The organism is Kineococcus arenarius subsp. arenarius, from assembly GCF_050871845.1.
Lineage (GTDB): Bacteria > Actinomycetota > Actinomycetes > Actinomycetales > Kineococcaceae > Kineococcus.
The window spans coordinates 1-40,773 of the sequence record NZ_JBJLSE010000030.1 but is presented as its reverse complement, the minus strand read 5'-3'; the positions used below and the strand labels follow the sequence as shown (position 1 = coordinate 40,773).

Sequence of the window (40,773 nt, the reverse complement as noted above, 5' to 3'; positions counted from 1 at the left end):
GTCGAGGAAGTCGCCACTTCCTCGACCACCGCAGGGGGAGGGGAGGGGGCGTCACTCGTTCGGGTGCGCGCTAAAGGGTGAGGCACCTTCGTGCCGATAGGTGCAGCGTGGCACCCGAGACCTCGACCAGCGCAGAGCGCACGGGCGGTCGCCGTTCGCGGCGGCGCGGCGTCCCCGTCCCGTACGACTTCCGGCGGCCCACCAAGCTGTCGCGCCAGCACGCCCGCGTGCTGGAGATCACCTACGAGACCTTCTGCCGCCAGTGGGCGACCCTGCTGTCCTCCACCCTGCGCACCAGCGTGCAGGTCGAGCTGGACGGCGTGCAGCAGTACAGCTACGACGAGTACGCCGCGACGCTGGCCACCCCCTCGATCATGACGGTGTTCGACCCCGAGCCGCTCGTCGGCGCCGGCGTCCTGCACCTGGACACCCCGCTGATGCTCACCTGCGTGGAGCGCATGCTCGGCGGCACCGGTGCGGGGGAGCAGCCGCAGCGCGTGCTCACCGACATCGAGGCCGTCCTGTGCCGCGGACTGGTGGAGCGCACCCTCGCCGAGCTGGCCGCCTCGCTCACCTCGATCGTGGACCTCAAGCCCCACCTGACGAGCATCGAGCAGAACCCGCAGTTCGCGCAGGCCGCCGCCGCCACCGACGTGATGATCGTGTCGTCCTTCCACCTGCAGGTGGAGCGGATCACCGGCACCGCGACCCTGGCCCTGCCGCTGGACCCGCTGTCCGCGGCCCTCAGCGCCGCCGAGCTGCGCGTGGCCAGCCCCGAGGAGCTGCGCATCCGCCGCCTCATGCGCGACCGCCTGGACGACCACCTCGAGCACATCCCCGTGGACGTCTCGGTGCGCCTGAACGCCACGCACCTGCGCCCCGACGAGATCCTCGCCCTCGTGCCCGGCGACGTCCTGCGCCTGCCGCACGCGGCCGAGGCGCCCCTCGAGGTCGTCGCCTCCGAGACCGTCGTCGCCTCCGCCGTGGCCGGCACCCGCGGATCCCGGCTCGCCTGCCTGATCGTCCCCACCCCCGAGGAGTCCTCCCGATGAGCACCGTCACCCACGCCGACCTGCAGGCCCTCCTCGGCGAGGCCGCGCAGGCCGCCCTCGCGGTCCTGCCGCTGTCCGCCCCCGGCACGATCACCGGGCTCGTGGCGGCCTCCGCGGCCCCCGACCTGGGCGACGAGGGCACCGCCGTCTCCGCGAGCTTCGCCGGCGCCGCCAGCGGCCGCGTCGCGGTGATCGTGGGGGAGGAGACCCTCAACACCCTCCTGATGAGCCCCGAGGGTGCCCTCGACCCGGTCGACGCCCTGCGCCCCGCGCTGGAGACCGTCGTCGCCAGCCTCGGGCAGTGCACCCTCGACGTCGGCGTCGAGGGCGACCCCGCCGAGGCCGTCGCCGCCCTCGAGGGCGGTGCCGTCGCCGTCGTCGGCGCCGGCGGGGAGACCCTGGCCCTGATCGGCCTGACCTTCTCCGCCGACGCGCCCCAGGTCGCCGTGCCCGTCATGGCCACCCCCACCAGCGCGCCCGCCGCCGGCGGCGGCGGCCCGCGCCGCACCATGGACCTGCTGCGCGACGTGCAGATGGACGTCACCGTCGAGCTCGGCCGCACCAGCATGACCGTGCAGGACCTGCTGTCCCTGACCCCCGGCTCCGTGGTGGAGCTCGACCGGGCCGCCGGCAGCCCCGCCGACGTCCTGGTCAACGGCCAGCTCATCGCCCGCGGCGAGGTCGTCGTCGTCGACGAGGACTACGCCATCCGCATCACCGAGATCGTCACCCCCGGCACGGAGGCCGGTGCCTGATGGACGCCCTCGCAGCACTGGGACGGATGTCCGTCTCGCTGGTCGCCGTCCTGGGGCTGCTGTGGCTCATCGCCCGCTGGCTGCGCCGCTCCCGCTCGGTCGGCGCGGCCCAGACGGGCCTGGAGGTCCTCAGCCGGGTCGGCGTCGGCGCCAAGGCCGGTGTGGCCGTCGTGCGCGTCGGGGAGCGGGCCCTCGTGGTCGGCGTCACCGAGCAGCAGGTCACCCTGCTGACCGAGGCGCCCGCCGCGGACCTGCTGCCCGCGCCGCAGGAGGCCCACCCGCCGCAGGAGCGCGAGGTCGTCCAGCTGCCCGCCACGGGCGCGGCCCCGCTCACCACCGCCACCACCACCGCGGAGCGCCCCAGCACCGTGCCGGCGCCGCGCACCACCCCGATCAGCGGTTCGGCCCTGTCGCCGGCCACCTGGACCAAGGCAGTCGACGTGCTGCGAGAGAGGACGACCCGCCGGTGAGCACCCGTACCGCCCGCAGGTTCGCGGCCGCCGCGATGCTCGCCGGGGGCCTGCTGGCCGGCGCCGCGAGCACCGCCAGCGCAGCCCCCGCGTCCTCCGCCGCCGCGTCCATCACCGCCGCGGCCCCCGCGTCCTTCGCCGCCGCGGCGCCCGCGTCCTTCGCCGCCGCCGCGGCGCCCACCGCGCCCCAGGCCCCCGTGGACCCCGCCGCCCCCGGCGCCGGCTCGGTGACCGTCGGCGTGAACGGCATCAACGGCGTCGACGGCAAGCCCAGCCAGTCGATCACCATCGTCATCGCGCTCACCGTGCTGTCGGTGGCCCCCGCGCTGCTGCTGCTGACCACCAGCTTCACCAAGATCCTCGTGGTGCTCGGCCTGACCCGCAACGCCCTGGGCCTGATGGGCACCCCGCCCAACCAGGTCCTGGCCGGGCTGGCGCTGTTCCTGACGATGTTCATCATGGCGCCCACCTTCAGCGCCATCAACGACGTCGCGATCCAGCCCTACCTCAAGGGCGAGAAGACGACCACGGTCGCCTTCACCGACGGCTCCGCGCCGCTGAAGGACTTCATGTGCAAGCAGACCCGCGGCGACGAGCTGGCCCTGATGACCAAGGCCGCCGACCGCGAGAAGCCCGAGAACTGCGCCGCCACGCCGCTGACCACCCTCGTGCCGGCCTTCGCCCTGTCCGAGCTGCGCTCGGCGTTCATCATCGGCTTCGTCATCTTCATCCCCTTCCTGGTGATCGACATCGTCGTCTCCGGGGCGCTGATGAGCCTGGGCATGATGATGCTGCCGCCCGTCACGGTGTCCCTGCCCTTCAAGCTGCTGCTGTTCGTCATGGTCGACGGCTGGGGCCTGGTCGTGAAGGCGCTCGTCGGCAGCTACGGCGGCTGAGCCGGGCCCGCCCCTCACCCGGGCGGCTCAAGCCGTTCCCCCGATCGGCCGATGCACCTGCCGACGCACCCCTCGACCGGAAGGCACCGCGATGACCGACGTGACCGTCATCCACCTCGTGATGACCGCTCTCGTCCTCGCCGCCAAGCTCAGCGCCCCCCTGCTCCTGACCGCCCTGGCCGTCGGCTTCGGCATCTCGCTGTTCCAGTCGGTCACCCAGCTGCAGGAGCAGACCATCGCCTTCGTGCCCAAGGCGCTCGCCGTCGGCATCGCGATCGTGGTGTGCGGCAAGTGGATGCTCAACGAGCTGACCACCTTCACCAGCCAGCTGTACGAGCAGATCCCCGACCTGCTGACCACCGGCGGCTGACGCGGTGCAGGGGCTGTCCACCACCGTCGGGCTCGACCTGCTGCTGGCGCTGCTGCTGGCCTCCGTGCGCGCGGTCTCCTTCCTGCTGCTGGCGCCGCCGTTCGCCTCCCGCGCGGTCAACGGCCGCGTCAAGGCGATGCTGTCCCTCGCCCTGGCCCTGCCGGTGGCCGGCCGGCTGCGCGGCCAGGCGCCCGCCGTCGAGCCCGCCGCCCTGGCCACCGCCGTCGTGCAGCAGGTCCTCGTCGGCGCCGCCCTCGGCGCCTTCTGCGCCCTCGTCTTCGCGGCCGTGCAGGCCGCCGGCGACCTGATCGACCTCTTCGGCGGCTTCCAGATGGCCAGCGCCTACGACCCGCTCAGCCAGAACCAGACGGCCGTGTTCGGCAAGCTCTACAACTGGACCGCCACCGCCCTGCTGGTGCTCTCCGGCGGGCACCTGCTGGTGCTCAAAGGGTTCCTGCGCACCTACGAGGTGCTGCCGCTGGACGCCGGGCTGTCGCTGTCCACCGTCGCGGCCGTGTTCACCACCGGCATCGGGCAGCTCATGCTCTCCGCCCTGCAGATCGCCGCGCCCCTGGTCGCCGTGCTCTTCGTCGCCGACGTCGGCCTGGGCCTGCTCTCGCGCGTCGCCCCCGCGCTCAACGTCTTCGCCATGAGCTTCCCGCTGAAGATCCTGATCACCCTGACCCTGGGCGGCTTCGCCCTGGCCGTCCTGCCCAGCGTCGTGGACACCTCCGCCGGGACGATGGCCGAGACGGTCGTGCGGCTGGTGGGCGGCGGCGCGTGAGCGGGGAGAAGACCGAGAAGCCGACTCCGAAGCGCCTCAAGGAGGCGCGCCAGGAGGGCAACATCCCGCAGTCGCGGGACGTGGCCGCGTGGCTGTGCACCGCCGCCGGCGCGCTGCTGGTGCCCCGCACCATCGAGGCGGGTGGCACCGCCGGCCGCCAGGCGCTGGCCCGCGTGGCGGAGGTGGCCGCCGACCCCGAACCCGGCCGCGCCCCGGCCGCCCTGGCCGCCGCCTTCGGCGCCCTGCCGGGCGTGCTGGGGCCCCTGCTCGTCGTCACCGTGCTCGCCGTCGTGCTCTCCGGCGCCGCGCAGGGCACCCTGCGGCCGGCCACCAAGAAGCTCAAGCCCAGCTTCAAGGCGCTCAACCCCGTCAACGGCCTCAAGCAGCACTGGGGCCCGCAGGCGCTGTGGGAGGGCACCAAGTCGCTGCTGAAGACGCTGCTCATCGGCGGCGCCCTGTGGGTCGTCGCGAAGGGCCTGGCCCCGAAGCTCGTCGGCCAGGGGGTGCTGCCGCTGTCGTCGGTGCTCTCGGCGACAGGTTCGGCGATCGCCTCCATGCTGGTCGTCACGATCCTCGTCGGCCTCGTCATCGCCGCCGCCGACTACGCCATGAGCCGCCGCAGGGTCATGAAGAAGCTGCGGATGAGCAAGCAGGACATCAAGCAGGAGCACAAGAACGCCGAGGGCGACCCGCTGCTCAAGGGCGCGATCCGCTCCAAGCAGATGGCCATGTCCCGCAACCGCATGATGGCCGACGTCGCCAACGCCGACGTCGTCGTCGTCAACCCCACCCACATCGCCGTCGCCCTGCGCTACGAGCCCGGCAGCGGCGCGCCCAAGGTCGTCGCCAAGGGCGCCGGCGCGATCGCCACGAAGATCCGCGAGAAGGCGAAGGAGAACGACGTCCCCCTGGTCAAGGACGTCGAGCTGGCCCGCTCCATGTACAAGAGCGTCAAGGTCGGCCAGGAGATCCCCGCCGAGCTGTTCGCCGCGGTCGCCAAGGTCCTGGCGTTCGTCATGAACCTGCGCACCCGCGGGGCGACGACGCCCCTCGGCGAAGCCCACACCCTGCCCGCCTGACCCCGGCGGGCGCTCAAGCCCCGGGCCGGAGCTGCCGAAGAGGCAGTAGCCAGGACGGCGCAGCAGGGCCACGGACGGGCCGCTGGACGAGGGAACCCGACAGGGTGACCAGGACGACAGGCGGTGCAGTGCGTTTTCGCAACCTCACGCAGATGGCGGTGCCCGTGGGCGTCGTCGGCATCATCCTGCTGCTCATCGTGCCCTTGCCGGCCCCGGTGCTCGACATGCTCATCGCCACGAACATCGTCTGCTCGCTCATCGCGCTGCTGACCTGCATGTTCGTGAAGCGGCCGCTGGACTTCTCGGTCTTCCCCGCGCTCATCCTGGTGCTGACCCTGTTCCGCCTGGGCCTGAACGTGGCGACGACGCGCCTGGTGCTCTCGAACGGCTACGCCGGCAAGGTCATCGAGGCCTTCGGCCACTTCGTGATCTCCGGCTCGCTCGTCATCGGCCTGGTGATCTTCCTGATCCTGGTCGTCATCCAGTTCGTCGTCATCACCAAGGGCGCTGAGCGCGTCGCCGAGGTCGGTGCGCGCTTCACCCTCGACGCGATGCCCGGCAAGCAGATGGCCATCGACGCCGACCTCAACGCCGGCCTGATCGACGAGGACGAGGCCCGCCGCCGTCGCAGCGACGTCACCGCGGAAGCCGACTTCTACGGCGCCATGGACGGTGGCACGAAGTTCGTCAAGGGCGACGCCATCGCCGGCATCATCATCGTGCTGATCAACCTCATCGGCGGCTTCGCCATCGGCATGGTCCAGCACGGGCTCGGCCCGGCCGAGTCGATCCAGCAGTACGCGCTGCTCAGCATCGGCGACGGCCTGGCCTCGCAGCTGCCCGCGCTGCTGCTCAGCGTCGGCACCGGCCTCATCGTCACCCGCTCCACCGGTGCCGGCTCCGGCGACATGGGTTCGCAGGCCATCGAGCAGCTCGGTCAGCAGAAGCTCGTGCTGCACATCGCCGGCGCCGCCGCGATCGTGCTCGGGCTCATCCCCGCCATGCCCAAGCTGCCCTTCCTCGTCGTGGCCGTCCTGTGCTTCGTGGCCGGCAGCCGCATCGGCAAGCGCGAGGCCGCCGACGCCAAGGCCGTCGAGCTCGCCGAGATGGCACCCGCTCCGCTCAACCCGAACGAGGCCGCGGAGTCCTTGATGGAGGAGATGCGCGTCGATCCGCTGGAGGTCGTCCTCGCCCCCGACCTGGTGGACCTCGTGGACACCTCCGGCGGCGGCGACCTGCTGGAGCGGGTGCGCGCCCTGCGCCGCAAGATCGCCCTGGAGATGGGCCTGGTCGTGCCGCCGGTGCGCACCCGCGACTCCCTCGACCTGCCGATGTCCACCTACGCGGTGCGCATCTCCGGGGTCGAGGTGGCCCGCGGCACCGCCCCGCCCGGCCAGGTGCTCGCCCTGGGCGACAACCTCGACGGCCTGCCCGGCCGCGCCACCGTGGAGCCGGTGTTCGGCCTGAACGGCAAGTGGATCCCCGCCGAGCTGCGCCACCAGGCCCAGCTGATGGGCGCCACCGTCGTGGACCGCGCCAGCGTCCTGATCACCCACCTCGGTGAGCTCGTGCGCACCCACGCCCCGCGCCTGCTGGGCCGCGAGGACGTGCGCTCGCTGGTGGAGGCGCTCAAGCGCACCCACCCGGTCGTCGTGGACGAGCTGACGCCCAGCGTGCTGACGCTGGGGGAGGTGCAGCGCGTCCTGCAGGCCCTGCTGGAGGAGGCGGTGCCGATCCGCGACCTGGCGCGCGTCTTCGAAGCCCTGAGCCTGAAGGCGAAGCAGGGCTCGGACCTCGACGGCCTCGTGGAGGCGTCCCGCGCCGCGCTCGGGCCGGCCGTGGCGGCGGTGCACGAGCAGGACGGCGTCCTGCACGTCATCACGCTGGACCCGGTGCTGGAGCACACCCTGGCCGAGGCCCTGCGCCCCGGCGAGCACGGCGCGAGCCTGGCCCTGGACGCGGTCACCGCGGAGCACCTCGTGACGGCCTCAAGTTCCTGCCTGGAACGTGCCGAACAGCAGGGCATCTCCGCCGTGCTGGTGTGCGCGCCGCCCCTGCGGGCCCCGCTGCGCCGGCTCCTGAAGGTGGCCGTCGGCCGCCTGCACGTCCTGTCCTACGACGACGTCAGCAACCACCCCCGGATCGAGACGGTTGGATCGGTGAGCGGTGTCCACGCACTTGCTTCTTGAGGGCCCCGACCTGCAGGACCTCCTGGCCCAGGTCCGCGAAACCCACGGTGACGCCGCCCGCGTCGTCCGCGCCGAGCGCATCCGCTCCGGAGGCGTCGCCGGATTCTTCAGCAAGGAGCGCTACGAAGTGACGGTCGAGATGCAGAGCGACGGCGCCACCGGCGACCGGACCCCCGAACCCGCCGCCCGGGAGAGCGCCCAGGACGCGGCGCCCGACTTCGAGGCCCTGCTGGCCGCCGCGGACCGCGCCGAGGCCCGGGCCGCCGAGGTCGCCGGGGCTGACGAGGCTGCTGAGGCGGAAGCGGCGGCCCAGCCCGCCCCCGCCGGCCGGCACGCCGCCACCTCGCCCGAACAGGCCCTTCAGCCGGCACCCGCACCTGCCGATGACTTCGAAGAGGCCCGGCAGGGCCTCGTGCAGATGCTCCAGGCCTCCGGTGCCGTGAGCAGCGCCCGCGCCGCGGGGCTGCTGGGCACCGACGGCCCGGGCTCCGCCGGGGACACCGGCGAGGCCGGGTCCGAGGTCGTCGAGGAGGTCGACCTGGCCGCCGCGCTCGCCGAGGCGGCCCGACGCGAGGAGGAACGCCGACTGGACGCCGAGCGGGCCGAGGCCGAGCGCCTGGAGGCCGAGCGGATCGAGGCCGAGCGCCTGGAGGCCGAGCGGATCGAGGCCGAGCGCCTGGAGGCCGAGCGGATCGAGGCCGAGCGCCTGGAGGCCGAGCGGATCGAGGCCGAGCGCCTGGAGGCGCAGCGCCGGGAGACCGAGCGCAGGGAAGCGGAACGCGGTGAGGTGGCCCGTCGCGAGGCGGAGCAGCTGGAGGCGGAGCGGCGAGAGGCCGCCCGTGCGGAAGCGGAGCGTCGGGAGGCGGAGCGCGTGCAGCAGGAACGTGTGGTGGCGGAGCGCCGGGAGGCGGCCGTGCGCCGCGAGGAGCAGGTGCGCGAGGAGGAGCGCCGAGAGGCCGCGCGCCGCGAGGTCCGCCGCCGCCAGGCCGAGCGCGTCGAGCGCGCCGCGGTGCCGGCGCAGGCCCCCGAGCGCAGCCTCGGCGACCTGCTCGCCGCCGCGGACGCCGCGGACGGCGCCGACCGCCTGCAGGCGATGCTCTCGGCCGGCCGCGGGACCGCCGCCGGCCGACGCCGCCCCGAGGCCGTCCAGCGCCCGCTGCAGCCGCACCGGCCCATCTCGACCGAGGGCGCGGGGTTCGCGGCCACGATGGCGGCCGTGCGGCCCCTCGGGACGTCCGAGCGCACCACGGGACCGAACGTGACCTCTGATGTACGCTCGGTCACTAGGCAGTCGCCGCGTCCCACGGGGACCCGACCGGGCCGGCCGGCTGCCGCAGCAGGCGCCGACGCCCCGTTCGGCGGCCTGCCCGCTCGCACCACGGAGGTTCGCGTGACTCCCGACCAGTTCGGTGCCGCCAACGGCGTCACGGCCCCGCGCCGCCTGGAGCGGGGCGAGGATCAGCAGGCTCCCCTGCGCGCGGAGGGGCCCGAGGTGCGCCGCGGGGCGCCCCGCCGCCCGGAGCTGCGCCGCCCGGCGCCGGTGGAGGACCACTTCGGCGACCGCTTCGCCGACGAGGACGAGGCCGCCTTCGCCGCCGGGCCCGGCTACGCCGACGACGAGCACGAGGCGCCGTTCGAGCCCGCGGGGGAGCGCCGTGCGGCCTTCCCGTACGCGGTGCCGAACGGGTACGCGGAGCCTCGCGGGGAGCGCGGCGACGAGCCGCGCCACGAGGCGCGGGTGCAGCAGGCGCCCGAGCGCATGCACAGCGTGGCCGGCGAGCGCGCCGCCCACGACGGGGACGACAACGAGGCAGCTGACATGGACCTGACTTACCGTGATTCTGTGACCACCTACAGCGACCGCCCGGCGGCACGCGCGCCGTACCGCGAGCCCCACGACTCCAGCGACGTCCTGCGCCTGGCCCGCGAGATCGAGGTCCCGGTGCCGCTGCGCGTCGGTTCCGGCGAGCTCGTCGTGGTCGTCGGCGAGGCCGACGCCGTCGTGGCCGCCGCGCTGCTGGTGGCCGACGAGGTCGGCTCCGAGGCGCCGCTGGTCCTGGGCCGCGCCGACGTGCAGAACACTGTGACCGCCGACGAGCTGCCGGCCCGCCAGGAGCAGGCGCGCCGCTGGAGCGCCCCGCTGACCGTGGCGGTCCCGGCCCGCCCGACCGGTGCCGACGCCGAGCGCGCCGCCCGCCTGGCCGCCGAGATCGGCGCCTCCGCCGTCGTCGTCTGCGTGGACGCCACCCGCCGCAGCCACGCCGTGGCCGCGCAGCTGCGCGCCTTGGAGAACGCCGGTGTGCCGGCCCGCCGCCTCGCGGTGCACCGCGCGGCCGAGAGCCCCGACCCCCTCGACGTGCTGTCGCTCGACGTCCCCGTCGGCTTCCTGGACGGGCGGCCGGCCACCTCCGGCGCCTGGGCGGGTCTGCTGCTCGACGCGACGTCCGAGCACGGCGGCGCGGCGCGCTGACCCCGTGGCCAGGCGGACGACCGCCGAGGTGGTGAACACCGCCTCCCCGGCGCAGTGGCCCGCGGTCAACGGCCGGGTGCGCGTGCAGGTGCAGCTGCCCGACGCCCTCGGCGGCGAGCTGCTCGACCTGCCCACCCGCGTCGAGGACACCGGTCTGGGGCGGCTCGTGGTGGCCGCCCCCGGCTTCACCGGTGACCTGCACGTGGTGGCCCCCGGCCTGCCGGTGACCGTCACCTGGGCCAGCCAGCGGGGCCAGCTGCGCCAGGACTTCCTGATCGCCGAGGTCGTGCGGCGCCGGGTGCCCTCGTGGGACCTCGCCCCGTGCGGCGAGGTGACGGTACAGCAGCGGCGCCGCTTCGTGCGGGTCCCCGTGACCGGGAGCCTGCGCCTGCACGCCGTGCCGGGCGAGCCGCGCCGGGCCGGCGACCAGGACGCCGGCGCGGCCGCCGAGCCGGCCGTGACGGCCGCCTTCGTCGACCTCAGCGAGGGCGGTGCGTGCGTGCGGGTGCGCCGGGGCAGCTGGCTGTCCCCGGGCCGCGTGGTCCGCACCGTCTTCGAGGTCGCCGGCGGGCCGGTCGACCAGCTCGCCGACGTGGTCCGGCTCGTCCCGGACCCGGCGGGCACCGGGGAGCACGACGACCTCGTGCTCGCCTTCGTGGAACCCGTCACGGCGGCCGACCGCCTGCGCCGCCACGTCATGCAGGAGCAGATCCGCAACCGCCGCCGGGAGGAACCGTGACAGCCCTCGTCATCGTCGCCAGCCTGCTGATGGCCGGCCCCTCGGTCGTCTCGGCCCTGAGCGGGACCGGCAGCGTGGACACCGCGCTGCTGCACCTGGTCCTGGCGCTGCTGGTGTCCTCGATCGCCGCCCGCGCGGTGCGCTCGCTGGTGCTGCGCTACCAGGACTCCGTCGAGGCGGCCGCCGACGCGGCCGTCGCGACCGAGGGGGAGGCACCGCACCCGGCCCGCCGGCGCGAGGACGCCTGAGGGCCGGTCCCGCACCGCTGCGCGACGCCCGTCCCCCCGCGCGGGGCGGGCGTCGCGGCGTTCCCGGAGCCGTTGCGCACCCACGGGCGGGGGAGTCACGCGCAGAGAAGGGGGCGCGACGGATCGTCACCTATGCTGGCTCCATGCTCGTCCTGACGCGCAAGGCCGGAGAATCCGTCGTCATCGGTGACGAGGTCGTCGTGCGCGTCCTGGAGGTGCGAGGTGACGTCGTCCGCGTCGGCATCGAAGCCCCCCGCGAGGTGCAGGTGCACCGGCAGGAGGTGTACGACGCCGTGCGCGAGGCCAACCTGGCGTCCGCCTCGGCCAGCGAGGAGGCCGTCAGCGCGCTGCAGGACCTGGTGCGCCGCACCGGCGCCTGAGGCGGCGCGGCACGTCCGGGGGCGGGAGCCGGGCGCTGTGGTGCAGATCACCCGTTCAGGGTGGATCCACGGCCCTGCCCGGTGCCCCGCACGGCTCCGCTCTCCTAGAATCCCTTCACCGGCCGGCACAGCCCGGCCGGGAACGATCCGCCACCCGCAGGTGTGAGGACAGTGCTGTCCGCGGCTCGAGAACAGCGGACCGGCGTGCTGCGCCGGTCACCGTCCGAGACCAGGAGGTACGAGATGGACCAGACCACCCCCGTGCAGGACAACGAGGTCGTCGACGTCCGCGACGTGATCGACCTGACCACCGTCGCCAACCCGCGCCGCGTGCGCCTCTGACGTCGCGCCACCCTCGCCGAGGCCGGTCCCGCACCCGCGGGGCCGGCCTCGTGCGCGTCGCGGCCACCGCCCGACAGCCCACGACGGCCCCGCGCGGGCTCAGGCGTCGCGCAGCAGCCCCGCCCGGTGCCAGCGGTGCATCAGCTCGAAGCCGTTGTCCCCGCTCACCCACGGCACCCGCGAGTCCTGCGGCGCCGACCGCGCCGTCAGCGGGCGCCCGCCGGCCAGCAGCTGCTCCGCCGGGGTCAGCCGCCGGATCGCCACCCCCGCCACCCGCTCGGGCGCCGCGGCGACGAACTCCGCGTACAGCTCGGGGTCGTGCTGGCCGTCGTCGCCCACCAGCAGCCACGTCACCTGCGGCAGCTCGCGGGCCAGGCGGGCCAGGCTGCCGCGCTTGTGGGCGCTGCCGTCGCGGAACCAGCCGGTGTTCGTCGGCCCCCAGTCCGTCAGCAGCAGCGGCCCCTCCGGGTAGCCGGAGCGGCGCAGGAAGCGCGTCAGCGTCGGCGCCACGTTCCACGCACCCGTCGACAGGTACAGCACCGGTGAACCGGGGTTCTCCGCGACGAACTGCCGGTACATCTCGGCCATGCCGTTGACCGGTACGCGGGCCTTCTCGTTGAGCACGAAGCTGTTGTAGGCCGCCAGCAGCGGGCGCGGCAGGCGGGTGACGACGACGGTGTCGTCGATGTCGGACAGCAGCCCCAGCTGCGGCTGCGGTCCCACGACCACCACCCGGGATGTGCCGTGGTGCTCGCGCAGGGCCTCCGGGGCCCGTTCCGCACCGCCCTCGGTGTCGTCGTCGACGCGTTCGAGGACCTCCTCCAGGGCCTGCTCGTCCACCTCGTGGTCCGGTCCCACGGTCAGGGTGATCGGGTGCTCGCCCGGCGGCAGGTCCACCTCGACGACCTCGTCCAGGTAGCCGCCGCGGTCGGTGCGCAGCTGCACGCGGCGCCCGCCCAGCTGCACGGTCACCTCCACACCGGCCACCGGGACGGTCAGGAAGTTGCGCCAGCCGCGCACGCTGCGCGCGGCTTCGCGCTCCAGGTCCGCCGCGTCGTCCTCGCGCCCCAGCAGGACCCTGCCCAGCACCCGCACCCAGCCGGGCCCGCCGTAGCAGGGGTACGCCACCGCGCGGGCGTGGTAGCCGCGCCGGCGCAACCCGGAACCGACGACGCCCTTGACGGCGTCCTCCACGCGGGCCGCGCGGTGCAGGCCGTGCTCGCCGGGCCGCGGCGTCAGGTCCAAGCCCCGCAGCTCCTCCAGGTCGCGCAGCGCCTCCTCGCGCCGCCGCACCCGGGCACCGCCCGTCGTCGTCCCCCGCGTGATCACGGGGTCCACGCTAACGGGGCTCGAACCCCGCGGCGAGGCGGCGGAAACCCTCGGCCAGCGGCACGCGCGGCTCCCAGCGCAGCGCCTGGCGCGTGCGGCGCTGCTCGAACCAGTGCGCGGTGGACAGCTGCTCGGCCAGGAACCGCGTCATCGGCGGCTCGTCGGCCACCCGCAGGCGCGTCCAGACGCGCTCCACGACGCTGCCGGCGACCTTCGCCACCGCCGACGGCACCCGCCTGGTCGGCGCCGGCACGCCGGCCGCCTCGCAGATGCTCGCCAGCCACTCCGCCACCGTGCGCGGCTCGCCGTTGGTGACCACGAACGCCTGCCCGTGCACGTCCTCGGCGCGGTCCAGCGCCGCGACCAGCGCGTCCACGGCGTTGTCGACGTACGTGGTGTCGATCAGCGCCGTGCCGTCGTCCAGCAGCGGCAGGCGCCCGGCCCGCGCCCGGTCCGCGATGCGCTGCACCAGCTGCGTGTCGCCCGGGCCGATGACGATGTGCGGGCGCACGGCCACCACGGCGAAACCGGGGGAGTCCGCCGCCAGCGCCGCCAGCTCCGCCTGCGCCTTGGTGACCGCGTACGAGCCGTGCGCGGCGTCGGGGTCGGCGGGGGTGGTGCCCACGCCCACCAGCGCCGAGCCGCCGTGCGCCACCGACGGCGAGCTCACCATGACGAACCGGCGGGCCCCCGCGGCGCGGGCCGCTGCCAGCAGCCGCTCGGTGCCGCGCACGTTCGTCTCGACGTACTCCTCGTGCGGGCCGGTGATGGACACCTTCGCCGCCAGGTGCACCACCGCGTCCACGCCCTCGCAGGCGCGCTCCAGGGCCGCCGCGTCGCTGACGGAGCCCAGCACCTCCTGCACGCCGTCCAGGCCGGCGGGACGGCGCTGCAGCACGCGCACGTCGTCCCCGCGCCGGGCCAGGGCCAGGGCGGTCTCACGGCCCAGCATGCCGCTGGCACCGGTGACGAGGACCCTCACGACGACGCTCCCATCACAGCCTCCCGGCCTTCTCGCCGGCCAGGACCCGCTCCGCCCAGGCGGCGACGCGGACCCGGTCGATCTTGGAGTTGTGCCGCACGTCCGTCGGCAGGGCCGGCACGAGGAGCACCGCGGCCAGGCCGCGCCCGGTGGCCACGCGCACCGCCTCGGCCAGCGAGGGGGCAGCGACCGTGGTGCGCCGCACCGGGCCGGTCACGGCCTCCTCCGCCTCGGCGACGACGACGAGCTGACGCGCCTCGCGCGGCCCGACCCCGACCAGCGCCGCCCGCGCCACGCCGTCGACGGACTCCGCGCGCTGCTCCACCCCCACGGGGGTGACCACCTCGTCCGCGGTGACCACGACGTGCGCCAGGCGCCCCTCGACCCACACCCGTCCCGCGTCGTCGAGGTGCCCGACGTCGCCGGTGCGGTGCCAGCGCCCGGCGCCCAGCGCCCGTGCCAGCTCCGCCGAGGGCCGCACCCGCACGCTGTCGGCGTGCGTGGCCCACAGCTGGTCGTAGTGGTCCTTGACGTGCTCGCCGCCCACGACGACCTCACCGGTGACCCCCGGCTCACCGGAGACGTCCTCACCCGCGTGCCCGTCGGCGTCCAGGGGGGCGATGCCCACCACGACGCCCGGGACGGGCCGCCCGACGCAGATGCCCTCGCCCGCACCGGCCTCCAGGACGTCGGAGAGGCTGACGTCGGTGGCCGGCAGGACCTCGGTGGCCCCGTACGGGGTGCGGGGGTCGGCCAGCGGCATCAGCTCGCGCACGCGCTGCAGCAACGGCGTGGGCACCGGCGCACCGGCCGACAGCAGCACCCGCACGCCCGCCAGCGCCTCGCGCTGCCGCTCGTCGAGCGCGTCCGCGGTGGCCAGCACGTTGACGATCGCCGCGGGTGCCAGGAACGCCGAGGTGGCCCCGCCGGCGGCGACCGCGTCGGCCAGCGCCGCCGCGGTCAGGGTGGCCGGCTTGGTGACGTCCATCGCCGGCACCACGCAGGTGGCGCCCAGGGCGGGCCCGAAGAGGGCGAACGGCGCGAAGGCCGAGACCAGGGGCGAGCCGGGACCGGTGCGGATGACCGAGCCCATGGCCGTGGCCAGCCGGGACAGCTGCGCGTGGGTGTAGACGACGCCCTTGGCCGGCCCGGTGGAACCCGAGGTGAACAAGATCGCGCCCTCGGCGTCCGGACCCGGCTCGGGCGGCAGGCCCAGGCCGGCGGCCAGCCGGTTCTGCCCGCGCTCGGCCACCTCCAGCAGCGTCGCCGCGGCGCCGGTGGCGCGCAGCACGGCCCCGCCCACCGGTCCGGCGGCGATGCGCCGGCCCGGCCAGCGCAGCGCCCGCGCCGCGGCCAGCGCCTTCGGCACCCCGATCACCCAGTCCACACCGCTGCCGGTGACGGCGCGGGTCAGGCCCCGCACGCCCAGGCCGGCGTCCGCGACCACCGCGACGGCCCCCACCCGCAGCACCGCGTACAGCGCCGCGGTCAGGTCCGCGCCCGGCGGCACCAGCAGGGAGACCCGCTGCCCGGGCCGCACGCCCATCGCGTCCAGGCCCGCGGCCAGCTCGCGGGTGCGCCGCGCCAGCAGCGACCAGCGGATCGGGCGGGAGGAGCCGTCGGCGGCGACCTCCACGACCGCCGGCCCGTCGTCGCCGGAGCGCTCCTCCAGGGCCGCCCACAGCCGCGGCGGCGCGTGCTCGCCCCCGGACGCGTCCTGCGCGGCCCGCTCGGCGGGCGCGCCCTGCTCGACGGCGGCGCGCTCGCCCAGCCACCGCACCACCGCGGGGGCGAAGCGGGGGTCCTCCGGTGTCAGGTGGCTGGCCCCGGCCAGGCGGTGCACGTCGGCGTGCGGCAACCGGCGGCGCCAGTCCCGCAGGAAGCCCTCGCCGAAGACGGGGTCCCGCGGGCCCCACAGCACCAGCGCGGGCACGCCTGCCCCGCGCAGCCGCTTCACGCCCTCGCTGACCGCGTCCAGCGCGGGCCGGCTGGGGTGGTCGTGGCCCACGGGCACGTCCGCCACGAAGTCCTCGATGCCGGCGCGGTCGGGCGCCGAGCGGTACGGCGCCCGGTACGCGGCCCGCACGTCCGCCGGCAGGGCCGGCTTCGGCAGCGCCAGGGTCGTGCGCAGGAACGCCTCGGTGGTGCGCGTGACCAGCGGCAGCACGCCCGAGCGGGTCGCCAGGCGCAGCGCCCCGGGCGCCGGCGCGTCGGCGGGGTAGGAGGCGGCGGTGTTCGCCACCACCAGCCCGGCCAGGTGGCTGCCCGGCGAGGACGCGCGGTGGCGGCCCGCGCCGCTGCCGGCCCGCTCCAGCTCCGCCGCGGCCCAGCCGGTGACGACGATGCCGCCCCAGTCCTGCCCCACGGCCACCACCGGCCCGCTCAGCTCCAGCACGTCCAGCAGGTTCGACAGGTCGCCGATGCGCTGCGTCAGCGTGCGGTGCACGCCGGTGCGCTCGGAGTACCCCATCTCCAGCTGGTCCACCGCCACCACGCGCCACGGCACCGGGGCGGTCGAGGCCGCCGCGGCCAGGTGCCGCCACAGGTACGACCACGTGGGGTTGCCGTGCACGCACACCAGCGTCCCGGCGACGTCCCCGCCGCCGGGGGAGGCGTCCGGCGCGGTGTCCAGCAGGTGCCACGTCCGCAGCACCCCGGCGCTGTCGGGGGCCTGCACCAGCCGCGACCAGGACGGGTCCAGGCCCGGCAGCCCGGCGGGGGGCAGCGCCGCCGGGCGCAGCGGAGCGGTCACCACCGCCGGCGCCCCGGCACGGGCGGGAGGCACGGGGACGCGGTGCTCACCAGGCCAGCTCGAGCATCGCGGTGTTCAGCCCCGACCCCACGCCCATGGCGATCACCCGGTCGCCGCGGCTCAGCTCCGGAGCCGTGGCCGCCAGCGTCATCGGCAGCGAGATGGGCCCGACGTTGCCCCAGCGGGGGAAGGTCATCGGCACCTTCGCCGGGTCGACGCCGATGCGGTCCACCAGGGTCCGGGTGTGCACCTTGGAGATCTGGTGGATGACGAAGCGGTCGGCCTGCCGCCACCCCCACAGCCGGTCCCCGCCCTCGAAGGCGTCCGAGACGATCTCGATGCCCTCGTTGAGCATGAGCTTGGCGTCGGTGCGCATGTGGTTGGCGTCGCCGATGCACAGCTCGTGGTGGGCGGTGCCGGCGCGCGTCACGCCGCCCAGGACGCGGTGCGCCTCGGGGTGCTCGTCGGCGCGGCCGATGACGGCCGCGGCCGCGCCGCAGCCCAGCGTCATCGTCGCGAACTCGTTGAGGAAGTCCTTGCGGGTGATGCCCTCGCGCTGCAGCCGCGCGATCGTGCCCTCGTGCATGGAGCGCACGTCCTCGGCGCCCAGCACGACCGCGTAGCGGATCGCGCCGGCGTCGATCATCGCCGAGGCGACCTGCACGCCGTTCACCCACGCCAGGCAGGCGTTGGTGAGGTCGAAGTTCATCGCCGACGCCGGCAGGTCCATCCCGTGGTGCACGGCGGTGGCGATGGCCGGCTCCAGGTGCGGGCGCGTGACGGTCGTGCTGATGACCAGCCCGACGTCCTTGGCGTCCACCCCGGCCTCGGACAGGGCCTTGACGCCGCACTCCGCGGCGACGTCGGCGGCGTTCTGGCCCTCGGCCCACCACCGGCGCTCGCTGACGCCGGCGACCTTCTCCAGCAGGCCGGGCTGCATGCGCAGCCGCTGCAGCGTCGGGGCCAGCACGTCGTCGAAGTACGACGACGGCACGACCACCGGCGCCTCGACGTGCGACACCGACAGCAGGGCCGCGTTGGCCGGACGGAAGGTCGAATTGCCCAGCGCGTCCCCGCCGGTGGTGTCGTTCAAGGGCTTCCCCACATTCTCGGTCCTGCGCCGCCCGGTGGGCAGGCGCCTCGGTCCCCGCGGGGACCGGCCGGCGCGGCTGTCGCGGCGAGGGATCAGGTTAACCGTCCTGCGCGGTCGCGCCTCCCGAGGTGGCCCTCCCGGGGGTGCGGGGCCCCGAGCGGGGTGGGTCGCGCGGTGCTCGGCGCCCTCCGGCGCCGTGCTACGGTTTTCCTCGTCCTGAGCGCGCCGAGAGGTGCGCGCGGACCACTCGTCCGGGTGGCGGAATAGGCAGACGCGCTAGCTTGAGGTGCTAGTCCTCGTATAGAGGGTGGGGGTTCAAGTCCCCCCTCGGACACTCGTTGAGACAGCGACGAGATCGGCCCCGACCAGCATTCGTGCAGGTCGGGGCCTTTCCCGTGCCTGCGTCCCCGCCGGTGCCGAGCGGTGGGTGCTGGCCGGGGTGCGCGCGTCGGTCAGGCGCGGCAGGAGCAGGGTGCCGCGCCCGGCCCGCTCGGCCTCGACGGCGTCGAGCACCTCGCTCCAGCTGGACCAGTCCAGGTGCGCTCCGGGCAGGTGCTCGTTGTAGCCGGTGCGGTAGTACACGTGCGTCCAGCTCGGGGCGGCGAAGGTGCCGACCACCTCGGGCTTGTCGTCGACGAGCACGTCGCCGGCGACCAGGGTCTTGTCCCGGGTCACGATCACGCGTTCCGTCCAGTGCCGTCCCAGGTGCTCCTCGACCCACTCGTACTTCTCCCGCACGCAGTGCCGGTAGGCGCGCACCGGAGCGGTGCAGATGCGCACGTCGTGACCGGCGTCGAGCATCGCCTCCAGCGCGTCGCGGGCACCGGGCAGGGGGCGCAGCTCGCGGAAGAAGCCCTCCTGCGCGGGGACGGCGCGGATGCGCTCGTGCCAGTGCTCGGGGTAGCTGTCCTCGATCCAGTACGAGTCCGCCTGTGCGCGAGGCGCCAGCGGGGCGTCGGGGTGGGTGGCCGAGAAGCGGCGGTCGAAGCCGTCCCCGAAGTCCGCCAGCGTCTGGTCCTGGTCCACGAGGACGAGCACGAGCGGACCCCTCCCGAGGTGGTGGACGACGGCGGCGCCCGAGGGCGTCCGGGTGCTCATCGGCACGCGCGGAGCCGCTGTTGAGGCGCGTGGGCGGAGCGGGTGGGGCTGCCGGGGTGCCGCCGATAGGGTCGCCGACGTGATCCGACGCCGTACGGGGGAGCCCCTCGTGTCCCCGGCGACCACGCTGATCCGGGTGCAGCGGGCGGGGCGGGCCGCGGCCGTGCTCGCCGTCGCGGCCGGCGTGGTGCTCATGCTCCAGGGGCACTGGGGGCCCGGCGTGGTGGTGTGGCTGGCCGGTACCGCCGTGCTGAGCGCTGCCCGCAAGAGCCGCCGCGGGCTGGACGCGGCGCAGGAGTGGCCGCTGCCGCGGGTGCGCGAGGTCCTGGCCGCCGCCGGCGTCGCCGGGGCGGACCGGGTGGAGCAGGTCCGGCAGCTGCGCCGGGCCGACCGGCGCCTGAGCCTGCTGGACGCCGTCGCCCTGGTGGACCGGGTGGCCGAGGACGACGCGGCGCCCCGCGGGGAGGGCACCGGCTGAGCACGGTCGAAGGCGCTGGGGTGCCGGCGTCGTGCACCGCAGCCAGAGGTGGTGAGAGAACATCCGGTTATCGCGGCCAAAAAACCTCGAACAACACCAGGACCGTCGCAGCCGAGAGCACGAGATCGGGACCACCAGGAGCGGAACGCTCAGCCCTTCGCTGCCGCGCGGGTCAGCAGCAGCCGGCGCCCGCCGTCGACGAGGTGCCGCCGCAGGTCGTCGTCGGCGATCGCCGCGCAGGCGGGGTGGTTCAAGGGGCCGACGAGCCCGGCGAGGAACATCAGGGCGCTGACGCGCTGCGCCTCGTCGTGCCCGGGGCCGGCGATCAGGTCGGTCATCTCCTCGACGACCGCGCGCAGCCGCTCGTCCTTGCCGAGCAGTTCGCCGATGAACGGGTCCCCGGCGAGCACGACGTAGACCATGCGGGAGCGCACGACCACGTCGACGAGGCCGGTGATCAGCGCCTCGGTGCGCGCCCGCGGGCCGCGCCGGGCCCGGGCGGCCCCCACCACGCCGGTGAGGTCCTCGACGACGGGCGTCAGGACGCCCAGGACGATCTCGTCCTTCGTCCGGTAGTGCCAGTAGACCGCGGCCTTGGTCACCCCGAGGGCGTCGGCGATCATCTGCAGCGAGGTGCCGCTGACGCCGTGCTCGGCGAACAGGCGCAGCGCGGCCTCGTGCAGCCGTGCGCGCCCGGCGCCCGTGTGCCGCTCCTCGTGCGTGGTCGCCGTGGTCCTCCCGTCGCCCACCCGTGTCTCCTCCCCGCGTCGGCCCGCACCTCGGCCGTGCTGCCGACTGTAGTGCGCACGCCGCTGCGAGAACTAGCCGATCGGCAGGGTTGCACCTAGCCGATCGGCAGGTTTACCGTCGGGGCGCTCCGGGTCGACGGACCGGGAGGCACGGCCGTCGACGGCGCCGGCGTGCAGCCTCCGCCCCCACCGAGGAGTACCCGATGGCCACGCTGCTGCACCGACTGGGCAGGTTCAGCGCCCGCCGGCACCGGGTGGTGCTGGCCGTGTGGGCGGTGCTGCTCGCCACGATCGCGGCGCTGGCCCTGGGGCTGCCGCGCACCGCGGCGCAGGACACGAGCTTCTCCATCCCCGGCACCCAGGCCAGCGAGGGCCTGGACGTGGTGGCCGAGAAGTTCTCGGCGGCCGGCGCGGACGACGCCACCGCCACGGTGGTCTTCCAGGCGCCGCAGGGGCAGACGCTGACCGGGGCCAACGCCGAGGCGCTGCAGGGCCTGCTCGCCGAGGTGCGCGCGGTCGAGGGGGTCGTGTCGGTCTCGGACCCGCTGGACGCGCGGTCGCCGCGCGTGTCGGCCGACCAGAGCATCGCCGCGGCCACCGTGACCTTCGACGGCACCGTCGGGGACGTCTCCGAGGAGACCGCCGAGGCGTTCGCCGCGGTCACGGACCCGGCCGTCGAGGACGGCCTGGACGCCGCCGGGGGAGACGTGCGCGTCGAGGTCACCTCCCCCCTGGTGACCACCGAGGTCGGTCACACCAGCGAGGCCATCGGCGTGGCGGTCGCCTTCGTGGTCCTGGTGCTGACCTACGGCTCGCTGGCCGCGGCCGGGGCGAACCTGCTGACCGCCCTGGTCGGCGTCGGTGTCGGCGTCCTGGGCATCACCGCGCTGGGCAGGGTCGTCTCGCTGTCCTCCACCACCCCGGCCCTGGCCGGGATGCTGGGCCTGGCGGTCGGCATCGACTACGCGTTGTTCGTCTTCGCGCGCACCCGCTCCGAGCTGCGCACCGGCGCCCCCCTGATCCAGGCGATCGCCAAGGCCACCGGCACCGCCGGCACCGCCGTCGTCTTCGCCGGCACCACCGTGATCATCGCCCTGGTGTGCCTGGCGGTGGTGGACATCCCGTTCCTGACCCAGATGGGCCTGGCCGCCGCCGCCACCGTCGCGGTGGCCGTCCTGGTGGCGCTGACGGCCGTGCCGGCGTTCCTGGCCGTCCTCGGGACGCGACTGCTGCCGAAGGCGGAGCGCGGCCTGGACCCCGCCGAGCTGCGCGCGTCGGCCGCGGCCCACGCCCACGACGACGAGGACGCCGACGAGCGGGCCCTCGCCGGGCCCGGCGTGCTGGGCCGCTGGGCGCGCGGTGTCACCCGCCACCCGGTGCTCGCCCTGCTGGCGGCGGTGCTGGCCGTCGGCGTGGTCGCCGTCCCCGTGGCCTCCATGCGCACCGCGCTGCCCTCGGCCGAGAACGAGGACCCCGCCTCCTCCTCCCGGCAGGCCTACGACCTGCTGGTCGCCGGCTTCGGCGAGGGGGCGCAGGCCACCCTCGTCGTCGTCGTGGACGGCGAGGCCGGTGCGGACCCGCAGACCGTGGCTGCGGCCGCGGCCACGACCGCCGAGCGGATCCAGCGCCTGGACGACGTGGTGGCGCTGACCCCGGCGGTGCCCTCCGCCGACGGCAGCGCCCAGCTGATCACCGTCGTGCCCGCCAGCGGCCCGACCGACGAGGCCACCAGCGACCTGGTGCGCGCCATCCGCGACGCCACCGCGAGCACCGAGGGCGCTGAGGTGCTGGTCACCGGCCAGACCGCCCTGGACATCGACGTCACCGACGCCCTCGACGACGCCCTGCCCGTCTACATCACCGTCATCGTCGCGCTGGCCCTGCTGCTGCTGGTGATGCTCTTCCGCTCGCTGGCGGTGCCGCTGCTGGCCACCGTCGGCTTCCTGCTGTCCCTGGGAGCGTCGCTGGGCTCGGTCGTGGCGATCTACCAGTGGGGCTGGCTGGCCGACGTGTTCGCCGTGGCCCAGCCCGCGCCGCTGCTGAGCTTCATGCCCGTGCTCGTCGTCGGCATCCTCTTCGGGCTGGCGATGGACTACCAGATGTTCCTCGTCTCGGCGATCCACGAGAAGCACGCCCACGGCCTGGCCCCCGCGCGCGCCGTGCTGGCCGGTTTCCGCCAGTCCGCCCCGGTCGTGGTGGCCGCGGCGCTGATCATGAGCGGCGTCTTCATCGGCTTCGCCACCAGCGGCGACGCGATCATCGGCTCCATCGGCACCGCGCTGACCGTCGGCGTGCTGGTCGACGCCCTGGTGGTCCGCATGGTGATCATGCCGGCGGCGCTGACCCTGCTGGGCGAGCGGGCGTGGTGGATGCCGCGCTGGCTGCAGCGCGTCGTGCCGGACGTCGACGCCGAGGGCCGGGGGCTGGAGGACGCGCTCGCGCAGGACGACGGCGACGTCCCGGTGCGGGGGAGCGGGGAGGACGCGCCGGACGGGCGGGCCGAGGCGGTCGCCGGCGGCGCCGTCCCGCGCCCGCGCCACGACGCCGCCGCGTCCGCCCCGGCGGCGGTCGGCACCCCCGTGCAGGACGACCCCGGGGCGCTGGCCGTCAGCGGCACGCTCACGGGCGCCGGCGGCCTCCCGCTGGTCGGTGCCGTCCTCACCCTGACCGACCAGGTCGGCCGCCAGGTCGCCACCGCCGGCACCGACGAGCAGGGCCGGTACCACCTTCCGCTGCAGGTCGGCGGCACCTACCTGCTCATCGCGGCGGCCCCGGCCGCCAAGCCGGCCGCCGTCCTGGTCGCGGTGGCCGACGAGCCGGTGCACCGCGACGTGCGCCTGATCGGCACCGCCTCGGTGACCGGCTGGGTGCTCGCCGCGGGCGCGCCCGGTTCACCGCAGCCGGTGGAGGGCGCGGTGCTGACCCTGCTGGACGTGCGCGGCGAGGTCCTCGACACCACCCGCAGCGGCGCCGACGGGTTCTACCGGTTCCTCGACCTGCCGGGTGGGGACCACGTGCTGAGCGTGCTCAGCGACGTCCACCGCCCGCTGGCGCAGAACCTGCACGTACCCGACGGTGCGGCCCTGACCCACGACGTGCTGCTCAGCGACGGCGCGCGCCTGACCGGCACGGTCGTGACCGGTGACGGGCACCCCGTGCACGAGGCCCTGGCCACGCTGACCGACGCCGCCGGCACCGTCGTGGGCACCACCACCACCGCGGCCGACGGGACCTTCGCCTTCGACGACCTCACCGGCGGGCCCCACACCCTGACCGTCTCCGGCTACGCCCCCGTGGCCGTGGGCGTGCACGTCGACGAGGGCGGCGAGGTGCGCGCCGACGTGCGGCTGGGCGGTGCGGTGCGGGAGCAGCACGCGGGTGGCGCCGCGGGGGACGGCGCCGCGGGGGACGGGGTGCGGGAGGACCCGGCCCGCTGACCCGCCGGCGCGCGGCCCGCCGCGGCGGTGTCCGGGGGCGCTCCTAGGGTGGCGCCGACCGGCACCGGGGACCGGACGGGCGCGCGGGCGGACGCGCCGCGGCACCGGTGCGGAGGAGGGGGCGCGGGTGCGGCGGCTGGTCGTGGACGTGGCGCTGGCGGTCCTGGCGGCCGCGGCGGCGACCCTGCTGGGGCTGCAGCGCGCCGGGCTGTGGAGCACCTCCACCGCGGTGGTGGGCGCCCTCGTGGTCCTGTCCGCCGTGCTGGCCGTGGTCACCACGACGGTGCAGGCCGTGGTCCGCTGGCGGGCCGAGCGGCGCGCCGCACACCGCGACGTCCTGGACGACCTGCTGCACGCGGTGCTGTGGGGAGTCGTGGACGCCACCGGCCTGGACGCGCGCGACCTGGCGGTCGCCGCGTACCGGTTGCACCGGTCCGCCTGGCCGGGCCGCCCCGCCCGCCTGCTGCGCCTGCACCGCGTGCGCGCCGGGCGCCGCCCCGCCGCCTCGGGGACGACGTGGGCCCCCGGCAAGGGCGTGATCGGCCGCTGCGCGGCCGACGGCGAGGTCGTCGCCGTGGACCTGGCGGTGGCCGAGGCCGCCGTGGGGGACGTCGACGCCGCCGGGTGGCGGCGTCTGCCCGCAGCCGCCCGCCAGGGCCTCACCCTCGCCGAGCACCGCCGGCTGCGCGGCAAGTACGGCACCGTCGTGGCCGTGCCCCTCGTCGACGACACCGGCCCCGTCTCGGCCGTCGTGGGCTGCCTCGCCCTGGACGGCCCGGCGGGGTCGCTGCCGCAGCTGACCACCCCGGCCGTGCTGGGGCTGCTGGAGGCCACCGGTCGCGCCCTGCGCCGCCTGGAGGTCCCCGCCGCGCCGGCCGCCGTGCGCGCCGCGGCGGTGGGTGGGCGAGCGGACGCCGATCGGGCTGACGCCGGCCGGCGGGCGCTGCACGCGCAGCTGCGGCGCCTGGGCGTGGCCCCCCAGCGCGTCGAGGCGCTCACGGGCCGCGGGGAGGACCCCCGCCGCCCCGCGAGCTCGCCGTGAACGCGCCGGGTCCGGAGACGCCGCCACCCCCGGGCGCCGGGGCGCGCCGGGGGTGGCGGGTGGTCGTGCAGCGGTGCGGGTCTCAGTCGGCCAGCGGGGACGGCCCCAGCTCCGCCAGGAGCTCGCCCATCTTCCGGTACGCCTTGTTGCGGTAGTCGATGAGCGCGGCCAGCTTCTCCGGCTCCAGCTCCAGGAACCCCGAGCCGGTCTTGGTGCCGTACTTGCCCTCGGCGACCAGGTCGAGGAGGTTCTGCGGCGCCGACAGGCGCTCGCCGAAGTGGTCCTCGAGGACCTTGAAGCCCTTGGCGTACACGTCCAGGCCCGCCATGTCGGCGATCGCGAACGGCCCGAAGAACGGCAGCCGGAAACCGAACGTCGTGGAGACGATGGTGTCGACGTCGGCGGGGGTGGCCACGCCCTCCTCGACGACCGTCATGGCCTCCTTCAGCAGGACGTACTGCAGGCGGTTCAGCACGAACCCGGGCACGTCCTTGACCTGCGCACCCTTGCGGCCGGCGCGGGTGAGCAGCTCGTCGATGAGCGGCAGGACGGCCGGGTCGGTCGCCTCGCCCGTGACGAGCTCGACGCCCGGGATGAAGGGCGCCGGGTTGGAGAAGTGCACGGTCAGGAAGAGGGAGGCGTCCTCGAACGCCTCGGCGAGCACCTTGACCGGGATGGTGGAGGTGTTCGTGCCCACGATGGTGCCGGGGGTGACGGCCTTCTCGACGCGGGAGAGGACGTCCTTCTTGACGGCCGGGTCCTCGAAGACGGCCTCCTCGACGAAGTGGACGTCGGCGACGGCCTCCTCGATGGAGTCGGCGGGGTGGAACTTCTCCTTCAGCACCTCGGTGCTGCCGGGTGCGAACAGGCCCTGCCCCTCGAAGAGCTCGGACTCCTTGATCAGGCGCTCGTAGTTGCGCTGGGTCGACTCCTTGTCGGCGTCGGCCAGCCAGACGTCGTTGCCGGCCAGGGCCAGCGACTGGGCGATGCCGCCGCCCATGTAGCCGGTGCCGATCTGGGCGACTCGGGTGATCTTGTCGGTGCGGGGTGCGGTGGGCACGGTGTTCTCCGGTCGTGAGTGGTGGGTGGCCGCAGGGGCTGCACCCGACCCCGCCGGGGCGGGGTCAGGTGCGGTCGCCGGTCTGCGGGCCGGGGACGTGGTCGGCGGTCCCGCGCAGTTCGGCGATCTCGTGGACCACCGCGCGGAAGTTGGCGACGTCGTGGGCGAAGCGCCCCAGGAACAGGCCGTCGACGCCGTCGGCGACCTGGGTGAACAGGCCCGGCCCGGCGCTGCCGCCGTACAGGACGCGGGTGGTGCCGGTGCGGTGCGACAGGGCGTCGCGCAGCCGGGTGGTGACGCCGACGACGTGCTCGGCCGGCGCCGGCTCGGTCTGCCCGATGGCCCAGTTGGGTTCGTAGCCGATCGCGACCTCGGCGTCCCCGGGCACGTCCTCCAGGGCCGCGAGGACCTGGCTGATCGTGGTGCGGGCGGCGTCCTCGACGTCGATGCGCACGTTCTCGCCGATGCAGATCAGCGGGACCAGGCCGTTGCGCGCCGCCGCCGCCGCCTTGCGGGCGGTCACGATGTCGTCCTCGGCGAACATGCGACGGCGCTCGGCGTGACCGATCTCCACGAAGCGGGCACCGGCCTCGCGCAGCGCAGCGGGGGAGACCTCACCGGTCAGCGCCCCGAAGTCCTCCCACGAGGCGTCCTGCGCCCCCACGGCCACGGGGGTGCCGCGCAGCAGGTCCACGGCCGTGGTGATGTTGAGGAAGTCGGGGATGACGAAGGCGTCCACGCCGCTCGCCGCGACGTCAGGGCCGAGGGCCGCGAGGTCGGCGAGGTAGCTGCGCGTGCGGGCCAGCGAGAAGTACATCTTGAGGCTGACCCCGACGAGCGGGCGTGGACGGCTGGTCATGGTGCGTGCTCTCCGGTGGTGTGCGGCGGTCTCAGCAGGAGGCGACCGTATCGGCCTCGGTCGCGTCCGACGCGTCGGCGTCGGTCTCGTACCCGCAGATCGCGTCGACCTTGGCCTTGGAGGCGCTGGAGGGGTCGAAGACGTAGCCGAGGAACTCCTTGGCCAGGCGGCGGGCGAGCTCCTTGCCGATCACGCGCTCGCCCAGGGTCAGGACCTGCGCGTCGTTGGAGAGCACCAGGCGCTCCACGGAGAAGGAGTCGTGCGCGGTGGAGGCGCGGATGCCCTTGACCTTGTTCGCGGCGATGGCCACGCCCATGCCGGTGCCGCACACGAAGATGCCGCGGTCGGCCTCCCCGGCGGCGATCTTGCGGGCGCCGGCCACGGCCACGTGCGGGTAGGCGGTGTCCTCGTCGCCGTTGATGCCGACGTCGATGACCTCCTTCACGCGCGGGTCCTTGAGCAGGTCGGCCTTGATGGCGTCCTTGTAGGACAGCCCGGCCTCGTCGGCGGCCACGACGACACGCCACTGCGGGGTCTGGGAGGTCTCGGTCACGGTGCTCTCCTCGGGTCCTGGGGATCGGTGCTCTCGCGCTCGGTGTCCACGGTGTTCAACACCCGCGGCGCCGGGGTGTTCCTGGTGATCACGCCTGGACGGGCTCGGTGCGGCCGTGGGCGCGGTGCAGCTGCGGGACCTTCAGGAAGCTGACCATCACGAACGCGCAGGCGTACAGCCCGACGAACGCCCAGACCACGGCCACGTCGCTGCCGCCGAGGCCGTAGACCAGCGCCACGACGCCGGAGCCGAGGAACGTGGCACCGCCGGCGGCGGTGGTGTACATGGCCATCGCGGCGCCCTTGTGGTCGGGGGCCAGCGCGGGCATGATCGCGCCCATCGGGACGAACCCGGCGAGCAGCATCCCGAAGAGGCACCCGGCGAGCACCGACAGGACGTAGCCCCAGTCGCTGCCGGCGGGCACCAGCTGCGGGACGTACCACCACAGCAGCAGGCCGCAGGCGGAACCGACGATGCCGAACCACTTCACGGTGCGCTGCCAGCCGATCCTGTCGCCGAGGGCGCCGAAGGCGGCGTTGACGAAGATGTTCGTGGCGTACACGCAGACGGTCATGATCAGCCAGCGGGACTGGCCCCAGCCGCGCTGGTCGGCGATGACCGCCGGCAGCACGATGAACATGCCGAACTCCGGCGCCGTGTTGATGAGCCGCACGAGGAAACCCATGGCGATCTTCGGGCGGGTGAAGGTGAGCCGGAGGCCGGAGGTCAGCACCTGGCCGGTGCTCTCCCCCGCCGGGGCGATGCGGCGGCTGCCGCGCGGGTCGCGCACGCCGAACCAGGCGATGAGGAAGCCGGCCACGACGAGGGCGATGGAGGCGATCATCGCACCCGTCTCGCCCGTGGTGCCGCCTCCGAACACGGGGATCGCGCCGACCGCGAACAGTGAACCCAGCGTGGGCAGGCCACCGGTGAAGGCGACGTAGAACCAGCCGACCGCGGCGCCGTTGCGCTCCACGGACGTGGTGATGTTCACCCACACCAGGAAGGCGAAGGCGAACAGCGGGAAGCCGAAGCCGCGCAGGGTGTAGGCGACCGCGGTGAGCGCGAAGCTGTCGATCTGGAGGCCCAGGAGGAAGAGGACCTCGAACACGATCCAGACCGCGAAGCCCAGCGCCATGACGCGGCGCGGCCCGACGAGGTCCGACAGGGCTCCGGAGACGTAGCTGGCGACGAGCACCGAGAGGCTGTAGGCGGTGATGATGCCCGCGACGGTGGCCTCGGGGGACCCCAGCACCTCCACCAGGTGGGGGGTGAGGAAGTTCGACTCCACGCCGTTGCCGGTCATGAAGACCAGCACGGCGAGGAAGCCCCACTTCAGGACGGGCGGGATGCCGAGCCGCTCCAGGCGGCCCTCGGGAACCGTGCGGTTCGCCGTGGCGGCGCCTCCGGCGTCGCCGTGGGGCGGGAGGGTGGTCACGACGTTCTCTCTTCCTCGAGACGGTCAAGGGTCGTGCGGTGGGCAGGGCGCGGTCCGGTCCCGCGGCGGGTGCCGCGGGACCGGTACCGCTACGGGAGTTCGGTCAGAGGTTGTCGGCGATGGTGCGGGTCACCAGCGCCAGCGAGATCGCGCCGGCGTCCGGGTGACCCAGCGACCGCTCGGCCAGCGGACGGGCCCGCCCGATCTGCGGGCGCAGGTCCTTGGTGGCCTGCGCCGCCTCGCTCGAAGCCTGCGCCGCCGCGGCCCAGGCGCTCTTCAGATCGTCGCCGGCACCGACGCGCTCGGCGAGCTTCTCGGCGAAGGGCACCTGGGCATCCAGCATCGTCTTGTTGCCCACCCGGGCCCCGGCCAAGCGCTGCACGGCCTCGACCGAGGCGGTGGCGCCGGCGGCGACCTGTTCGGGCGTGGGAGCGCCCGCATCGCCGAGCTGGTCGGCGAAGGCGTGCAGCAGCACGCCCCAGATGACGCCGGAGGTGCCGCCGGCCCGGTCGGCCCACGCCCCGCCGGCCGCGGCCAGCGTCGAGGCCGCCCCGGCCCCGGCGTCCGCCGCCTGCCGGGCCGCGGCCGCCGCAGCGAGCGAGCCGTTGACCATGCCGGTGCCGTGGTCGCCGTCACCGGCGATCGCGTCGATGCGGCCCAGCTCGTCCTCCGCCTCGGCGAGCGCGACGCGCACGGCCTCGATGAGCGCGGCCACCTTCTGGCCGGCCTGCTGCGCGGCCTCGGGGGTGCCGGAGTAGTCGGCGACCTCGTCCTCGGGCGCCTGGAACGCCGGGGCGGGGGTGGTCTCGATGACCGGGCCGACGCTGAGGGCGGGCGCCTGCGCCGGCGCGGTCCACAACCGCTCCAGCTCCTCATCCAGCCACGTGACCGTCAGCGAGGCACCGGCCATGTCCAAGGACGTGACCAGCTCCCCGACCTGCGGGGCGACGATCTCGTACCCGGCCTCGCGCAGCCTGGCGGCGATGGGGGCGTAGAGGACGAACAGCTCCTCGTACTTGGTGGAGCCCAGGCCGTTGACCAGCACGGTGATGCGCCCGGTGTCCGGGGCACCGGCGGGCTTGCCGCCCAGCACCTTGCCCACCAGCAGCTCAGCGATCTCCTCAGGCGTGCCGATGGGTTCTTCGGAGATGCCCGGCTCGCCGTGGATGCCCAGCCCGATGCCCATGTGCCCCTCGGTGACCGTGAACAGCGGCTCGCTCTCGCCGGGCAGGGTGCACCCGGCGAAGGCGATGCCCATCGAGCGGGTCAGCTCGTTGGCGCGGCGCCCGGCGGCCACCACGGCGTCGAAGTCGTAGCCGGCCTCGGCCGCGGCACCGGCGATCTTGAAGGCGACCACGTCACCGGCGATGCCGCGGCGCTGGCCGTTGGCCCCCTGGCCCTCGGACGCGACGTCGTCGGTCACGACGAGCAGCTCGGCCGGGATGCCCTCGGCGCGCAGGCGCTCGGCGGCCAGGCCGAAGTTGAGGATGTCACCGGCGTAGTTGCCGAAGCCCAGGACCACCCCGCCGCCGCGGTGGGCGGCCTTGGCCACGTCGTAGACCCAGCGCGTGGAGGGCGAGGCGAACACGTTGCCGCACACCGCGGCGTCGGCCAAGCCGGGGCCGACGTAGCCGGCGAAGGCGGGGTAGTGCCCCGAGCCGCCGCCGGCGATCACGGCGACCTTCCCCTCGGGGGTGGCGGTGGAGCGGATCACGCCGTGCGGCACCGGCTGCACGTACTGCGCGTACAGGTCGGTGAACCCCGCCATCGCGTCGTCCACGAACGAGGACGGGTCCCCGAAGATCTTCGTCACGGCTCAGAACTCCTCAAGCGTCCGGGGCGTCAGGGCAGGAGGGAGACCTTGACGGAGTTCGCCGAGTCGGCGACCAGGTTCAGCCCCTCCTGGAACTGCTCCAGGGGCAGCTGGTGCGAGCAGATCTCGTCCATGGGCAGCCGGCCGGACTCGATGAGCCGCAGCGCCGCCGGCCAGGTGTTCTGCCCCAGGTGCGCGCCCAGGACGTTGAGCTCCTTGTCGTCGCTGATGATCGACCAGTCCACGCTCACCGGGTCCTTGAAGACGCTGTACTCGACGAACGTGCCGAGCTTGCGCAGCAGGTTCAGGCCCTGCAGGACCGCGGAGGGGTGGCCGGTGCCCTCGATGTAGACGTCGGCGCCGTAGCCGTCGGTGAGATCCTTGACGGCCTGCACCACGTCGACCTCGGTGATGTTCAGGGTGACGTCCGCGCCGCACTTCTTCGCCAGTTCCAGCTTCTGCGGCAGCGCGTCCAGCGCGATGATGCGCTTCGGGAACTTCGCCGCGGCACCGGCGATCATGCCCAGGCCGATGGGGCCGCACCCGGCGACGACGACGGTGTCGTCGAAGCGGATGCCGGCGCGCTCGACAGCGTGCAGGGCGCAGGACAGCGGCTCGGCGTAGGCGACGTGCGCCGGGGGCAGGTCGCCGGGCGCCTTGTGCACCAGCGCCTCGACCGGCAGCACGAGGTACTCGGCCATCGCGCCGGGCGTGCGCCGCTTGAAGCCGAACATGTCGTGCGGCTGGCACATGTGGTAGTCGCCGCGGTTGCAGTACCGGCAGTTCCAGCACGGCACGATCTGCTCGGCGACGACGCGGTCGCCCTCGACGACGCCCCAGCGCTTCGTGGCCTCGGCGTCGATCTGCACGACGCGGCCGGTGAACTCGTGGCCGGGGATCACGCCGGTCTCGGTCCACGCGGGGCGGTTCTCGTCGCCCCAGAACTTCGCGGCGCCGTGGTAGCACTTCAGGTCCGAGGCGCAGATGCCCACGGCCTCGACCTTCAGCAGCGCCTCGCCGGGGCCGGGGGTGGGCACCGGCACCTGCTCCAGCCGGTAGTCCTCGGGTCCGTGCACCACGACGGCCTTCATCGTGCTCGTCATCGCCTGCTCCTTCGCAGCACCTCCCGCACCGCGGCGGGGGGCTCGTCGACCAGTGGGATCGCGCCGGGTCCGGCGGCCGGGTGCACCACCCGCGCGCCCAGCGCCTGGCCAAACCGTACGGCCGTGCGGCACACTTGTCCAGCACACATGTGCACGACAGTGGCGCGAGGAGGCGGACACCGTGGTCGAGAGCAGACCGGACGAGCAGGGGCGCACGGCGCAGACCCTCGACGGCACCGGCCGCTTCCCGCTGCCCCTCGTGCACACCGCCGCCACGCTCTACTACCTCCAGGACGCCACCCAGGCCGAGATCGCCCAGCGCCTGGGCACCTCCCGCGCCACGGTCAGCCGCCTGCTGCGCGACGCCCGCGAGCGCGGACTGGTGCGCATCGAGGTCCCGCCCCTGCCCGAGCACGAACCGGCCGAGCTCGCCGGGCGGCTCGCACAGGCCCTGCGCCTGGAGCAGGTGCGCCTGTCCGCGGAGGCGGCGCCCGCCCACGTCGCCGAGGCCGTCTCACCCGTAGTGGGCCGGGCGCTGAGCGAGGCCGGCCTGCGGGCCGGGGACGTGCTGCTGGTGTCCTCCGGGCGCACCGTGTACGAGATCGCCCGCCGGAGCCTGCCCGAGCTGCCCGGCGTCCTGGTGGCCCCCGTGGTCGGCGGTCAGGACGAGCCCGAGCCCTGGTACCAGACCAACGAGATCACCCGCCGCGTCGCCGCGGCCGTCGGCGGGGTGCCGAGGTTCCTGTACGCGCCGGCGTTCCCGGGCCGCGAGCTGCGGGCCAGCCTGGACGCCGACCCGGTGTTCCAGCGGTTCGTCGAGCTGTGGCGGACGGCGCGCTGCGTCGTCACGGGCATCGGCGCGCCTCCCCTCCAGCGCGACTCGATCCCCTCGTTCGTCCCGACCGTCGAGACCGCGCTGCGCGACTCCGTCGGCGACATCGCCACCCGGTTCTACGACGCGTCCGGCCGCGAGATCCCCTACGACGGGTCCGACCGCGTGGTGGCCGTACCCTTCGAGGCGCTGCACCGGGTCCCCACCCGGATCGCCGTGGCGCACGGCGCCGAGAAGGTCCCCGGCATCGTCGCGGGCGCCCGCGGCGGGCACTTCAACCAGCTCATCACCGACCCCGGCACGGCGACGCGGGTGCTCGCCGCCCTCCAGGAGGAATCGTGACCACCACCCCCTTCTCGCTGACCGGGCGGCGCGCCCTCGTCACCGGCGCCTCCCAAGGCATCGGCGCCGACCTCGCCGACGCGCTGGCCGCCGCCGGCGCCGACGTCGTCCTGTCCGGGCGCCGCGCCGCGCCGCTGGAGGAGCTGGCGCACGCGCTGGAGCAGCGGCACGGGGTGCGCACCGCGGTGGTCCTGGCCGACCTGTCCCGCACCGAGGACACCGAGCGGCTGGCGGCCGAGGCCATGGTGCCGTTCGGCGGCCTGGACGTCCTGGTGAGCAACGCGGGGATCTCCCACCCGCAGAGCGTCGTCGACGTGGACGCCGTGACGTGGGACCTGACGATGGCGGTCAACCTGCGCGCCCCTGCGCTGCTGGGCTCGCGGGTGGGCCGGGCGATGGCCGCGGCCGGGCGCGGCAGCATCGTCAACGTCTCCTCCCTGGCAGGTTCCCTGGCGCTGGCGGAGCACTACGCCTACTCCTCCAGCAAGGCGGCGCTGCTCATGGCGACGAAGGTGCTGGCGCTGGAGCTGGGGCCCTCGGGCGTGCGCGCGAACAGCGTCAGCCCCACCGTCGTCATGACCGACATGGGCCGGCGCGTGTGGGGCGGGCAGAAGGGCGAGCCGATGCTGGCGCGCATCCCGGCGGGCCGGTTCGTCGAGCCCGCCGAGGTCGGCAGCGCGGTGGTGTTCCTGGCCTCCGACGCCTCCGCGATGGTCAACGGCACCGACCTGAAGGTCGACGGGGGCTTCTCCGTCGCGTGAGGGGGCGCCGGCCCGTGCGCCCCCGGGAGGGTCAGTACCGGAAGCGGCCCACCAGCGCCTGCAGCTCGGCGGCGACCGCGTCCAGGTCGCCGGCGGCGCGCTCGGACTCCGCCACGGACTCCTGCGTGGAGCGCGCCACGGCGGCGACCTCGCCGATGTTCGCGGCGATCTGCTCCGAACCGCCGGCGGCGTCCGCCGTGCCGCGGCTCATCTCCGCGGTCGTCGCGGTCTGCTCCTCCACCGCGGCGGCGATCGTCGTCTGGTACTGGTCGATCTGCCCGATGACCCCGGTGACGGCGGTGATGGCGTCGGCTGCGCTGCTCGTGTCGGCCTGGATGGCCTGCACCCGCGCGGAGATGCTCTCGGTGGCCCGGGCGGTCTCCTGGGCGAGGTCCTTGACCTCCGAGGCGACGACGGCGAAGCCCTTGCCCATCTCCCCCGCACGAGCGGCCTCGATGGTGGCGTTCAGCGCCAGCAGGTTCGTCTGCTCGGCGATCGCGGTGATGACCCTCACCACCTCGCCGATCTCCCGACTGGACTCGCCCAGCCGCTGCACGGTGCCGGTGGTGGCGCTCATGGCCTCAACGGCCTGCGCGGCGACGGCCGCGGCCTCGCTGGTGTTGCGGGCGATCTCCTGGATGGCCGTGCCCATCTCCGCCGCGCCGTCGGCGACGCCCTGGACGTTGCGGGACACCTCACCCGCGGCGCCGGCGACCACGTCGGCCTGGGCGGCGGACTGCACCGCACCGGTGGAGATGCACTGCGACAGCTCGCCGATGCGCCGGCTGGCACCGCTCAGGCCGGTGGCGCTGCGCTCGAAGGCACCCATGACCTCGCCGATCGAGCCGAGCGCGGCGTTCAGCGAGCGGCTCATGCGGCACAGCTCGTCGTTCGTGGTGGGTTCCAGGCGCTGCGTCAGGTCGCCCTGCTCAGCGGCGGCCAGCACCTCGGCGGCCCGCCCGATGCGGTGGGTGAGGTTGCGGGTAGTGCGCCAGGCGACGACGGCGGCGAGCACGGCGGCGAGCGCGCAGACGGCCAGCATCGCCTTGAGGAACCCGGCGCTGACGGCGCGCGCCTCGGTGCTCTCGACCTGGTTCTTCGCCTCCTCCATGTCGATGAAGACGTTGATCGAGGCGAGCCAGTCGACGAAGGCGGGCGCGGCCTGCGTCGTCAGCAGCGCCTCGGCCGCCGCCTCGTCGCCGGAGCGCTTGAGGGAGACGACCTGCTCGATGAGCGGCAGCGTCCGCTCCTGGACGGCCTCGATGTCCGCCAGGGCGGCGCGCTCGGCGTCGTCCACGGCAGCGGGGTCGCTGAAGACGTCCGCCATCGCGGCCGCGGACTCGTCGTACGCCTCCGCCAGCTCCTCGATGGTGGCGACCTGCTCGTCCACGCCGGCGCTGCTGTCGGCCAGCACCACGTCGCGCACCGCGATGGCGCGGTCGTGGACGCTGCCGCGGAAGTTGATGGCGTAGCGCGACTTCACGCCGTTGAGGTCGTTGATGGTCGTCAGGCGCTCGTCGATCTCCCCCACGCGCGAGGCGCCGAACGCGGTCAGCGCCACCATGAGCAGCACGATCACCGCGAACCCGGCGCCGATGCGTCGGCCGATCGTCAACCTGGGCACGACGAGACTCCTTCGTCCGGCGCCCCGCACCGGGACACGACCACCCCTCCCATCGGCAGCCGCGGCCGGGCGCTTGAGGACCGCAGGGCCCGGAGGTGGTGCACTGGTCCTCCCGCACGTCGTCGCAGGAGGTCACCGGTGTCGTCGCCACCGCACGAGCAGCAGCACCCGGACGCCCCCGGCACCGGCCCCGCCCCGGACCTGAGCGACCTGTCGGGGCTCCCGGTCGTGCGCTGCGAGCTGTACGGGCCGGGCGCCCCGCCGCAGCGGGTGGAGGACCCCGGCGCCGCCCTGGCGGCGGCCCGCGCGGGCGGCGGCTTCCTGTGGATCGGCCTGCACGGGACCGACACCGCCCACATGGCGCGGTTGCAGCGCCTGTTCGACCTGCCGCCGCTGGCCGTCGAGGACGCCGTCAACGCCCACCAGCGCCCCAAGTTCGAGGAGTACCCCGAGACGACCTTCGCCGTCCTCAAACCCGTCCGGTACGTCGACCACGAGGAGGTCGTCGACGTCAGCGAGGTCGCCGTGTTCCTCGGCACGCACTTCCTCATCACCGTGCGCCACGGCGACTCCGGCGTCGTCGCCGACGTCCGCGCCGAGATCGACGCCGCGGCGGGCGGTCCCGACGGTCCCGACGGCCCCGAGCGCGTGCTCTACCGGCTGCTCGACCGCGTCGTGGACGGCTACGGCGACGTGGTGCGGGCCATCGCGGTGGACGTGGAGGAGATCGAGGAGAAGGTCTTCAGCGGCGGCGAGGACGACCACTCCGAGCGCATCTACAAGCTCAAGCGCGAGGTGCTGGAGTTCAAGAGGGCCGTGGTGCCGCTCATCGCCCCGGTGCAGCAGCTCGTCGACGGCGGCCTGGCGCGCGCCGCCGACGGGCAGCGCCCGTACTACCGCGACGTGCTGGACCACCTGCTGCGGGCCGCCGACGCGATCGACGGCGACGACCGACTGCTCACCGACATCCTGCAGGCCCAGCTCACGCAGGTCGGCGTCCGGCAGAACCGGGTCAGCGCGCAGCAGAACGAGGACATGCGGAAGATCTCCGCCTGGGCGGCGATCGCGCTGGTGCCCACGGCGATCGCCGGGATCTACGGCATGAACTTCGAGCACATGCCGGAGCTGTCCACTCGCTACGGGTACTTCGTGGTCCTGGGGGTGATCGTGGCGGCGTGCGTGGGCCTGTACCTGACGTTCCGCGCCAGGAAGTGGTTGTGAACCCCCGGACGCGGCTCAGCCCCGGCTGCGCCGCTCCAGCGCGGACAGCCGGTGCTGCAGGTCCGCCGTCGCCTCGTGCAGCCGGCGGTACGCCGGGTACAGCTCGGCGTACACCTCGCCGGCGACCGGGTCGGGTTCGGTGAGGGTGCCCACGGAGTTCCACGTCGCGTCCACGTCGAGCGCGCCGAGCGCGACGGCCGCGAACTTCGCGTCGCCGTAGGAGGCGCCGATGCGCTCCGCGGGCAGTTCCTGGGCTCGGCCGGTGGCGTCGCTGACGATCTGCGGCCACAGGCCCGAGGCGGTGCCGCCACCGACGCCCACGACCCGGCGCACCCCCGCGCCGGAGGCCTCGATGACCTCCAGGTTGTGCCGCACGCTGAACGCGGTGGCCTCCAGCAGCGCGCGGTGCACCTCCCCGCGCGTGGAGCGCAACGTCAGGCCGAGCAGCGCACCGCGCGCGTCGGCGTCGGCGAAGGGGGTGCGCTCACCCGCGAAGTACGGCAGCGCCAGCAGCCCGTTCGCGCCGGGCGGGGCGGCGGCGGCCTCGGCCACGAGGTCGGCGACGTCCGGGGAACCGGCGGTCTCGCGCCACCACTCCGCTGCGGCGCCGGTGCTCGCGGTGCCCGCGGCCAGGGTCGACTGCCCGGGGCGCACGCCGGCGGTCCCCCACAGCGCCGGGTGCGAGCGCGGCCCGTCGGTGACGGCGACGAAGAACGTCGTCGTCCCGTACATGACCATCAGGTCGCCGGGCGCACCCACGTCGACGCTCTCCGCCTCGGCCCAGGCGTCGACGGTGCCGGCGGCGACGGGCGTGCCGGCGGGGACGCCCGTCTCGGCGGCGGCGGCCGCGGTGACGGTGCCCACGCGGTCGGAGGGCCACACCAGCCGCGGCATCGGCAGGCCGGGGACGACCTCCTCGCAGCGCTCGGCGATCCACGCCGCGGTGTGCCGGTCGTACAGCGGCGTGGTCTGGCTGGCGGAGTGGTGGTCCAGCACGTACTCACCGGTGAGCCGGAACGCCAGGTAGGAGTTCGACATGAAGAAGTACCGCGCGCGGGAGAACTCCTCCGGGCGGTGCCGGCGCAACCACGCGAGCTTGGCGCCGGCGGCCTGCGAGGACATGCGCGAGCCGCAGCGGCGCAGCAGGTCCTCGGCGCCGTAGCGCTCCTCCAGCTCGGCGGCCTCGCCCAGCGCGCGGGTGTCGACGCCGTACAGGACCGCCGGGTGCAGCGGTGCACCGGAGGCGTCGGCGAGCAGCGCGGTGGGACCGATGCCGCTGGCGCACACCGCCACGACCCGACCGGCGGCGGGGTCGCCGGGGTCGGCGGCGCGGGTCGTCAGCTCCCGGGCGATCGCGGCGAAGTCGCCCCACCACACCCCCTCGGCGTCGTGCTCGACGTGGCCGGGGCGGGGGTGTTCGGTGCGGTGGGCGCGCGAGGCGCGGGCCAGCACGCGCCCGTCGAGGGTGACCAGCACCCCCTTGCTGCTGCCGGTGCCGACGTCGACCCCGAGCAGCAGTTCCCTCGTCCCGTGCACCGTCCCCGCCTCCTCGCGCGCGTCCCGCACCGCATCCTCGCACCGGCGCGCGGGGCTGGTGCGCGGGGCCGGTGCGCGGGGCCGGACCGGCGCCGGTCGACTAGGCTCGACGACAGCAAGGTGAGCCTGTCCTTCCCGATCGGAGCCCCCGTGTCCCTGCCCTCCCGCCGCGCGCTCCTCGCCGGCACCTCGACCACCGGCCTGGCGGCCCTGACCGCGTGCTCGTCGGAGTCCGGCGAGGGCGCGGGCACCGCGACGCCGAGCGCGGCGGGCAGCGCGTCGGCCGGCACCGTGGAGACCCTCTTCGGCACCGTGGAACTCCCCGAGGACCCCCAGCGGGTCGTCGCGCTCGGCTGGGGGGACGCCGAGACGTGCCTCGCGCTGGGCACCCAGGTCGTGGGCACCTCCGACTGGCTCGCCTTCGGGGGCGACGGCGTGGGCCCCTGGGCCGACGACCTCGTCACGCAGACCCCCGAGCAGCTCGGCACCCTGGAGCTCAGCTACGAGGCGGTCGCCGCCCTGCAGCCGGACCTGATCCTCAACACCCGCAGCGACAACGACCCGGCGAAGAACGAGAACCTCACCGAGATCGCCACCACCGTCGGCCCGCCGCCGGGGACCACCACCCCCTACGGCACCTCCTGGCAGGAGCAGCTCGCCCTGGTGGCCACCGCGCTGGGCAAGGCGGACCAGGGCGACGAACTGGCCTCCGCCCTGCAGCTGCGCTTCGACGAGGTGGCCGCCGCGCACCCGCGGTTCGCCGGCAGGACCGTCACCGTCGGCACCTACTACTCCGGCGGCTGGGGCGCCTACGTCGAGGGCGACACCCGGGTGGACTTCATGACGTCCCTGGGGTTCGTGCAGAACCCCGCCGTCGCGGCCCTGCCCACCGACAGCTTCTCCGTGTCGCTGTCCGCCGAGCAACTCTCGCTGCTGGACGCCGACCTCGTCGTGCTCTTCCCCATCGGGCTGTCCGCCGAGGAGATCACCGCCGACCCCGTGGTGCAGGCGCTGCCGGCCACGCAGGACGGGCGCCTGGTCGTCCTGGACGACCAGGCGATCGTCTCGGCCTTCTCCAGCGGCACGACCCTGGGGCTGGGGTACGCCCTGGACGAGGCCGTGCCGCTGTTCGCGCAGGCCCTGCCGGCCTGACCGCCGCACCCCGCGCCGCACCGGCCTCACCCGGACGGCGCAGGACCACCTCCAGCACCACCCGCCCCGCGCCGATGCCCCCGGGGGCGCGGTGGGCGCCCGGGACCGGGCCCGGAGGGGGGTGTGGCTGCAGTGCCGGACGTGCTGGGCACCCTCTTCGTCCTGTCCGCCCTCGTGTGCGCGGTCACCGCGGCGCTCGCCTGGCGGCACCGCCGCTCGACCCCGGCGGCGACCGCGCTGACCGTGACGATGAGCAGCACCACGGTGTGGTCGCTGGCGATCCTGCCCGGCCTGTGGGGAGCCGACCCCGCCGTGCAGTCGGTGGCGGGCCTGGTGTGCCTGGCCGCCGTGCACGCCGTCTGCGGCGGCGCCTACACGCTGTACCGCAGCGTGGTCGACCCGTCCTGGCGGGTGCCGCGGCGCCAGGTGCTGCTCCTCGCCACCGCGTGCGGCGCCTGCGTGCTGACCGCCGCCCTGAACCCGGGCGAGCTGTTCTTCACCGACCTGCACGTCGCGGGTGACCCGCCCCGGCTCACCGGCGGGCTGGGGCCGCTGTTCTGGGTGCACACCACCTGGAGCTACTCGGTCGCCTCCTGCGGGCTCGTGCTGCTCGTGCGCGCGTGGCCCCGGGCCCCACGGGCGTTCCGCACCCAGATCGCCTGCCTGCTCACCGCGGCGTGCGTGCCGGCCGCGGGCAACGCGCTGGTGCTGCTCACCCCGCACCGGCTGGGGCAGGGCACCGCCCCGGTGGACCTGACCCCCCTGTTCTTCCTCGTCGCCGGCCTCGTCGACGCGGCCGCGATCCTGCGCTGCGGGCTGCTGCAAGTGGTCCCCGTCGCCCGGGCGCAGGTGCTGGAGACGCTCGCCGACGCCGTCGTCGTCGTGGACGGCGGCGGGCGCGTCGTGGACGTGAACCCCGCCGGGCGCGACCTGGTCCGGCGGGTGCACCCGCACCTGCCGGCCGAGCTCGTCGGGCTGCCCGCGCTGGACGTCCTCGGGCACGACGTGCACGGAGCGGTCACCGGTGACCTGCGCCGGACCGTCGAGCTGCTGCCCGGCCTGCACGTCGACGTGCGCGTCACCCCCCTCACCGACGGGCGGGGCCGCTCGCTCGGGCACGTCGTGGCCGCCCACGACGTCAGCGACGCGGTGCGCTCGGCGCAGCGCCTGCGCGAGCAGCTCGGCGTCATCGAGCGCCTGCGCGCGGAGCTGCAGGAGGAGTCCCTGCGCGACCCCCTCACCGGCCTGCACAACCGCCGCCACCTCGACACCGCCCTGGTCACCGCGCTCGCGCACGCCGACACCCACGGCCTGCCGCTGAGCGTGCTGCTGCTGGACGTCGACCGCTTCAAGTCCGTGAACGACGAGCACGGCCACGGCAGCGGCGACGAGCTGCTGCGCGCCCTGGCCGGCGTCCTGGGCCGGGAGGTGCGCTCGGGCGACACCGTCGCGCGCTACGGCGGCGAGGAGTTCGTCGTCCTGCTGCCCGGTGCGGACCGCGTCGGTGCCCTGCGCCGGGCCGAGCAGCTGCGCGCGGCGTGCGCACGGGTGAGCGTGCCGCTGCCCGTGCCCACCGGCGCGCGCGGGGACGACGCGGGCGGGACGCCGGAGCGGCTGCACCGCAGCGTCTCCGTGGGCGTGGCGACGTACCCGGCCGACGGGACGGACGCGGCGTCCCTGCTGGCCGCGGCGGACCACGCCCTGTACGCGGCGAAGGCCGCCGGCCGCGACCAGGTGGTCGCGGC

General features: G+C 74.9%; 34 protein-coding genes and 1 tRNA gene. 21 read left to right on the top strand and 14 right to left on the bottom strand.

Annotation, left to right across the window (positions count from 1 at the left end; all coding sequences use genetic code 11):
• Positions 1-107: 107 nt before the first annotated feature.
• From ACRYM0_RS09680 to csrA, 12 genes are all read left to right on the top strand, one after another.
• Positions 108-1,052, top strand: a complete 945-nt coding sequence (locus ACRYM0_RS09680) for a flagellar motor switch protein FliM (RefSeq protein WP_432504474.1) — start codon at positions 108-110, stop codon at positions 1,050-1,052.
• Positions 1,049-1,807: a flagellar motor switch protein FliN gene (fliN, locus tag ACRYM0_RS09675; RefSeq protein WP_432504472.1), complete on the top strand. Its 759-nt coding sequence runs from the start codon at positions 1,049-1,051 to the stop codon at positions 1,805-1,807. Before ACRYM0_RS09680 ends, fliN begins: the two co-directional genes overlap by 4 nt.
• Positions 1,807-2,277, top strand: a complete 471-nt coding sequence (gene fliO / locus ACRYM0_RS09670) for a flagellar biosynthetic protein FliO (protein WP_432504470.1) — start codon at positions 1,807-1,809, stop codon at positions 2,275-2,277. The genes fliN and fliO overlap by 1 nt, the downstream gene beginning before the upstream one ends.
• Positions 2,274-3,173 carry a flagellar type III secretion system pore protein FliP gene (fliP, locus tag ACRYM0_RS09665; RefSeq protein ID WP_432504468.1) on the top strand — a complete coding sequence of 300 codons (900 nt, stop codon included), beginning with the start codon at positions 2,274-2,276 and terminating at the stop codon, positions 3,171-3,173. The genes fliO and fliP overlap by 4 nt, the downstream gene beginning before the upstream one ends.
• 91 nt (positions 3,174-3,264) lie before the next feature.
• Entirely contained in the window at positions 3,265-3,543 is a 279-nt protein-coding gene (locus tag ACRYM0_RS09660; RefSeq protein WP_432491075.1) for a flagellar biosynthetic protein FliQ, read from the top strand.
• Between the two features lie 4 nt (positions 3,544-3,547).
• A complete protein-coding gene (locus ACRYM0_RS09655; RefSeq protein WP_432504465.1) occupies positions 3,548-4,327 on the top strand; it encodes a flagellar biosynthetic protein FliR in 780 nt (259 codons plus the stop codon).
• On the top strand, positions 4,324-5,406 hold the full coding sequence (locus ACRYM0_RS09650; RefSeq protein WP_432504463.1) for an EscU/YscU/HrcU family type III secretion system export apparatus switch protein: 1,083 nt from the start codon (positions 4,324-4,326) through the stop codon (positions 5,404-5,406). The genes ACRYM0_RS09655 and ACRYM0_RS09650 overlap by 4 nt, the downstream gene beginning before the upstream one ends.
• A gap of 152 nt (positions 5,407-5,558) precedes the next feature.
• The gene (gene flhA / locus ACRYM0_RS09645) at positions 5,559-7,595 is read left to right on the top strand and encodes a flagellar biosynthesis protein FlhA (protein ID WP_432504461.1); all 2,037 of its coding nucleotides are present in this window, start codon (positions 5,559-5,561) and stop codon (positions 7,593-7,595) included.
• Positions 7,573-10,065: a coiled-coil domain-containing protein gene (locus tag ACRYM0_RS09640; RefSeq protein ID WP_432504459.1), complete on the top strand. Its 2,493-nt coding sequence runs from the start codon at positions 7,573-7,575 to the stop codon at positions 10,063-10,065. The genes flhA and ACRYM0_RS09640 overlap by 23 nt, the downstream gene beginning before the upstream one ends.
• Positions 10,066-10,069: 4 nt before the next feature.
• The gene (locus ACRYM0_RS09635; protein ID WP_432504457.1) at positions 10,070-10,804 is read left to right on the top strand and encodes a PilZ domain-containing protein; all 735 of its coding nucleotides are present in this window, start codon (positions 10,070-10,072) and stop codon (positions 10,802-10,804) included.
• Positions 10,801-11,052: a hypothetical protein gene (locus ACRYM0_RS09630; protein ID WP_432504455.1), complete on the top strand. Its 252-nt coding sequence runs from the start codon at positions 10,801-10,803 to the stop codon at positions 11,050-11,052. Before ACRYM0_RS09635 ends, ACRYM0_RS09630 begins: the two co-directional genes overlap by 4 nt.
• Positions 11,053-11,195: 143 nt before the next feature.
• A complete protein-coding gene (gene csrA, locus ACRYM0_RS09625; RefSeq protein WP_432504453.1) occupies positions 11,196-11,432 on the top strand; it encodes a carbon storage regulator CsrA in 237 nt (78 codons plus the stop codon).
• 441 nt (positions 11,433-11,873) lie between these two features.
• Here the strand turns inward: csrA and ACRYM0_RS09620 are convergent, their stop codons facing one another.
• Genes ACRYM0_RS09620 through ACRYM0_RS09605 form a run of 4 tightly spaced genes read right to left on the bottom strand, consistent with a single transcriptional unit; the run spans position 11,874 to position 17,942 of the window.
• Positions 11,874-13,103, bottom strand: coding sequence for an App1 family protein (locus ACRYM0_RS09620; RefSeq protein WP_432504451.1), 1,230 nt, complete (start codon positions 13,101-13,103; stop codon positions 11,874-11,876).
• Positions 13,104-13,113: 10 nt separating this feature from the next.
• On the bottom strand, positions 13,114-14,085 hold the full coding sequence (locus ACRYM0_RS09615; RefSeq protein ID WP_432504450.1) for an NAD-dependent epimerase/dehydratase family protein: 972 nt from the start codon (positions 14,083-14,085) through the stop codon (positions 13,114-13,116).
• Positions 14,086-14,098: 13 nt separating this feature from the next.
• On the bottom strand, positions 14,099-16,870 hold the full coding sequence (locus ACRYM0_RS09610) for an alpha/beta fold hydrolase (RefSeq protein WP_432504449.1): 2,772 nt from the start codon (positions 16,868-16,870) through the stop codon (positions 14,099-14,101).
• A gap of 13 nt (positions 16,871-16,883) precedes the next feature.
• On the bottom strand, positions 16,884-17,942 hold the full coding sequence (locus ACRYM0_RS09605) for a 3-oxoacyl-ACP synthase III (protein WP_432504447.1): 1,059 nt from the start codon (positions 17,940-17,942) through the stop codon (positions 16,884-16,886).
• A gap of 237 nt (positions 17,943-18,179) precedes the next feature.
• On the opposite strand from ACRYM0_RS09605, the gene ACRYM0_RS09600 reads away from it, so the two are divergent.
• Positions 18,180-18,264 (top strand) — tRNA-Leu (locus ACRYM0_RS09600).
• Here the strand turns inward: ACRYM0_RS09600 and ACRYM0_RS09595 are convergent.
• Positions 18,246-19,028 carry a 5' nucleotidase, NT5C type gene (locus tag ACRYM0_RS09595; RefSeq protein ID WP_432504445.1) on the bottom strand — a complete coding sequence of 261 codons (783 nt, stop codon included), beginning with the start codon at positions 19,026-19,028 and terminating at the stop codon, positions 18,246-18,248. The genes ACRYM0_RS09600 and ACRYM0_RS09595 overlap by 19 nt on opposite strands.
• A 109-nt stretch (positions 19,029-19,137) precedes the next feature.
• Between ACRYM0_RS09595 and ACRYM0_RS09590 the strand changes: the two genes are divergently transcribed.
• Positions 19,138-19,506, top strand: a complete 369-nt coding sequence (locus tag ACRYM0_RS09590; RefSeq protein ID WP_432504443.1) for a hypothetical protein — start codon at positions 19,138-19,140, stop codon at positions 19,504-19,506.
• A gap of 149 nt (positions 19,507-19,655) precedes the next feature.
• On the opposite strand, the gene ACRYM0_RS09585 is transcribed toward ACRYM0_RS09590, so the two are convergent.
• The gene (locus ACRYM0_RS09585) at positions 19,656-20,255 is read right to left on the bottom strand and encodes a TetR/AcrR family transcriptional regulator (protein ID WP_432504441.1); all 600 of its coding nucleotides are present in this window, start codon (positions 20,253-20,255) and stop codon (positions 19,656-19,658) included.
• A gap of 203 nt (positions 20,256-20,458) precedes the next feature.
• Between ACRYM0_RS09585 and ACRYM0_RS09580 the strand changes: the two genes are divergently transcribed.
• The gene (locus ACRYM0_RS09580; protein ID WP_432504439.1) at positions 20,459-23,692 is read left to right on the top strand and encodes an MMPL family transporter; all 3,234 of its coding nucleotides are present in this window, start codon (positions 20,459-20,461) and stop codon (positions 23,690-23,692) included.
• Between the two features lie 127 nt (positions 23,693-23,819).
• On the top strand, positions 23,820-24,734 hold the full coding sequence (locus ACRYM0_RS09575) for a hypothetical protein (RefSeq protein WP_432504438.1): 915 nt from the start codon (positions 23,820-23,822) through the stop codon (positions 24,732-24,734).
• Positions 24,735-24,816: 82 nt separating this feature from the next.
• Here ACRYM0_RS09575 and ACRYM0_RS09570 read toward each other — a convergent pair whose 3' ends face one another.
• The 6 genes from ACRYM0_RS09570 to ACRYM0_RS09545 form a co-directional block, all read right to left on the bottom strand.
• The gene (locus ACRYM0_RS09570; RefSeq protein ID WP_432504436.1) at positions 24,817-25,794 is read right to left on the bottom strand and encodes a 3-hydroxyacyl-CoA dehydrogenase family protein; all 978 of its coding nucleotides are present in this window, start codon (positions 25,792-25,794) and stop codon (positions 24,817-24,819) included.
• Positions 25,795-25,858: 64 nt separating this feature from the next.
• The gene (locus ACRYM0_RS09565) at positions 25,859-26,653 is read right to left on the bottom strand and encodes a triose-phosphate isomerase family protein (RefSeq protein ID WP_432504434.1); all 795 of its coding nucleotides are present in this window, start codon (positions 26,651-26,653) and stop codon (positions 25,859-25,861) included.
• Positions 26,654-26,684: 31 nt separating this feature from the next.
• Positions 26,685-27,206, bottom strand: coding sequence for a ribose-5-phosphate isomerase (locus ACRYM0_RS09560; protein WP_432504432.1), 522 nt, complete (start codon positions 27,204-27,206; stop codon positions 26,685-26,687).
• Positions 27,207-27,294: 88 nt separating this feature from the next.
• Positions 27,295-28,644: an MFS transporter gene (locus tag ACRYM0_RS09555; RefSeq protein ID WP_432504430.1), complete on the bottom strand. Its 1,350-nt coding sequence runs from the start codon at positions 28,642-28,644 to the stop codon at positions 27,295-27,297.
• Positions 28,645-28,747: 103 nt separating this feature from the next.
• Positions 28,748-30,457 (bottom strand): dihydroxyacetone kinase family protein, encoded by a 1,710-nt coding sequence (locus ACRYM0_RS09550; protein ID WP_432504428.1) that lies wholly within the window; start codon positions 30,455-30,457, stop codon positions 28,748-28,750.
• Between the two features lie 29 nt (positions 30,458-30,486).
• Positions 30,487-31,560 carry a zinc-binding dehydrogenase gene (locus ACRYM0_RS09545; RefSeq protein ID WP_432504427.1) on the bottom strand — a complete coding sequence of 358 codons (1,074 nt, stop codon included), beginning with the start codon at positions 31,558-31,560 and terminating at the stop codon, positions 30,487-30,489.
• Positions 31,561-31,741: 181 nt separating this feature from the next.
• Between ACRYM0_RS09545 and ACRYM0_RS09540 the strand changes: the two genes are divergently transcribed.
• Both ACRYM0_RS09540 and ACRYM0_RS09535 read left to right on the top strand, forming a co-directional pair.
• Complete coding sequence (locus ACRYM0_RS09540; protein WP_432504425.1) at positions 31,742-32,734, top strand: sugar-binding transcriptional regulator; 993 nt, start codon at positions 31,742-31,744, stop codon at positions 32,732-32,734.
• Positions 32,731-33,495 carry an SDR family NAD(P)-dependent oxidoreductase gene (locus tag ACRYM0_RS09535; protein ID WP_432504423.1) on the top strand — a complete coding sequence of 255 codons (765 nt, stop codon included), beginning with the start codon at positions 32,731-32,733 and terminating at the stop codon, positions 33,493-33,495. Before ACRYM0_RS09540 ends, ACRYM0_RS09535 begins: the two co-directional genes overlap by 4 nt.
• Positions 33,496-33,526: 31 nt before the next feature.
• On the opposite strand, the gene ACRYM0_RS09530 is transcribed toward ACRYM0_RS09535, so the two are convergent.
• Complete coding sequence (locus ACRYM0_RS09530; RefSeq protein WP_432504421.1) at positions 33,527-35,119, bottom strand: methyl-accepting chemotaxis protein; 1,593 nt, start codon at positions 35,117-35,119, stop codon at positions 33,527-33,529.
• A gap of 138 nt (positions 35,120-35,257) precedes the next feature.
• Between ACRYM0_RS09530 and ACRYM0_RS09525 the strand changes: the two genes are divergently transcribed.
• Positions 35,258-36,340, top strand: coding sequence for a magnesium and cobalt transport protein CorA (locus ACRYM0_RS09525; RefSeq protein ID WP_432504419.1), 1,083 nt, complete (start codon positions 35,258-35,260; stop codon positions 36,338-36,340).
• A gap of 15 nt (positions 36,341-36,355) precedes the next feature.
• Here ACRYM0_RS09525 and ACRYM0_RS09520 read toward each other — a convergent pair whose 3' ends face one another.
• Positions 36,356-37,906 (bottom strand): FGGY-family carbohydrate kinase, encoded by a 1,551-nt coding sequence (locus tag ACRYM0_RS09520; protein WP_432504417.1) that lies wholly within the window; start codon positions 37,904-37,906, stop codon positions 36,356-36,358.
• 126 nt (positions 37,907-38,032) lie between these two features.
• Here ACRYM0_RS09520 and ACRYM0_RS09515 point away from each other — a divergent pair, with 126 nt between their 5' ends.
• Together ACRYM0_RS09515 and ACRYM0_RS09510 are read left to right on the top strand one after the other, a co-directional pair.
• On the top strand, positions 38,033-39,028 hold the full coding sequence (locus ACRYM0_RS09515; RefSeq protein ID WP_432504476.1) for an iron-siderophore ABC transporter substrate-binding protein: 996 nt from the start codon (positions 38,033-38,035) through the stop codon (positions 39,026-39,028).
• Positions 39,029-39,151: 123 nt separating this feature from the next.
• On the top strand, positions 39,152-40,773 hold a 1,622-nt coding region (locus ACRYM0_RS09510), incomplete at its 3' end, for a histidine kinase N-terminal 7TM domain-containing diguanylate cyclase (RefSeq protein ID WP_432504415.1).

What these genes read in the sequence shown, in the direction of transcription:
- ACRYM0_RS09565 (WP_432504434.1), bottom strand. Translation starts at nt 26,653, where the DNA reads ATGACCAGCCGTCCACGCCCGCTCGTCGGGGTCAGCCTCAAGATGTAC.
- fliO (WP_432504470.1), top strand. Translation starts at nt 1,807, where the DNA reads ATGGACGCCCTCGCAGCACTGGGACGGATGTCCGTCTCGCTGGTCGCC.
- ACRYM0_RS09545 (WP_432504427.1), bottom strand. Translation starts at nt 31,560, where the DNA reads ATGACGAGCACGATGAAGGCCGTCGTGGTGCACGGACCCGAGGACTAC.
- csrA (WP_432504453.1), top strand. Translation starts at nt 11,196, where the DNA reads ATGCTCGTCCTGACGCGCAAGGCCGGAGAATCCGTCGTCATCGGTGAC.
- ACRYM0_RS09660 (WP_432491075.1), top strand. Translation starts at nt 3,265, where the DNA reads ATGACCGACGTGACCGTCATCCACCTCGTGATGACCGCTCTCGTCCTC.
- ACRYM0_RS09595 (WP_432504445.1), bottom strand. Translation starts at nt 19,028, where the DNA reads ATGAGCACCCGGACGCCCTCGGGCGCCGCCGTCGTCCACCACCTCGGG.
- flhA (WP_432504461.1), top strand. Translation starts at nt 5,559, where the DNA reads ATGGCGGTGCCCGTGGGCGTCGTCGGCATCATCCTGCTGCTCATCGTG.
- fliN (WP_432504472.1), top strand. Translation starts at nt 1,049, where the DNA reads ATGAGCACCGTCACCCACGCCGACCTGCAGGCCCTCCTCGGCGAGGCC.
- ACRYM0_RS09580 (WP_432504439.1), top strand. Translation starts at nt 20,459, where the DNA reads ATGGCCACGCTGCTGCACCGACTGGGCAGGTTCAGCGCCCGCCGGCAC.